The sequence below is a fragment of the Rhizobium phaseoli genome, from assembly GCF_003985125.1.
Classification (GTDB): domain Bacteria; phylum Pseudomonadota; class Alphaproteobacteria; order Rhizobiales; family Rhizobiaceae; genus Rhizobium; species Rhizobium phaseoli.
In genome coordinates this window covers 1-57,671 of the sequence record NZ_ML133570.1, presented here as the reverse complement: position 1 = coordinate 57,671, position 57,671 = coordinate 1, and the positions used below count along the sequence as shown (strand labels likewise).

At 62.2% G+C, this 57,671-nt stretch carries 47 protein-coding genes, 1 tRNA gene, 1 pseudogene and 1 riboswitch (1 of these 50 running past the window's edge); of the genes and pseudogenes, 18 read left to right on the top strand and 31 right to left on the bottom strand.

The features are described 5' to 3' along the window. The 6 genes from tilS to serA all read left to right on the top strand — a co-directional run. Positions 1-1,299, top strand: partial view of a tRNA lysidine(34) synthetase TilS gene (gene tilS, locus EFD56_RS12120; protein WP_126905363.1) — the 3' portion only. It extends 159 nt beyond the left edge of the window; 1,299 of the gene's 1,458 nt are visible here — the last part of the coding sequence; the start codon falls outside the window, past its left edge; it ends in the stop codon at positions 1,297-1,299. Positions 1,300-1,395: 96 nt separating this feature from the next. Continuing rightward, positions 1,396-3,327, top strand: coding sequence for an ATP-dependent zinc metalloprotease FtsH (gene ftsH / locus EFD56_RS12115; protein WP_126905362.1), 1,932 nt, complete (start codon positions 1,396-1,398; stop codon positions 3,325-3,327). Positions 3,328-3,567: 240 nt separating this feature from the next. Then, on the top strand, positions 3,568-4,920 hold the full coding sequence (gene glmM, locus EFD56_RS12110; RefSeq protein WP_126905361.1) for a phosphoglucosamine mutase: 1,353 nt from the start codon (positions 3,568-3,570) through the stop codon (positions 4,918-4,920). A gap of 266 nt (positions 4,921-5,186) precedes the next feature. After that, positions 5,187-6,023 (top strand): outer membrane protein, encoded by an 837-nt coding sequence (locus EFD56_RS12105; protein ID WP_126905360.1) that lies wholly within the window; start codon positions 5,187-5,189, stop codon positions 6,021-6,023. Between the two features lie 187 nt (positions 6,024-6,210). Further along, positions 6,211-7,389: a phosphoserine transaminase gene (locus tag EFD56_RS12100; protein WP_064825592.1), complete on the top strand. Its 1,179-nt coding sequence runs from the start codon at positions 6,211-6,213 to the stop codon at positions 7,387-7,389. Between the two features lie 85 nt (positions 7,390-7,474). Continuing rightward, entirely contained in the window at positions 7,475-9,070 is a 1,596-nt protein-coding gene (serA, locus tag EFD56_RS12095) for a phosphoglycerate dehydrogenase (protein WP_126905359.1), read from the top strand. 80 nt (positions 9,071-9,150) lie between these two features. On the opposite strand, the gene EFD56_RS12090 is transcribed toward serA, so the two are convergent. Then, the gene (locus tag EFD56_RS12090) at positions 9,151-9,417 is read right to left on the bottom strand and encodes a hypothetical protein (protein ID WP_126905358.1); all 267 of its coding nucleotides are present in this window, start codon (positions 9,415-9,417) and stop codon (positions 9,151-9,153) included. 496 nt (positions 9,418-9,913) lie between these two features. Here EFD56_RS12090 and mnmA point away from each other — a divergent pair, with 496 nt between their 5' ends. Together mnmA and EFD56_RS12080 are read left to right on the top strand one after the other, a co-directional pair. Continuing rightward, on the top strand, positions 9,914-11,113 hold the full coding sequence (mnmA, locus tag EFD56_RS12085; RefSeq protein ID WP_126905510.1) for a tRNA 2-thiouridine(34) synthase MnmA: 1,200 nt from the start codon (positions 9,914-9,916) through the stop codon (positions 11,111-11,113). A gap of 138 nt (positions 11,114-11,251) precedes the next feature. Then, a tRNA-Met gene (locus tag EFD56_RS12080) sits at positions 11,252-11,328 on the top strand. 648 nt (positions 11,329-11,976) lie between these two features. Here EFD56_RS12080 and EFD56_RS12075 read toward each other — a convergent pair. From EFD56_RS12075 to pobA, 7 genes are all read right to left on the bottom strand, one after another. Continuing rightward, a complete protein-coding gene (locus EFD56_RS12075; protein WP_126905357.1) occupies positions 11,977-12,804 on the bottom strand; it encodes a VCBS domain-containing protein in 828 nt (275 codons plus the stop codon). 214 nt (positions 12,805-13,018) lie between these two features. Further along, entirely contained in the window at positions 13,019-13,735 is a 717-nt protein-coding gene (locus EFD56_RS12070) for an ABC transporter ATP-binding protein (protein WP_126905356.1), read from the bottom strand. After that, on the bottom strand, positions 13,716-14,480 hold the full coding sequence (locus EFD56_RS12065; protein ID WP_037141163.1) for an ABC transporter ATP-binding protein: 765 nt from the start codon (positions 14,478-14,480) through the stop codon (positions 13,716-13,718). Before EFD56_RS12065 ends, EFD56_RS12070 begins: the two co-directional genes overlap by 20 nt. Beyond that, on the bottom strand, positions 14,480-15,481 hold the full coding sequence (locus tag EFD56_RS12060; protein WP_126905355.1) for a branched-chain amino acid ABC transporter permease: 1,002 nt from the start codon (positions 15,479-15,481) through the stop codon (positions 14,480-14,482). The genes EFD56_RS12065 and EFD56_RS12060 overlap by 1 nt, the downstream gene beginning before the upstream one ends. Before the next feature lies 1 nt (position 15,482). Next, positions 15,483-16,346 carry a branched-chain amino acid ABC transporter permease gene (locus tag EFD56_RS12055; RefSeq protein ID WP_126905354.1) on the bottom strand — a complete coding sequence of 288 codons (864 nt, stop codon included), beginning with the start codon at positions 16,344-16,346 and terminating at the stop codon, positions 15,483-15,485. 66 nt (positions 16,347-16,412) lie between these two features. Next, positions 16,413-17,585 carry an ABC transporter substrate-binding protein gene (locus EFD56_RS12050; protein WP_126905353.1) on the bottom strand — a complete coding sequence of 391 codons (1,173 nt, stop codon included), beginning with the start codon at positions 17,583-17,585 and terminating at the stop codon, positions 16,413-16,415. A gap of 175 nt (positions 17,586-17,760) precedes the next feature. After that, complete coding sequence (gene pobA, locus EFD56_RS12045; RefSeq protein WP_126905352.1) at positions 17,761-18,933, bottom strand: 4-hydroxybenzoate 3-monooxygenase; 1,173 nt, start codon at positions 18,931-18,933, stop codon at positions 17,761-17,763. Between the two features lie 120 nt (positions 18,934-19,053). Here pobA and EFD56_RS12040 point away from each other — a divergent pair, with 120 nt between their 5' ends. Continuing rightward, positions 19,054-19,944, top strand: coding sequence for a helix-turn-helix domain-containing protein (locus tag EFD56_RS12040; RefSeq protein WP_126905351.1), 891 nt, complete (start codon positions 19,054-19,056; stop codon positions 19,942-19,944). A gap of 35 nt (positions 19,945-19,979) precedes the next feature. Here the strand turns inward: EFD56_RS12040 and EFD56_RS12035 are convergent, their stop codons facing one another. The 5 genes from EFD56_RS12035 to EFD56_RS12015 all read right to left on the bottom strand — a co-directional run bounded on the left by EFD56_RS12035 (position 19,980) and on the right by EFD56_RS12015 (position 27,046). Next, positions 19,980-20,456 (bottom strand): nucleoside deaminase, encoded by a 477-nt coding sequence (locus EFD56_RS12035; protein WP_126905350.1) that lies wholly within the window; start codon positions 20,454-20,456, stop codon positions 19,980-19,982. 218 nt (positions 20,457-20,674) lie between these two features. Beyond that, a complete protein-coding gene (locus EFD56_RS12030; protein WP_126905349.1) occupies positions 20,675-23,062 on the bottom strand; it encodes a phosphoketolase family protein in 2,388 nt (795 codons plus the stop codon). A 71-nt stretch (positions 23,063-23,133) separates the two neighbouring features. Then, positions 23,134-24,312, bottom strand: a complete 1,179-nt coding sequence (locus tag EFD56_RS12025) for an acetate/propionate family kinase (protein ID WP_126905348.1) — start codon at positions 24,310-24,312, stop codon at positions 23,134-23,136. Between the two features lie 122 nt (positions 24,313-24,434). Then, positions 24,435-26,006 (bottom strand): putative bifunctional diguanylate cyclase/phosphodiesterase, encoded by a 1,572-nt coding sequence (locus tag EFD56_RS12020; RefSeq protein WP_126905347.1) that lies wholly within the window; start codon positions 26,004-26,006, stop codon positions 24,435-24,437. A 485-nt stretch (positions 26,007-26,491) separates the two neighbouring features. Then, a complete protein-coding gene (locus tag EFD56_RS12015; RefSeq protein WP_037141148.1) occupies positions 26,492-27,046 on the bottom strand; it encodes a histidine phosphatase family protein in 555 nt (184 codons plus the stop codon). Between the two features lie 76 nt (positions 27,047-27,122). Next, a riboswitch (adenosylcobalamin (AdoCbl) riboswitch) is annotated at positions 27,123-27,265 on the top strand. A gap of 12 nt (positions 27,266-27,277) precedes the next feature. Here EFD56_RS12015 and EFD56_RS12010 point away from each other — a divergent pair. The 3 genes from EFD56_RS12010 to EFD56_RS12000 are packed head-to-tail and all read left to right on the top strand — an operon-like array spanning position 27,278 to position 28,857. Beyond that, complete coding sequence (locus EFD56_RS12010; RefSeq protein WP_010060821.1) at positions 27,278-27,487, top strand: CbtB domain-containing protein; 210 nt, start codon at positions 27,278-27,280, stop codon at positions 27,485-27,487. A gap of 12 nt (positions 27,488-27,499) precedes the next feature. After that, positions 27,500-28,234, top strand: a complete 735-nt coding sequence (locus EFD56_RS12005) for a CbtA family protein (RefSeq protein ID WP_126905346.1) — start codon at positions 27,500-27,502, stop codon at positions 28,232-28,234. A gap of 32 nt (positions 28,235-28,266) precedes the next feature. Further along, positions 28,267-28,857, top strand: a complete 591-nt coding sequence (locus EFD56_RS12000; RefSeq protein WP_425376305.1) for a hypothetical protein — start codon at positions 28,267-28,269, stop codon at positions 28,855-28,857. Here EFD56_RS12000 and EFD56_RS11995 read toward each other — a convergent pair. Then, entirely contained in the window at positions 28,842-29,504 is a 663-nt protein-coding gene (locus EFD56_RS11995) for a sulfite oxidase-like oxidoreductase (protein ID WP_126905344.1), read from the bottom strand. The two genes, EFD56_RS12000 and EFD56_RS11995, sit on opposite strands and share 16 nt — an antisense overlap. A 112-nt stretch (positions 29,505-29,616) precedes the next feature. On the opposite strand from EFD56_RS11995, the gene EFD56_RS11990 reads away from it, so the two are divergent. The 6 genes from EFD56_RS11990 (at position 29,617) to EFD56_RS11965 (ending at position 37,394) form a co-directional block, all read left to right on the top strand. Continuing rightward, a complete protein-coding gene (locus tag EFD56_RS11990; protein WP_245440582.1) occupies positions 29,617-31,491 on the top strand; it encodes a sensor histidine kinase in 1,875 nt (624 codons plus the stop codon). Then, complete coding sequence (locus EFD56_RS11985) at positions 31,488-32,822, top strand: sigma-54-dependent transcriptional regulator (protein ID WP_126905343.1); 1,335 nt, start codon at positions 31,488-31,490, stop codon at positions 32,820-32,822. Before EFD56_RS11990 ends, EFD56_RS11985 begins: the two co-directional genes overlap by 4 nt. Positions 32,823-33,028: 206 nt before the next feature. Continuing rightward, positions 33,029-34,012, top strand: a complete 984-nt coding sequence (locus EFD56_RS11980) for a tripartite tricarboxylate transporter substrate-binding protein (protein WP_126905342.1) — start codon at positions 33,029-33,031, stop codon at positions 34,010-34,012. Positions 34,013-34,155: 143 nt separating this feature from the next. Continuing rightward, positions 34,156-34,617: a tripartite tricarboxylate transporter TctB family protein gene (locus EFD56_RS11975; protein WP_126905341.1), complete on the top strand. Its 462-nt coding sequence runs from the start codon at positions 34,156-34,158 to the stop codon at positions 34,615-34,617. Positions 34,618-34,626: 9 nt separating this feature from the next. Continuing rightward, positions 34,627-36,132 (top strand): tripartite tricarboxylate transporter permease, encoded by a 1,506-nt coding sequence (locus tag EFD56_RS11970; protein WP_012485063.1) that lies wholly within the window; start codon positions 34,627-34,629, stop codon positions 36,130-36,132. A gap of 92 nt (positions 36,133-36,224) precedes the next feature. Further along, a complete protein-coding gene (locus tag EFD56_RS11965) occupies positions 36,225-37,394 on the top strand; it encodes a M20 aminoacylase family protein (RefSeq protein ID WP_126905340.1) in 1,170 nt (389 codons plus the stop codon). 162 nt (positions 37,395-37,556) lie between these two features. Here the strand turns inward: EFD56_RS11965 and EFD56_RS11960 are convergent, their stop codons facing one another. The 17 genes and pseudogenes from EFD56_RS11960 to EFD56_RS11880 form a co-directional block, all read right to left on the bottom strand. Then, positions 37,557-39,344 (bottom strand): adenine deaminase, encoded by a 1,788-nt coding sequence (locus tag EFD56_RS11960; protein WP_126905339.1) that lies wholly within the window; start codon positions 39,342-39,344, stop codon positions 37,557-37,559. Then, positions 39,341-40,261: a nucleoside hydrolase gene (locus EFD56_RS11955; protein WP_085743160.1), complete on the bottom strand. Its 921-nt coding sequence runs from the start codon at positions 40,259-40,261 to the stop codon at positions 39,341-39,343. Before EFD56_RS11955 ends, EFD56_RS11960 begins: the two co-directional genes overlap by 4 nt. Before the next feature lie 4 nt (positions 40,262-40,265). Further along, positions 40,266-41,291, bottom strand: coding sequence for an ABC transporter ATP-binding protein (locus EFD56_RS11950; RefSeq protein ID WP_085743159.1), 1,026 nt, complete (start codon positions 41,289-41,291; stop codon positions 40,266-40,268). Further along, positions 41,284-42,063, bottom strand: coding sequence for an ABC transporter permease (locus EFD56_RS11945; RefSeq protein ID WP_085743158.1), 780 nt, complete (start codon positions 42,061-42,063; stop codon positions 41,284-41,286). The genes EFD56_RS11950 and EFD56_RS11945 overlap by 8 nt, the downstream gene beginning before the upstream one ends. Further along, positions 42,060-42,887 carry an ABC transporter permease gene (locus EFD56_RS11940; RefSeq protein WP_004679141.1) on the bottom strand — a complete coding sequence of 276 codons (828 nt, stop codon included), beginning with the start codon at positions 42,885-42,887 and terminating at the stop codon, positions 42,060-42,062. The genes EFD56_RS11945 and EFD56_RS11940 overlap by 4 nt, the downstream gene beginning before the upstream one ends. A 67-nt stretch (positions 42,888-42,954) precedes the next feature. Continuing rightward, positions 42,955-43,977 (bottom strand): ABC transporter substrate-binding protein, encoded by a 1,023-nt coding sequence (locus tag EFD56_RS11935; RefSeq protein WP_037141128.1) that lies wholly within the window; start codon positions 43,975-43,977, stop codon positions 42,955-42,957. A gap of 1 nt (position 43,978) precedes the next feature. Further along, on the bottom strand, positions 43,979-45,022 hold the full coding sequence (locus EFD56_RS11930) for a LacI family DNA-binding transcriptional regulator (protein WP_126905338.1): 1,044 nt from the start codon (positions 45,020-45,022) through the stop codon (positions 43,979-43,981). A gap of 176 nt (positions 45,023-45,198) precedes the next feature. After that, complete coding sequence (locus EFD56_RS11925) at positions 45,199-46,635, bottom strand: efflux transporter outer membrane subunit (RefSeq protein ID WP_064818899.1); 1,437 nt, start codon at positions 46,633-46,635, stop codon at positions 45,199-45,201. 149 nt (positions 46,636-46,784) lie between these two features. Then, positions 46,785-49,891 (bottom strand): annotated as a pseudogene (locus EFD56_RS11920) (efflux RND transporter permease subunit). 45 nt (positions 49,892-49,936) lie between these two features. Next, entirely contained in the window at positions 49,937-51,148 is a 1,212-nt protein-coding gene (locus tag EFD56_RS11915; RefSeq protein WP_004679150.1) for an efflux RND transporter periplasmic adaptor subunit, read from the bottom strand. A 158-nt stretch (positions 51,149-51,306) separates the two neighbouring features. After that, positions 51,307-51,909, bottom strand: a complete 603-nt coding sequence (locus EFD56_RS11910; protein WP_037117928.1) for a TetR family transcriptional regulator — start codon at positions 51,907-51,909, stop codon at positions 51,307-51,309. A gap of 108 nt (positions 51,910-52,017) precedes the next feature. Further along, entirely contained in the window at positions 52,018-52,962 is a 945-nt protein-coding gene (locus tag EFD56_RS11905) for a phosphoribosylaminoimidazolesuccinocarboxamide synthase (protein WP_064828339.1), read from the bottom strand. An 86-nt stretch (positions 52,963-53,048) separates the two neighbouring features. After that, positions 53,049-54,791 carry an SLC13 family permease gene (locus EFD56_RS11900; protein WP_126905337.1) on the bottom strand — a complete coding sequence of 581 codons (1,743 nt, stop codon included), beginning with the start codon at positions 54,789-54,791 and terminating at the stop codon, positions 53,049-53,051. 98 nt (positions 54,792-54,889) lie between these two features. After that, on the bottom strand, positions 54,890-55,573 hold the full coding sequence (locus EFD56_RS11895) for a phosphoribosyltransferase (protein WP_012485048.1): 684 nt from the start codon (positions 55,571-55,573) through the stop codon (positions 54,890-54,892). A 14-nt stretch (positions 55,574-55,587) separates the two neighbouring features. Continuing rightward, positions 55,588-56,391 (bottom strand): pseudouridine synthase, encoded by an 804-nt coding sequence (locus EFD56_RS11890; RefSeq protein ID WP_037141112.1) that lies wholly within the window; start codon positions 56,389-56,391, stop codon positions 55,588-55,590. Between the two features lie 152 nt (positions 56,392-56,543). Continuing rightward, positions 56,544-56,750 carry a hypothetical protein gene (locus tag EFD56_RS11885; RefSeq protein ID WP_004679163.1) on the bottom strand — a complete coding sequence of 69 codons (207 nt, stop codon included), beginning with the start codon at positions 56,748-56,750 and terminating at the stop codon, positions 56,544-56,546. 140 nt (positions 56,751-56,890) lie between these two features. Next, positions 56,891-57,229 carry a hypothetical protein gene (locus EFD56_RS11880; protein WP_004679166.1) on the bottom strand — a complete coding sequence of 113 codons (339 nt, stop codon included), beginning with the start codon at positions 57,227-57,229 and terminating at the stop codon, positions 56,891-56,893. Positions 57,230-57,671 lie beyond the last annotated feature (442 nt).

Sequence of the window (57,671 nt, the reverse complement as noted above, 5' to 3'; positions counted from 1 at the left end):
GTTTCCCTCTGCGCTGCCACCGTCGATCACGGGCTGCGCGCCGGCTCCGCGGACGAAGCGCAACAGGTTGCAGCGCTCTGCGCATCGCTCGGCATTCCCCACATCATCGCAGCCTGGCAGGGCGAAAAGCCGAAAACCGGCATCATGGCTGCGGCCCGCGAGGCGCGGTACGACCTCTTGGCGGAATCGGCGGAGAGGTTCGGCGCCAATCTCATCGTCACCGGCCATACGCTCGACGATCAGCGCGAAACATTGCAGATGCGCGGCAGGCGAACGGAGCAGGTTTCATCAGGCATCGCCGATGCGGTGCTCTTCGACCGGCGGTTCTGGATTTTGCGGCCGCTTGTTTTTTCCGCCCGGGCGGATATTCGCGCTTTTCTCAAAGATCAGGGTGTTCCGTGGATCGACGACCCCAGCAATGAGGATGTGAAATACGAGCGCGTGCGGGTGCGCCGGCAGTTATCCGCCCGTCGAGCGACCGAGACGGATATTCGCGCGGCCTGGGAGGCGCGGCTGGCGCTGTCGTCCGCAGCAGCCGAATGGCTGGATCGCCATTTCAGGCTTCACGGCGGCCTGCTTGGCCAGGTATCTGTTGATGGTTTGCGGCAGGACCGCGCAGTTCTGGACTATGCGCTCGGCCGTCTGACGGCCGTCTTCGGCGGACAGCCATTCGTGCCGGGGAGGGCGCATATGGGGCGCCTTCTCTCATTTGCCACCGGCGGGGAACCGGGGCGAATGACTGTCGGCCGAGTGGTGTTCGATCGCAGGCGTGACGGGCTTTATTTCACGCGCGAAAGCCGGGGGATATTGCCGCTGGTTCTGCGGCCGGGAGAGGCGGGGGTTTGGGATGGCAGGTTTCGGGTGTGCAATAGACTGGACGCATCAATTGAAGTCGAGGCGGCTGCCGCACACCCTACCTCATTCCTGTGCTTGTCACAGGAATCCAGCGCGCCCAAGTCCTTGGGCGCGGAAGACACTTTGCACTTTACTGAGTCATTCACCGCGCCGACGCGCGGTGGCTGGAATCCTGTGACAAGCACAGGAATGAGGGAGAATATGCGGCACCTGCCCAAGTCCGCTTCGAAGCGCGCCATCGCCTCGGCGCCCGCCTTATCCTCAGAAGGAGCCTATTTATCTCCAGAATCCATCCAGGCGATCGATCTGACGCCCTATTTCGCACCCTTCGACCGCTTTTTGACACGATTTGATTTCATCTTTGCCGATAGGCTTTCGGCGGTTTTCGCGATGGCGCCCTATGCGGGACTGCCTTTTAGAAGTATTGACGGAAAAACCATCTGACCTGGGGGATTGCCTTGGCAACAGCACGGCGCAACCCTATGTTAGAATGAATAAGACCGTCGCCATGAGGCGGCTGTTCCAGTGCTGGGGAGTTCAATGAACCCTAACTTACGTAATTTTGCCTTGTGGGCGATCATAGCACTTCTGCTGATCGCCCTGTTCAGTATGTTTCAGACGGCTCCGGCGCAGACTGGCTCCCGCGAAATCCCCTATTCGCAGTTTCTGCGTGAGGTCGATGCGGGCCGCGTGAAGGACGTCGTGGTCACGGGTAACCGTGTTTCCGGAAGCTATGTTGAAAACGGCACCACCTTTCAGACCTATTCCCCTGTAATCGACGACAGCCTGCTCGATCGCCTGCAGCAGAAGAATGTCCTGGTTTCCGCTCGTCCGGAAACGGACGGTTCTTCGGGTTTTTTGAGCTATCTCGGCACGCTGTTGCCGATGCTTCTCATTCTCGGCGTCTGGCTTTTCTTCATGCGGCAGATGCAGGGTGGCTCGCGCGGCGCGATGGGCTTCGGGAAGTCCAAAGCCAAGCTTCTGACCGAAGCGCATGGCCGCGTGACCTTCGATGACGTCGCCGGCGTCGACGAGGCAAAGCAGGATCTCGAAGAAATCGTCGAATTCCTGCGTGACCCGCAGAAATTTCAGCGTCTCGGCGGCAAGATCCCGCGCGGCGTGCTGCTCGTCGGCCCTCCGGGTACCGGCAAGACGCTGCTCGCCCGCTCGGTCGCCGGCGAAGCCAATGTGCCGTTTTTCACGATTTCCGGTTCCGACTTCGTCGAAATGTTCGTTGGCGTCGGCGCGAGCCGCGTACGCGATATGTTCGAACAGGCGAAGAAGAATGCGCCCTGCATCATCTTCATCGACGAAATCGATGCCGTCGGCCGCCATCGCGGCGCCGGTCTCGGCGGCGGCAACGACGAACGCGAGCAGACTCTGAACCAGCTGCTGGTCGAGATGGACGGCTTCGAGGCGAATGAAGGCGTGATCCTGATCGCCGCCACCAACCGTCCCGACGTCCTTGACCCGGCGCTGCTGCGCCCGGGCCGTTTCGACCGCCAGGTCGTGGTGCCGAACCCCGACATCGTCGGCCGCGAGCGCATCCTCAAGGTGCATGCGCGCAGCGTGCCGCTGGCGCCGAATGTCGATCTCAAGGTTCTCGCCCGCGGCACGCCCGGTTTCTCCGGCGCCGACCTGATGAACCTCGTCAACGAAGCCGCCCTCATGGCCGCCCGCCGCAACAAGCGCGTCGTCACCATGCAGGAATTCGAAGACGCCAAGGACAAGATCATGATGGGCGCCGAGCGCCGCTCTTCGGCGATGACCGAGGCGGAAAAGAAGCTCACCGCCTATCACGAAGCCGGCCACGCCATTACCGCGCTCAATGTCGCCGTCGCCGATCCGCTGCACAAGGCAACGATCATTCCGCGCGGCCGTGCGCTCGGCATGGTCATGCAGCTTCCCGAGGGCGACCGCTACTCGATGAGCTATAAGTGGATGGTATCGCGCCTCTGCATCATGATGGGCGGCCGTGTCGCCGAAGAACTGACGTTCGGCAAGGAGAACATCACCTCGGGCGCATCCTCGGATATCGAGCAGGCCACCAAGCTTGCCCGCGCCATGGTCACCCAGTGGGGCTTTTCCGATCAGCTCGGTCAGGTCGCTTACGGCGAGAACCAGCAGGAAGTCTTCCTCGGTCACTCGGTGTCGCAGTCGAAGAACGTTTCGGAAGCCACCGCGCAGAAGATCGACAACGAAGTGCGTCGCCTGATCGACGAAGCCTATACACAGGCCCGCACGATCCTGACCGAAAAGCACGACGAATTCGTTGCTCTCGCCGAAGGCCTGCTCGAATACGAAACGCTGACCGGCGACGAGATCAAGGCGCTGATCCGCGGCGAGAAGCCTTCGCGCGATCTCGGTGACGACTCGCCGCCGAGCCGTGGTTCGGCCGTGCCGAAGGCCGGCGCGCGGCCGGCCACCAAGGGCGACGAGCCCGAAGCCGGGCTCGAGCCGCAGCCGCATTGAGCGGCGTCACCAGGCTGAACAAGGCCGGATTTCCCTTGGGAGATCCGGCCTTTTCTATTGGTAACGGGATATATTCATTTTTCTCGGTAATTTACGTGCCGATGCCCATGTTTTGTGGCATCCCGATAAATTGAGGCAGGTCTGATTCAGGCGCTCTGGGCTTGACAACGGACCTTTGAAGCCAAATTCGCTTGGAACGATGCGCTGCCTTGAATGGCGCGCGGAAGCGCAGGAGTGCAGATGAAAAGACGCTATTTCGGTACGGATGGCATTCGCGGTCAATCCAATGTCTTCCCGATGACGCCGGATCTCGCCATGCGGGTCGGCATCGCCGCCGGCACGATCTTTCGCCGCGGCAACCATCGCCATCGCGTCGTCATCGGCAAGGACACGCGCCTTTCCGGCTATATGCTGGAGAATGCCATGGTCGCGGGTTTCACCGCCGCTGGCCTTGATGCCTTCATCCTCGGCCCGATCCCGACGCCTGCGGTTGCCATGCTGACCCGTTCGCTGCGGTGCGATATCGGCGTGATGATCTCCGCTTCGCACAATCCTTACGAGGACAACGGTATCAAGCTGTTCGGCCCCGACGGCTATAAGCTGTCCGACGACATCGAGGCCGAGATCGAGGATTTGCTCGAAAAGGATCTGAGCACGCAGCTCGCCAAGTCCGACGACATCGGCCGCGCCAAGCGCGTCGACGGCGTCCATGACCGTTATATCGAACACGCCAAGCGCACGCTGCCGCGCGACGTGACCTTGCAGGGCCTGCGGATCGCCATCGACTGCGCCAACGGCGCCGCCTATAAGGTGGCGCCTGCCGTGCTCTGGGAGCTCGGCGCCGACGTCGTCACCATCGGCAACGAGCCGAACGGCACCAATATCAATCTTAATTGCGGCTCCACCAGCCCGATCGCGCTGCAGAAGAAGGTCGACGAGGTCCGTGCCGATATCGGCATCGCGCTCGATGGCGATGCAGACCGCGTCATCATCGTCGATGAGAATGGTTCGATCGTCGACGGCGACCAGCTCATGGCCGTGATTGCCGAGAGCTGGGCCGAGAGCCAGCAGCTGCGCGGCAATGGCATCGTCGCCACGGTCATGTCCAACCTCGGCCTCGAGCGCTTTCTTGATGAGCGCGGCATGGCGCTCGCCCGCACCAAGGTCGGCGACCGTTATGTCGTCGAGCATATGCGCCAGCACAATTACAATGTCGGCGGCGAGCAGTCGGGCCATATCGTGCTGTCCGACTACGGCACGACGGGCGACGGCCTGGTCGCGGCACTGCAGATCCTTGCCGCCGTCAAACGCACCGGCAGGACCGTCAGCGAGGTCTGCCGCCGCTTCGAGCCGGTGCCGCAGCTGCTGCGCAATGTCCGCATCAGCGGCGGCAAGCCGCTGGAGGATATCCAGGTGCAGAAGGCGATCGCCGATGCCGAAGCCGAGCTTGCCAAGACCGGCCGGCTTGTCATCCGCCCCTCCGGCACCGAGCCGCTGATCCGCGTCATGGCCGAGGGCGACGACCGTGCCCAGATAGAGCGCATCGTCAATGAGCTGATCGGCACGATCTCGAACGTCCGCAGCGCGGCTTAATTCGTCGAATACAGATTACACGAAGAGCCGGCGCGCATGCGCCGGCTTTTTGGTAAATCCATACGCCAGCGAAATCGCGTCGTCGCTTCGCAGCTTCAAAGACTTTCACTGCTGCAATCAAGTTTCCTCTGTCGGAAGCTTCAAGATCCACAGTAAATAATCGTGGTTAAGCAGCTTTTAACGTTTCCGGTTCATTATCCATACGAAGCGTATCAGATTGGCAGCGACTTGAGCCTGCCGATGTAACGGATTTTGGAGTGGGATCCATGAAAAGAAGCTTGTCCGGCATCTTCGCGGCGTTGTTGATCGCGACGAATGCCTATTCCGCGGACCTGGCTCCGGCCGAGCCCATCCCGGAGCAGCCGCCCGAGGTGGCGGTCACTGAAGCGACGGGCTGGTACCTGCGCGGCGATGTCGGTTATGCCTTTACCGATCTTCGCGGCGCCCGCTATTTCCAGGGCAGCAATGCCAACGAAGTCGATTTCGACGACGCTGACCTCGACGACGCATGGACGATCGGCGGCGGTGTCGGTTACCAGATCAACAGCTACCTCCGCACCGATCTGACCTTCGACTATCTCACGCAGGCCGACTTCCGCGGCTCGACGGTCGGGCAGTGCGGCTTCCCGCTGGTGGATTGCACCTCGAGCGACCGCTCTTCGCTGACGGCCTACACGCTGCTGGCCAATGCCTATGTCGATCTCGGCACCTACGGCTACGTCACGCCTTATGTCGGCGCCGGTATCGGCGGCTCCTACGTCAAGTGGAAAAACCTGCGCAACGTCGCCTGCGCCGATGACGGCAGCTTCTGCGACGACGAAGTCACCCACGGCGGCAAGGGCAACTGGCGCTTCACCTACGCCCTCATGGCCGGCGCCTCGGTGGACGTCACCTGCAACTTCAAGGCCGATGTCGGCTACCGCTACCTGCATATCGATGGCGGCAACATGTTCGGCTATGCCGATAATGGCGGCCCGGGCCGCGACAAGGGCCTCAGCGCCCATGAAGTCCGCGTCGGTGGCCGCTATCTGTTCGGCGGCTGCGCCCAGGCGAGCTACGAACCGCCCCCGGAAATTCCACTGCAGCAGCCGGTCTACAAGTAAACTCAATGCTCTTGCATCAGAAAGCCGCCCCCGCAGGGGCGGCTTTTTTCATTTCCGCCACCCCGCCTGCGTCAAAATATCTTCCCTCTGCGACACTTCGATCTTGACTATGACGCCGCCGATCCATACACACGGCGGCGGGACACCCTTCCCCAACGAAGGGCTTTCTATCTGAGAGGATAGCATCATGGCGAAGACCGCAAAGCCGGACATCCGTCCGCACAATACTCATTTTTCTTCTGGCCCCTGCTCGAAGCGCCCTGGTTGGTCGCTCGAAGCCCTTTCCGACGCGGCCCTCGGCCGTTCGCACCGCGCGAAGGTCGGCAAGACCAAGCTCAAGCAGGCCATCGACCTTACCCGTGAAATTCTCGAAGTGCCGGCGGATTACCGCATCGGCATCGTTCCGGCCTCCGACACCGGCGCCGTCGAAATGGCGTTGTGGTCGCTGCTCGGCGAACGCGGCGTCGACATGCTCGCCTGGGAAAGCTTCGGCGCCGGCTGGGTCACCGATGTCGTCAAGCAGCTGAAGCTCAAGGATGTGCGCAGGCTCGAAGCTGGATACGGCGAGCTTCCCGATCTCTCCGCCATCGATTTCGACCGTGACGTCGTCTTCACCTGGAACGGTACGACTTCGGGTGTGCGCGTGCCGAACGGCGATTTCATCCCCGCCGACCGCAAGGGATTGACGATCTGCGACGCCACTTCGGCCGCTTTCGCCCAGGAACTCGATTTCGCCAAGCTCGATGTCGTCACCTTCTCCTGGCAGAAGGTTCTGGGCGGCGAGGGCGCACATGGCGTCATCATCCTTTCGCCGCGCGCCGTCGAGCGCCTCACCACCTATACGCCGGCCTGGCCGCTGCCGAAGATCTTCCGCATGACCTCGGGCGGCAAGCTGACGGAAGGCATCTTCCAGGGCGAGACGATCAACACGCCGTCGATGCTCTGCGTCGAGGACTATATCGATGCGCTGCTCTGGGCCAAGGATCTCGGCGGCCTCAAGGCGCTGATCGCGCGCGCCGATGCCAATGCCAAGGTCATTCACGATTTCGTCGCGGCAAACGACTGGATCGCCAATCTCGCCGTCAAGGCTGAAACGGCCTCCAACACCTCCGTCTGCCTGAAGATCGTCGACAAGGACATCGCGGCTCTCGACGACGATGGCCAGGCGAATTTCGCCAAGGGTCTGGTCGGCCTCCTGGAAAAGGAAGGTGTCGCCTATGACATCGGCCACTACCGCGACGCGCCGTCGGGTCTGCGCATCTGGGCGGGTGCCACGATCGAGGCGTCCGATATGCAGAAGCTGATGCCCTGGCTTTCCTGGGCCTTCGAAACGCAGAAGGCGCAGCTCTCTCAGGCCGCCGCCTGACGTGACCGCATCCGGCTCCGCCACGAGGCGGAGCCCAGCATCCCTGATTTCATCCATCGCTGAACATTTTTTGAAGGAGTCCCTCATGGCACCTCGCGTTCTCGTATCCGACGAATTGTCGGAAACCGCCGTCCAGATCTTCCGCGACCGCGGCGTTGAAGTCGATTTCGAACCGCAGCTCGGCAAGGACAAGGACCGTCTGCTCGAAGTCATCGGCAAATATGATGGCCTTGCCATCCGCTCCGCCACCAAGGTGACGGAAAAGATCATCGAAGGGGCGAAGAACCTCAAGGTCGTCGGCCGCGCCGGCATCGGCGTCGACAATGTCGATATTCCCGCCGCCTCGCGCCGCGGCATCATCGTCATGAACACGCCCTTCGGCAATTCGATCACCACCGCCGAACACGCGATCGCGCTGATGTTCGCCGTCGCCCGCCAGCTTCCGGCAGCCGATACCTCGACGCAGGCCGGCAAGTGGGAGAAGTCGAAATTCATGGGTGTCGAGATCACCGGCAAGACGCTCGGCGTCATCGGCGCCGGCAATATCGGCTCGATTGTCTGCGCCCGCGCCATCGGCCTCAAGATGCATGTCGTCGCCTATGACCCGTTCCTCTCCAAGGAGCGCGCCGAGGAGATGGGCGTCACCAAGGTCGAGCTGGACGAGCTCTTCGCCCGCGCCGATTTCATCACGCTGCACGTGCCGATGACCGACAAGACGCGCGGCATCCTCAACAAGGAAGCGCTGGCGAAGACCAAGCCCGGCGTGCGCATCATCAACTGCGCCCGCGGCGGCCTGGTCGATGAAGCGGCGCTTGCCGAAGCGATCAAGTCGGGCCATGTCGCCGGCGCCGCCTTCGACGTGTTCGAGGTCGAGCCCGCCAAGGAAAGCCCGCTCTTCGGCCTGCCGAACGTCGTCTGCACCCCGCATCTCGGCGCTTCGACGACCGAAGCGCAGGAAAACGTCGCTCTGCAGGTGGCCGAACAGATGTCGGACTATCTCGTCAAAGGTGCAGTCTCCAACGCCATCAACATGCCGTCGATCACCGCGGAAGAAGCGCCGATCTTGAAGCCCTTCATCCGTCTTGCCGACGTTCTCGGCGCCTTCGTCGGCCAGGTCACCGAGGAGCCGATCAAGGAAATCGAAATCCTCTATGACGGCATCACCGCCAACATGAACACCCGGGCGCTGACGAGCGCCGTGCTTGCCGGTCTCATCCGCTCGCAGGTCGCCGACGTCAACATGGTTTCGGCGCCAATCATGATCAAGGAAAAGGGCATCGTGCTCTCCGAGGTCAAGCGCGACAAGACGGGGGTCTTCGACGGCTACATCAAGCTGACGGTGACGACCGAGAGCATGACGCGTTCGATCGCCGGCACGGTGTTTTCGGATGGCAAGCCGCGCTTCATCCAGATCAAGGGCATCAACCTCGACGCCGACGTCGGCTCGCACATGATCTACATCACCAACACCGACGTCCCCGGAATGATCGGCTTCATCGGTACGACGCTCGGTGCTGCCGGCGTCAACATCGCCAACTTCCAGCTCGGCCGCGACAAGCAGGGCGGCGACGCCATCGCGCTGCTCTATGTCGATGGCGAGGTGGAGGATGGCGTGCTCGAACAGCTGACGGCCCACCAGGCAATCCGCCAGGCAAAGCTGCTGGCATTCAACATCGACTGAGTTTCTTTCCTCCCAGGGAAGCAGGGAAAACCCGGCGCCGGAAACGGCGCCGGGTTTTCTGCCTCAGCAATGGGTATATTTCAGTGAGGCAGCCGCTTGCGGCGGACGATCTTGCCGAAACGGGCTCTATCGTCCTCAGCCTTGGTGCGATGAAGGAAGGCGCGCCTGCTGCCGTCGAGACCCTGGAAGAATTCGTCCCAGGAAATCTCCTCCTGCGTTTGCGAGGAAAAATCGACGCGGACAGTTTCGCTGTCGCTCGCGTCCTTGATGCGGGCGGGATGGCCGCCTCGCTCTTCGATCCAGCGTCTGATCCTGTTGTAATCCGCCGTCGTGCCGAACCTGGCCATGAAACCCTCCGCAGCATTCGATTGCGACATTGATCCCCGAGAACGCATGATCGAGAGAATAGTTCCATAGGGCGATAATTATTCGCTCAACGATTTCCGGTTGAGCTGGTGCTCAAGCATTCGTTATTTTGAGAACGGCGCTCCGAGCGGCATAATTCGCATGGCTGGAAGGAGGATGTCTATGAAACGCTATTCATTCTCGATAATCGGACTGGCGCTTATGACCGCCATCATCGCCAATCCGGGCATCGCATCGCCTGCAACAAGCTGATCGGCACCTGAGCCGCACCCCCGCTTTCAAGGCGTGGCCTCGGCCGCGCCTGCCTTTCCCACCAGTGAAACGATCGGCCGCCCGAAAGCCGCCCCTTGCGTCCCGATACAATCCTTTCTATATCGATCGCTTATCGAAAGGCGGCCGATCCCGCCTGTGATACAGCAATCCGCCGCAATTGCAGCGCAAGGGTGGATGATGAGCGCGCAGAATTTGGCACCACCGTTGAACACACTGGATTTTGACAAGAAGCCGGAAGAGACCCGCGTCGTCGTCGCCATGTCGGGCGGCGTCGATTCCTCCGTCGTGGCCGGTCTTCTCAAGCAGCAGGGTTACGACGTGCTCGGCATCACGCTGCAGCTTTACGATCATGGCGCCGCGGTTCACCGCGCCGGGTCCTGCTGCGCCGGCCAGGATATAGACGATGCGCGCCGCGTCTGCGAAACGCTCGGCATTCCGCATTACGTGCTCGATTACGAGAAGCGCTTTCGCGAAACGGTGATCAATCCTTTCGCCGAAAGCTATGTGGCCGGCGAAACGCCGATCCCTTGCGTCTCCTGCAACCAGACCGTCAAGTTTGCCGATCTGCTGGCGACCGCCAAGGAGCTCGGCGCCGATGCGCTGGCGACCGGCCATTATATTCGTTCGCGGCCGAACCCTTCGCCCGAATATCCCGGCCGCCGCGCGCTGTTCCGTCCGGCCGACGCCGACCGCGACCAGAGCTACTTCCTGTTCGCCACGACGCAGGAGCAGATCGACTATTTGCGCTTTCCGCTTGGCGGTCTGCCGAAGGCCGAGACGCGCCGGCTGGCCGAAGAGATGGGCCTCGTCGTCGCCAAGAAGGCCGACAGCCAGGACATCTGCTTCGTGCCCCAGGGCAAATATTCCGACATCATCACCAAGCTGAAGCCGAATGCGGCGCTCGCCGGCGAGATCGTCCATCTCGACGGCCGCGTATTGGGAAGCCACGAAGGCATTCTGCACTTCACCATCGGCCAGCGCCGCGGCATCGGCATCGCCACCGGCGAACCGCTCTATGTCGTCTATCTTGATGCCCGCTCGCGCCGTGTCATCGTCGGTCCGAAGGAGGCGCTGGAGACCCACCGCGTCTATCTGCGCGACGTCAACTGGCTGGGCGATGAGACGCTTGCGGAGGCCGCTTCCGGCGACGGCTTTGCCTGCTACGCCAAGGTCCGCTCGACAAGAGCGCCGGCGCCCGCCGTTCTGCATGTCGATGCCACCGGCACCTATGTCGACCTGACGGTCGGCGAGGCCGGCATTGCTCCTGGCCAAGCCTGCGCGCTTTATTCCGCACCCGGTGACGACGCCCGCGTCTTCGGCGGCGGTTTCATCGAGCGCTCAGAGCGCGAACCCGCCGCCGAGGCCTCGCTCAAGGCGCTGCTCGCAAGCCCCGTCGCCGCCTGAAAGCGACAGGAGAGGGCGGGCGGCCCAAACCCCACCCTTTTTCTCCATCATGCGCTTGACACAAAGGCGAAGCGCACCTTATAAGCCGCTCATCCCACGAGCCCGCAGCGCTTCGCGAGCAGGTATCGTTTGACCAGTGGCGGAGTAGCTCAGTAGGTCAGAGCAGAGGAATCATAATCCTTGTGTCGGGGGTTCAAATCCCTCCTCCGCTACCATCTCAAAACCAAATGACTTCAACTGGTTGAGTGGTATTCCGTCGATGCTTCGGCGCGGCCCATGTTGCGTCATATTGCAGGTATTTCCCTCATTTCGGTTCTTCGCAACGATCGCACCGACGCCTCGAAAATAATGTCATGGGGTTGCAGCTCCTGTAACCTCGCCAACGGGCGAGATCATGTAGCAAGGGCAGGAGTTCTGCGGCGAGGAGGATCAGCCACGTCGCGCCCGAGAGAAGCTCGGTACGCGGCTTCAGCGCAGCATGCGCTTTCTGGTGGCTAAATATGGAGCGAGTCAAAACTGCGAAGCAACGCAGACGCTGCGCACATTCCCCCGATCTCGCTCACGCCGAGGCCAGCACTATCTGTAGAGCACAAAGTGCAAGATGGGCATTTTCATCGCCCAAAGGTGGGATGCCGCAGCGATAATGATGGCCCACAAGGCCAGCGAGAACATGACCGCTGCTAACCTGATTCCCATTGAATGCATCATTTCCTCCATCCCAGCATAAACGTCCCTCCTCGGACGATCTATTGCTAACAGGGCGCAGGTCGTTCAGCTATCGCAAGAAATCGCTACCAGATAACCGCTGCAGCGGCGCCCGGAAAGCTGCAAGGTTTGGCGATGCGGCGCCCTTTCCCTAGCCCTCAAACGACAAAGTGGAAATTGTCGTACTGCGCGCCATAATAGTCGGGCCCGCTGGTTTCGGTGATGACGGGCTCGGTGTCGAGCACGAGATAGTCGATCGCGCCATAGGCGCTGAGATCAATCACTTGCGGGTCATGAATGCTGTCGGCGGTCACGTTGACCGTGACCAAGAACACGGTATCGCCGTTCAGCCTCCCTTCGATCGTCAGAAGGTTGTCATAGTCGGAGGTGCCATTTGTAACGCTGAATTGCTCGATCTGGAAGGTGCCGCCATCGGCGGCCTGGATGGGTGTCCAGAATACGCCGCCTGACAGATAATGGTTGCCGTCGGCTTCCTTTTGTATCGCTGCATCGTCACCATCGTGCCATGCGCCCCAATCGAAGCCCTTGTAGCCTGTGGGGAAATCATGTTTGCCGACATCCTCGAAATTCACGAAGATGTCGCCACGCTCCGGCAGATCGACAGCGATATTCAGCAAGCCGAAGTCGGTGGCGCCTTTGCCGTCCGAGATCTTGAAATTGAACTGGTCGACGAGTTGATCTCCCGGGCCGAGCGCTGATACCACCGGATTGGAGTGGTCGAGTTCATAGGTGTAGTAGCCGTCGGAATAGATGGTCAGCGTGCCGTATTTTCCCTCGATCGCCGTCGTCGTGGCCGGTCCGTCCGGATTGGCCGGTTGCGGAATTCGCTGCCCGTTCACGAAGTTGAGGCGCAAAGGATCTCCGTCGGCATCCGTGGAACCGTCCAGGATGTTGCCGTCAACCGGCTTGTCGATGTCGAAAATGGGCTGGTATACGTCCGCTGCGATCGGCTTGTGGTTTGCCATTTCTACCTCCCGTCTGAAGTTCCGTTCGAGCATGCAACCCTATCGAGTGCTTGGCAACGAAATTTTGCCCAGCGTCTGATCAACTCAGCCTGCCAGATTCACGGGCACAATTGTCTGCAGCTTATAGATCTTGGTAGAGGGTTCGCTCGGCAATGAGAATTTATGCGTTGTCTTACGCTGATGCCGCTTCCGGAATATGCGGGCATTGGTTGCCTCAATGGAGGCCGCCCACTCCGAGCAAAGTTTCGACGGCTTCGTGGTCCTTGGACAGATCTGCCGGTGTTCCCGCCCAGGCCAACCTGCCGCGTTCGAGTATGACGACCTGATCGGCGAATTCGAGCGCGCTCTGGATGCGTTGCTCGACGAGCAGGATGGTCATGTCGCCTGACTTGGCGAGTTCGGCGAAGGCAGCCATCAGTTCTTCGCAAATAACGGGTGCGAGCCCCTCCAGCGGTTCGTCGAGCAGCAATACGGACGGGCGGCCGAGAATTGTGCGGGCGGTGGAAAGCATCTGCTGCTCGCCGCCGGAGAGTTGGTTGCCGAGATTGCGGCGGCGCTCCTTCAGCCGCGGGAACATCACATAGGCCTCTTCCACCACCGTTTTCGGCCGCGCCTTCAATCCGGCGAAGAGATTTTCTTCGACCGTCAGCGTCGGAAAGATACAGCGCGTCTGCGGCACATATCCAAGGCCCTTGTGGGCCCGTGCCGCGCTCGACGCTGCGGTGACATCCAGATCGCCGAGCCGGATGTGGCCGTCATAGCGCCTGGTTTGCCCGGCAAGCGTCGCGAGCAGCGTCGTCTTGCCCATGCCGTTGCGGCCGAGCACGGCAAGCCGTGCTCCAGCGGGCACCGAGAACGAAATGCTTTCCAGTACCCGTGTCGGGCCATAACCGGCCGAGAGATTGTCGACCTCAAGCGATATGGCTGGCATTGGCATAATTCCCGAGATAGGCCTCGCGCACGCGCGCATTCTTGGTGACATCGGCCGGTAGGCCATCGAAGATGATCGCGCCCGCCGCAAGCACGATGACGCGTTTGGCAAAACGAAAGACAAGATCCATGTCGTGTTCGATCATCAGCACGGCGAGATCGCCGGGCAGGTCGGCCAGCGCCTGCTCGATGCGGCCGGTATCGCTCTGCGGCACGCCGGCTGCCGGCTCGTCGAGCAGCAGCACCTTCGGCTTCAGCGCCAGCGCGACGGCAAGTTCCAGGAGCCGCTGTTGCCCATAGGCAATCTCGCTGACCTTGCGATGCATCAGCGGCGTCAGTCCGAGCTTTCCCAGGAGTTCGTCGATCTCGGCCATGACATCGGGCATCGAGAAGAAGTTTCCGAACATCTTCCGGGTCTTGCCATCCCGCTGCAGGATAGCGAGTCCTACATGTTCGGCGGGTGTCATGTCCTGGAAAAGCCGTGTCACCTGAAAGGAGCGCACGAGGCCGCGCTTGACCCTGCCGATCGCATTGACCGCCGTCACCGTCTCGCCGCCGAGGCGGACCTCGCCGGAATCGGGCGAGAGATTGCCGGTGACGAGGTTGACGAAAGTGGTCTTGCCGGCGCCGTTCGGGCCGATCAGCGCGACGCGGTCGCCGGGCGCCATCGCCAGCGAGACATCGTTGGTGACGGCAAGGCCACCGAAGGCTTTCCTGAGATTGGCAACTTCGAAGATCGGGCTCATCAGCGCTGCTCCCTGCGGCGCACAATCAACGCTGCGGCCGTTCCGTAAAGCCCCTTCGGCGCAAACAGCACGACGGCGATCAAGAGCGCACCGACCATGGTCAGCCAATGGAACGGATTGGCGGCCGAGACATAGTCCTCGAAGAGCATGAAGATGATCGTGCCTGACAGTGCGCCGAAGAGGGAGCCGGTGCCGCCGAGCACGAGCATGACGAGCGCTTCCGCCGATTGGGTGAAGGACAGGCTGTCCAGGCCGACGACCTGGGTCGAGATCGCATTCAGCGCGCCGCCGACACCGGCAACGGCGCCTGACATGACGTACATCCGGATGAGCGCCGCCTTCGGCGAACCACCCATGGCGCGGATGCGCAGCGGATCTTGCCGGATGCCGCGGCAGAGCATGCCGAAGGGCGAGCGCACCAGCAATCGCAGCAGCGCGAAGACAACAAGCAGCAGCGCCGTTCCGAAGAAGAAGGCGGTTTGACCGTAGAGATCGAATTCAAAAAGGCCGAAGATCGGGTCCGGCACGATGCCGGAAAGCCCGTCACTGCCTCCTGTCCACGACGAGGCCTTATTGGCGAATTCATGGAAGAGGTGGATGAGGGCAATCGACAGCACGAGCTGCGGCAGGCCATGCGCGCGCAGAATGATCGCGCCGCTGAGCAGACCCGAAGCTGCGCCACCGGCAATGCCTGCAAGCAGCATCAGCAACGGATCATTGACGCCGTAATGTGCGGACAGGATGCCGGCGGCATAGGCGCCGGACCCGAAAAGGGCGGCATGGCCGAGCGTCGCAACGCCGCAATAACCGGTCACGAGATCGAGCGACAGCACGAGCAGCGCGATGGTGATCATCCGCGTCAGCAGCGCGAGATTATCAGGGAAGGCGAAATAGCCGACGACGGCAACGGCGATGATTACCATGATGCCGGCGAAATCGCGGCTGATAAAACCGCGCCGATGCGGGAGACCTTCGTTTTCTTTGTTCATCACCAGCGCCATCTCACTTCGCCCTTCCGGCAAGGCCGCGCGGGAAGATGCAAATGATCGCGATCACGGCGAGATAGAAGAAGAATTCCCCGAATTCCGGCATCAGATAGCGGCCTGTCGTATCGATGGCGCCGAGGAGCAGGCAGGCGATCAGCGCCCCGGGTATTGAGCCGGCGCCGCCGACGGAGACGACGACCAGGAAGGTCACCATGTAGCGCAGCGCGTAATAGGGTTCGACCGGCAGGAGTTCGGCGCCGACCACGCCGCCGAAGGCGGCAAGCCCGACGGCAACGGCAAAGCTCACCGCATAGATGATCTCGGTGCGCACGCCGAGTGCCGCCGCCATCGCCGCGTCATCCACGGAGGCGCGCAGCTTGACGCCGAAGCTGGTCCGGTCGATGGCGAACCAGAGCGAGACCGCGACCATCAGACCGCAGAGGATGACGAAAAGTCGGTGCACGGGGATGGTGCGGAAGCCGAGGTCGGCCGAGCCCTGCAGGGCAGCGGCAAGCGGTATGGTCTTCAGCGTCGGTCCCATTGCATAATTCGCGATACCGATGACGCAGAAGGTGATGCCGATCGTCATCAGCACCTGGGTCAGTTCCGGTGCGCCGTAGATCCGGCGATAGAGGAAGCGCTCGAGCGGGATTGCAATGATGATCGTGGCGATCACGGCAGCGGTGATCGCCGCCGCATAGCTGAGACCGAGGTCCCGTGCGGCATAGGAGGCGATGTAACCCCCGATCATGGCGAAGGCGCCGTGCGCAAGGTTGACGACACGCATCAGCCCCATGGTGACGGAAAGGCCGATCGAGATCACGAAGAGCACCATGCCATAGGCTAGCGCGTCGACGGCTATGCTGAAGACTGTCTGCATGGACCTACCTGCTTGAGTGCGACGGGCCTGGGATTCCATGCCCGCCGCATGTTCTGACGCCCGTGGTTACTTGGCCGCCGCCAGGCCCGGATCTCCCTGCTTCTCGAAGGTCTTGACCTCCTTGTTGATGTAGGTCCCGTCGTCGGTCTTGGCGACTTCGCGCAGATAGATGTTCTGGGTGATGTGGCGGCTTTCCGGATCGATCGAAACCGGGCCGCGCGGGCTCACCCAGGCAAGGCCTTTCACCGCATCGACAGCCTTTTCGGCATCCTGCTTGCCGCCCGTCGCCTCGATCATTTTGTAGATGACATACATGCCGTCATAGGCGCTGACCGCGGGGAAAGAAAGTTCGGCCTTGTTGCCGATCGCTTTAGTGGCCGCCGCGACGAAAGCCTTGTTTTCGGGCGAGTCGTGCGAAACGGCATAATGGAAGGTCGTCTGGATGCCGAGTGCGGCATCACCGAGCGCCGGCAGATCGGATTCCTGGGTCAGGTCGCCGGGCGCGAAAAACTTGATGCCGGCAGCCTTCAGGCCGTTCTCGTTATAGGCCTTGACGAAGCCGAGTGTCGTCGGGCCCGACGGCAGGAAGGCGAAGACGCCCTCAGCGCCGGAATCCTTGATACGCTGCATGATCGGGCTGAAGTCGTTGGTCGCAAGCGGCATGCGGATCGCCTCGACCACCTGGCCGCCGGCCTTTTCGAAGCCGGTCTTGAAGGCGTTTTCGGCGTCGATGCCGGGACCATAGTCGCTGACGACCGAGATCACTTTCTTGACGCCTGCGTCCAAGGCGACCTTGGCGATCGGCGTCGAGGTCTGCCAGGTTGTAAACGAGGTGCGGACGACGAGCGGGCTCTTGGTGACGATGGCCGAGGTGGCGGCGTTCATGACGACCATCGGGACATTGCCCTGCTTGAGGATCGGCGTCACCGCCATGGCATCGGGGGTAAAATAGAAGCCGGCGAGATACTGGACCTTTTCCTTGACGATCAGTTCCTGGGCCAGCGCCTTGGATTGGGCGGGATCGGCCTGCGGCACGTCGCGATAGACGATCTCGACGGTATCGTTGCCGGCCTTGCTGCCGTTAACAGCCATATAGGCGTCAATGCCAGCCTTGAAGTTTTTGCCCTGGAGCGCGAAGGGACCGGAGAACGGGCCGATGACGCCGACCTTGATGGTGTCGGCATAGGCGCTCGTGCCGATGGCGATTGCCGCAGCGGCGGCCAGAAACAACTTCCTCATTTTCTCTCTCCCTTTTCGGCGTACTCCGGCGCCGTATTGAATTTCAGGCTAGCTTGTCATGCGAAATGGTGATGTAAAATGAAATAAATCCCCAAACACATGATCTGCTGGTTATGGTTCTGCGTCTCGAACACCCGGTTCACTGCGAGTGCGCGCAGCCTTCATTCGCAATCCTTCAGAATGGCAACCCCACGTAATTTTCGGCAAGGACCGTCGAGGCGGCGCGGGAATGCGTGAGATAGTCGAGCTCGGCCTCTTGAATCCTTTGGTCGAAATCACCGCTATCGGGAAAACGATGCATCATCGTCGTCATCCACCAGGAAAACCGCACGGACTTCCACACACGGGCAAGTGCAACCTGCGAATAGGCGTCGATGCCCCGATCCGAGCGTTGGCGGTAATGCTCGATCAGTCCTGAGAAAAGGTAGTGGACGTCGCTGGCTGCAAGGTTCAGCCCCTTGGCGCCGGTCGGCGGCACGATATGGGCGGCGTCGCCGACAAGGAAAAGCCGGCCGAAACGCATCGGCTCGGCGACGAAGGAGCGTAATGGAGCGATCGATTTCTCGAAGGACGGCGCGGTTTTCAACGCCTCGGCGTGATGCGGCGGCAGACGCCGTCTCAGCTCATCCCAGAAGCGGTCGTCGCTCCAGTCCTCGACCTTCTCGTCGAGCGGGCATTGGATATAGTAGCGGCTGCGCGTCGCCGAGCGCATCGAACAGAGCGCAAAGCCCCTCGGATGGTTGGCATAGATCAGTTCGTGGCTGACGGGCGCCACCTCGGCAAGCAGGCCCAGCCAGCCGAAGGGATAGACCTTCTCGAAATTTTTGATCGCCCGTTCGGGGACGGCCTTGCGGCTTGCGCCATGAAAGCCGTCGCAGCCGGCGATGAAATCGCAATCGATGCGCCTGGCAGCGCCGTCCTTCGTATAGGTAACGAAAGGAGAGCGGCCGTCGAAACCATGCGGCATGACATCGGCGGCATTATAGATCGACAGGGCGCCGCTCGCTTCGCGCCGCTCCATCAGGTCGCGCGTCACCTCGGTCTGCCCGTAGACGGTGACGCGCCTGCCGCCGGTGAGTTCATAGAGATCGATGCGATGGTCGCGTCCGTCGAAAGCGAGCGAGAATCCGTCATGCGGCAGGCCTTCGGCATGCAGTCTCGCTCCGGCTTTGACCTGATCCAGCAGACCGACGGTGCCTTCCTCCAAAACGCCGGCGCGCACCCGGCCGAGGATGTAATCCTTGTTGACGCGATCGAGAATGACATTGTCGATGCCGGCTTCGGTCAGAAGCTGACCGAGAAGCAAGCCGGATGGTCCCGAACCGATGATGGCGACCTGGGTTCGCAAATGCTTCCTCCCTCGCATTTCTTGCGTTTTGTCAGATTCTGCCGCGCCGACCGGATCGCCGCAATGGACATTCCAGCCTAAAAATTGCACTAATCGAACATCAGCGCGGGGAGGGAGGCGATGAGTAGGCATATACCGACCTACGAGCTCTATGGCGAAAACATCGGACGATCGCCGGAATTTTGGTTGCATTGCGAAACAATTCGCTCCCGGAGCAGCCTGCATCAATGGGAGATCCGGTTGCACCGCCACGAGAGCTTCTTTCAGATATTGTACATCGAAGCCGGATCGGGCGATGCGATCTTCGGCGAGAGGAGCCATGCCATCCGCCCGCCGGCGGTCATTACAGTTCCGCCGGCGTTCAATCACGGCTTTCGTTTTTCGCGCGATATCGACGGTCTCGTCATCACCATATTGCGATCCCATCTCAGCCATCCCCCCGGCGAGCGGAGCCATCTCGGCGAATGGCTGGCGACGCCGCATCTGACGCCGCTCGATCCTGATCATGCGGAGGCTGCCCATGTGATGCAGACGTTGCGACGGCTGGGCGACGAATTCGAAAACCGCCGCAGTGGCCGCAACGAGGTCTTGGCTGCCTACGTCGCCTTGGCGCTGCGGCTGACGGCGCGGATTTCCCATGAGGGAAATTCGCAGGAGCTTGCGTCAAACGAAAACGAGCGACGGATGGACATGTTGGGCGAGCTCATTCAGCAGCATTTTCGATCCCACAAGCCCGCATCCTTCTATGCCAGGGAGCTCGGGGTTTCGCCGACGCATCTCACCCGAATCGTCCGGTCGATGACCGGCAGCACGCCGCACGAGTTGATCGCCGCCAAACTCGTTGAGGAGGCGAAGCGTCAGCTTGTCTTTACGCTGGGCAGCGTTCAGGAAATCGGATTCCGCCTCGGCTTTGCCGACCCCGCCTATTTCTCGCGCTTCTTCCTCAAATATACGGGAGAAACACCGCGAGTCTGGCGGATAAGGGAGAAGGTCCGGCTGGAGGGTGTATAGAAAGCGGGCATCGTTCTAAGCATATCTGGTTATCTCTAAGCCTTCCCCAGATGCTTCGGCCAGAACTCCTGATGGACTTCGGCGGCTTCGTCTTCGAGGCTCGTCGGGCCGACCACGGTGACGAGGCGCGCACCGGTTTGCAATACCGCCCGACTCGGCACGTTCAACCCGATTCCAGCGATCTCGCCAAGCCGCGTTTCGGAGCACGCAAACACCATATGCCCGATGCCTGACCAGTAGATCGCCCCGGAGCACATCGCGCAAGGCTCCGTGCTGGTGTACAGCGTGCAGTCTGCGAGAAAAGCAGTGTCGTAATGCTGCGCCGCCAGTTTAACCAGATTCATCTCGGCGTGGTTCGTCATATCATGGCCGCTGAAGACGCTGTTTTGGGCGCGCAGGATTACTTCGCCGTTCTTCACCAGCACCGAGCCAAACGGTTCGCCGCCGCCCTGTTCGATCGCGGATCTCGAGAGCGCAATCGCCTCGCGTAAAAACGGCTCGTGATTTTCCATCCCGTCTCCCCCAAAAGCTAGAGCGGGACGATGTTGTCTTGAAACTGACGGATTTCCAAGGGCTGCAAATCAGATTCGAGTCGGTGATCTGAATAGCCCCAACCGTCATTTTCTGGCTCTATCGATGAGTTCTGAGCCTAGGCTTGACCGACACAGTTGAGATATTCAATCGAGCCAATGCGCGATTGGCCTTCCTGTGCATTGTGCCGGCCTTCGCCTCACGCCGTCGGCCACGTCCAGTTCCGTACCTCCGGCATGTCCTCGCCGTATTCCCTGACATAGGCGTGATGCTCGGCAAGCTTGTCGTGGAAGGCGGCAAGTGCATCCGCAGCCTTTTCCTTCAGGCCCGGTACGCGCTCAATCGCTTCGATCGCGAGATGGTAGCGGTCGAGTTCGTTGAGGACGGTCATGTCGAAGGGTGTCGTCGTCGTGCCCTCTTCGATGAAGCCGCGGACGTGGATGTTCTCGTGGTTGGTGCGCTTATAGGTCAGGCGGTGAATGAGATAGGGATAGCCGTGATAGGCGAAGATGACAGGCTTGTCTGACGTGAAGATCGCATCGAAGGCCTCGTCGGTCAGGCCGTGCGGATGCTGGTCTCTGGATTGCAGCGCCAGCAGATCGACGACGTTGACGGTGCGAATCTTCAGCGCCGGTATGGCTTTGCGCAAGAGATCGACGGCGGCAAGCGTCTCCATGGTCGGCACGTCGCCGGCGCAGGCCATGACGAGGTCGGTCGCGACGGCGTCTTCCTCGTTGCTTGCCCAGTGCCAGATGCCGATGCCGGCTTCGCAATGTTTCACCGCTTCGTCCATCGACAGCCATTGTGGCTCCGGCTGCTTGCCGGCGACGATGACATTGATGCGGTCATAGGTGCGCAGGCAATGATCGCCGACCCAGAGCAGGGTATTGGCATCCGGCGGCAGATAGATGCGGACGATATCCGCCTTCTTGTTGGCGACGAGATCGATGAAACCGGGATCCTGGTGGCTGAAGCCGTTATGGTCCTGGCGCCAAACATGCGAGGTCAGCAGGTAGTTCAGCGAGGAGATCGGCTTTCGCCACTCCAGCTCGCCCGTCACCTTCAGCCATTTGGCGTGCTGGTTGAACATGGAATCGATGATGTGGATGAAAGCCTCATAGCAGGAGAACAGGCCGTGGCGGCCGGTCAAGAGGTAGCCTTCCAGCCAACCCTGGCAGAGATGTTCGGAGAGCACCTCCACGACGCGCCCATCGCGCGAGAGATGGATATCATAGGGTTCGATATCCTCCATCCAGACACGGTCGGTGACTTCAAAAACGCTGCCGAGACGGTTCGATTCCGTCTCGTCGGGACCGAAGATCCGGAAATTCGCTGCCTCGGCGTTGAGCTTCATCGTGTCGCGCAGATAGTGGCCGAGGATTTGCGTCGACTGCGCCACAACACTGCCGCGCCTGCCGATGTCGACGGCATAGTCCCTGAGATCAGGAACAGCCAACTCCCTGCGCAGTAGGCCGCCATTGGCATGCGGATTGGCGCCCATACGGCGTTTGCCGCCAGGGGCGAGTGCCCGCAGCTCAGGCTTCAACCGGCCTCCCGTATCGAACAGGTCTTCCGGATCATAACCGCGCATCCAGTCCTCGAGGATCTTGCGGTGGCCGTCGTCCTCCCGGCAGTTGGAAACCGGCACCTGATGGGCGCGCCAGAAGCCTTCCACCTTCTTGCCGTCGACCTCTTTCGGGCCCGTCCAGCCCTTGGGGCTGCGCAGCACGATCATCGGCCAGCGCGGGCAGCCGTCTGCAGCCTTGCCGTTGCGGGCCTGGTGCTGAATGTCGCGAATGCGGTCGAAGATCCGGTCCATGGTCGCGGCCATCTGCTGATGCATATCGCGTGGCTCATGGCCGTCGACGAAGAACGGTTCATAGCCGTACCCTTCGAAAAGACGGCGGAGATCATCGTCAGCGGCACGGCCGAGAATGGTCGGGTTGGCGATCTTGTAGCCGTTCAGATGCAGGATCGGCAGCACGGCGCCGTCGCGGGCGGGATTGAGGAACTTGTTGGAGTGCCAGCTCGCCGCCAACGGCCCGGTTTCGGCCTCGCCGTCGCCGATGACGCAGGCGACGATCAGGTCGGGATTGTCGAAGGCGGCGCCATAGGCGTGGACGAGGGCGTAGCCAAGTTCGCCGCCCTCATGGATCGATCCTGGCGTTTCCGGTGCCGCGTGGCTCGGGATGCCGCCAGGGAAGGAGAATTGCCGGAAGAGCTTGCGCATGCCTTCGGCATCCTCGGAGATATCAGGATAGATCTCACTATAGCTGCCTTCGAGATAGGTGTTGGCAACCATGCCCGGCCCACCATGACCGGGGCCGCATATATAGATGACGTCGAGATCGCGGCCGCGGATCAGGCGGTTGAGATGCGCATAGATGAAGTTGAGGCCGGGCGTCGTGCCCCAGTGGCCGAGCAGGCGCGGCTTGATGTGCTCCGGTTTCAGCGGCTCGCGCAGCAGCGGATTGGCAAGCAGGTAGATCTGGCCGACCGAGAGATAGTTGGCGGCCCGCCAGTAGCGGTCGATCAGGCCGAGTTCAGCCTCGGTCAGGGCGGCGGCGGTCGAGATATGCTTTTCCATGGGCTTCTCCCGTTCGAAAACGCGTTCAACGTCATTTCTAGCCGCCGGCGCCGGCGCGCCATTGATCTGGATCAGCGTTCGCCAAGAAGCGACAGCGCCTCGTCGGCGATGACCTGTTCCTCGTCCGTGGCAATGACATGGGCGGCGATGCGGCTTTCCCCCGAGCTGATCGTAAAACCATTGGCGACATTGGCCTTTGCGTCGATCGAAAGGCCGAGCCAGGCGAGGTGTTTCGCCACGCCGGCGCGAATCTCGGGCTGGTGCTCGCCGATGCCGGCGGTGAAGACGACGGCATCGAGGCCGCCGAGGGTTACCGCCATGCGGCCGATCTCCCCGGCAATGCGCAGCGTGAAGAGGTCGATTGCCTGGCGTGCCTCCAGCCGTCCGTCCGTCAACAGGTCGCGCGTGTCGGCGCTGATGCCGGAAACGCCGAGCAGGCCCGAGCGGTGATAGAGCAGATCCTCGATTTCGCCCAGGGAGCGTTTTCTCTCTCCTGCCAGATGCAGGATGACGCCAGGATCGAGCCAGCCCGGGCGCGTCGCCATGGGGATGCCATCGAGTGTCGAAAAGCCCATGCTGCAATCGCGGCTGATGCCCCCGTCCAGCGCACAGAGGCTGGCGCCGCTGCCGAGATGTGCGACCACCGCCTTGGCGGCTTCAGGCGCTTGGCGGGCAAGTTCTCCAGCTATGAATTTATAAGAAAGCCCGTGGAAGCCGTAACGTTTGATGCCCTCGTCGTGCAGGGAGCGGGGTATGGCGAGGCGGCGTACGAGGTCGTCCTGGGTGGCGTGGAAGGCGGTGTCGAAGGAAGCCGTCTGGGCAAGATGCGGCTTCAGATGCCTGAGCGCGCGGATGAAACGCAGCGCCTGCGGCTGGTGCAAGGGGGCGAGAGGGATCAGCGATTCGACGGCATCGATAGCGGCGGTGTCGAGGGCGATCGCACCCGTGAAGCGGTCGCCGCCATGGACGACGCGGTGACCGGCGGCGCGGCTGGCGGCTATGTCGAAATGATCGGCGAGACGCGTGAAAGTCTCGTCGATGACATCGTGCAGGTCTTCCGTCACCTCCGCCTTCAACGGCATGTCGAATGTCTGCGGCCCCCGGCTCAGTCCGAGTGAAAGCGGTTCGGCGCGGAGATCGATCACGCCCTTGCCAATGGGCCGCGCCTTGGCGCCTTCCATGGCAAAGATGCCGATCTTGACCGTCGAGGAGCCGGCATTGAAGGTCAGAAGCAAGTCGTTCGAGGGCATGTCTTGGCAGACTCCATGCGGCGTGATGATGGGGCGAACTTAGCGTCGAGGCAGCCGGCGGAAAGGCATGCATTCGTCCATCGGTTATTTTGCCGCGGGGCAGCCCATCATCTGAAGCTCCGTCAGGCCGTCGACGCCAGATTGGCGTCGCGGTCGCGGATAAAGATGCCCGCCTCGGCGGCGGGCATCGCCTTGCCGAAGAGATAGCCCTGGCCGATGTCGCAGCCGAGTTGTAGCAGGAAGGCGAGCTGGCCATGCTCCTCGATACCTTCCGCAGTCGTCTTGATATTGAGGCTTCTGCCGAGGCCAAGCATGGCGCGGACGATCTTTTCCTGGCGTTCGTCGTCGCGATAGGTGGCGATGAAGCTCTTGTCGATCTTGATCTTGTCGAAGCGGTAGCGGGCGAGCTGGGCGAGGCTCGAATAGCCGGTGCCGAAATCGTCGAGGGCGATCTGGATGCCGGCCGCATGCAACTCATCGAGGATGACGGCGGCGATGGCGGGATCCTGAATCAGCGCGTTTTCCGTGATTTCCACTTCCAGGCGCTGCGGCGGCAGGCGGCTTGCCGAAAGGACTTTAAGGATGCGGGAGGTCAGCAGCTTGTCTTCCATCTGCACCGGCGAGACGTTGAAGGACAACATGACATGCGCCGGCCAGGTGAGCGCGTCGCTACAGGCCTGGGTGAGCAGATCCTCGAACAGGGCGGTGATCATGCCGGTTTCCTCGGCAATGTCGATAAAGACCGGGGGCGGAATGTGGATGCCATCCTCGCCCGTCCAGCGCGCCAGCGCTTCGAAACCGCAGAGCTGACCGGTCTTCAGGTCGATCAGCGGCTGATAGAAGGGCTTGATGTTCTTGTTGGCGATTGCGGCACGCAGCCTGGTTTCCAGCGAGGCGCGCTCCGCTACCTTGTCCTGCATCGAGGTTTCGAAGACGAGATAATGGTTGGGACCGCGTGATTTGGCCTCATACATAGCGAGATCGGCGCGGTGGGCGGCATTCTCCAGCGGTTCGGTCCCCTCAGCCCAGCGATCGTAGCCGACGCTGGCACCGACTTCGACGGCAAAGCCGTCGATATGGATCGGCCGAGTCACGGCCTGGATCAGCAGCTTGGCGAAACGCTCCTCCCGCTGCGCCGTCAGAGCGAAGGCGACAATGATGAATTCGTCGCCGCCGAAGCGGTAGACGCAATCGGCGTTGCCGAGCGCACAGATGCGCCTGGCGACTTCGATCAACAGCACGTCGCCGCCTTTGTGGCCGACGAGATCGTTGACCTTCTTGAAGCCGTCGAGATCGACGGAGAAGATGGTGACGTTGTGGTCCCATTCCTCGATTTCGGCCTCGTTGCTTTTGACCGGTCGCGCAAGGATCTTGCGCTCGAAGGCGTAACGGTTCGGCAGCTTGGTCAGATGATCGTGGGTTGCCGTCCAATCGGCCTTCGCCTGGGCGGCGACGCCCAGTTCCATTTCCTTGCGCAGGTCGGCAATCCGCAGCACCGAATAAATGAAGCTCATGGCGCCGGAGATGCCGAGCCCAAGAACGAGCTTGTCGGCGCCGTAGTCGCCGAAACCGGTCATGAAGGAAGCCAGGCTGTCGTCGAAGTGCAGCAGTGTACCGAGGAGCCAGAGGGTTATTCCAAACCCGACAACCGACATGCATTGCCTTCCGGCCCTGCTTTGGAAAAACACCGGCATTATGCCTTCTCCATCTCCACCCGCGGCGAGATATCACGAAAATCTGAAATGTTCGTTGAAACCAGAAGGCGAATTATCAGAGGGGACGGTTCGCCGCTGTGCCGTCAGGAGACTGGAAACGTTGTGATGCAACCAGGATTAGCATCGCAGCTATTGCACCGATTTCGACCATAAGGAGAATAATTACCGCAGCCAGTTGGCACTGCAAAGATCAGAAAGAAGAACAACGAAGGCGAGCGTGCTGTCGCATGCTCGCCCTTTTTCGTGCTTCAGGCGGTGACAATCAACAGCGGAACGCTGACGATGAGACCGGCCAGTACCGTGTACGTGGCGAAGCGCATCAAACGCAGGCGCCGCGTACGTTCTCCACTCCAATCATATGTCATTCTTCCATCTCCTTGGGACAAGGAAGTAGTCCCGGCAAAACCGGGTTCAACAGCAATGATGCGATTTGCTTGTGTAAGGCTGGATAAGATGAGGAATTTCTAATGCTGGAAGCGCAGAGACCAGCGGCTGCCGTTGCTGGTCATACGAAGGATGGCAAGTGGCTCGACGTCGCTCAGCCAGAAGGAAGAGGGCGGCGCTTGAAGCACATGCGCGACCGCCGCCCGGATGACGGCCGCGTGGCTGACGGCGATGACGTGACCGCCGAGGCCCGATTGGCTGTCCATCCAGCCGGCGACGCGCTTTCGCAACTCAGCAAGACTCTCGCCGCCGTGGGCTGTTGCTTCCGGCTCGGTCATCCAGACAATGAGGTTTTCCGGCTCTTCCGCCTCGATCGCCGCGATCGACTTGCCAGCCCAGCGGCCATGGTCGCAGTCGCGAAGCGACGGCTCTATCGCGGCCCGAAGCCGCAACGCCTCGGCTGTCTGGCGGGCGCGCAAGGCGGGGCTCGTGACAATACGGTCGGCGCGGGGCAGGGCGGCCATCCTGCCCGCTTCTTCTGCGGCCTTGCCTTCCAGCGGTTCGTCGAGCGGGAACAGGGCCTTGCGGCTCGCAGCCGTCGCGCCGTGGCAGATCCAGGTGAGGCGCGTGTTCACGGTCGTGCTGATCTCCGGATAGCGGTGGGGATGGCCCTTAGGCGCTCGTGAAGTTTCGTTGACAGTGTCTTCGGCGTGCAGATATAACCGTGCTGTTGCGGGTTTGGAAGCCGGTGGAAATCCGGCGCGGTCGCGCCACTGTGACCAGCGTGTCGAAAACTCTTCGCGCTGGAAGTCAGACCCTGCCGCACAAGCACTCTTTCGACTGAACGCGTCATTCCGGAGGAATACATGTCTGACACCACTTTCACGCCCGTCGCGGCACCGGCGCCGATCCCCGTCGGCGAAATCCTTCCTTGGGCGATCTTCGGCGGCCTGCTGATGCTCATCGCTATCTATTTCGTCGGCACCGAGGAAGGCGCAATGGCGCTGTTCAATGGCATGTATGTGCATGAGTTCGTGCATGACGGCCGTCATCTCCTCGGCTTTCCCTGCCACTAAGGGAATACTGACATGGTTGGAAACCTTTTGCTTCGCGGCATGTTCGCGGGCCTGATTGCTGGCATCCTCGTTTTCGCCTTCGCCCACACCTTCGGCGAGCCGCTGGTCGATGCGGCGATCGCCTTCGAGGAGGCGAGCACGCAGGCGGCTGGGCAAGCGGCCGAACCTGAAATCGTCAGCCGCGCCACGCAGGCCGGCCTTGGCCTCTTCACCGGCGTCATGGCCTACAGCGTTGCCGTCGGTGGGCTTTTTGCCCTCGCCTTTGCTTTCGTGCACGGCCGCTTCAGCGCTCTTTCGGCGCGTGGCACCTCTGCCGCCATCGCCATCGCCGCCTTCGTGGCGATCGTGCTCGTTCCCGGTATCAAATATCCGGCCAATCCGCCGGCGGTCGGCAGCCCCGACACGATCAACGTCAGGACGGAGCTGTTCTTCCTGATGATCGTCGTTTCGGTCGCGGCGCTGATTGCCGCCGTGGCGCTGGCGCGCCGCCTTTGCGAGCGCTTCGGTCTCTGGAACGGCGCGATCATCGCCGGTCTCGCCTATCTCGTCTTCATCGGCGTCGTGCTTTATCTGCTGCCGCCGATCAACGAGGTGCCGGAGAATTTTTCGGCAATGGTGCTCTGGCGATTCCGCACGACCTCGCTCGGCATGCACGCGATTCTATGGGCAACGCTCGGCCTTGCCTTCGGAGCGCTGGCGGAAAGACGGCTTGCCCTCAAGGGCGGGCTGCGGCCCGCCTTCCGGTGATCCGGCGCATCGGCAGGCTTGCGACTCTCGCGCTGACCGCAAGTCTGTTCCCATTGCTTGCGAGTAACACGTCTGCCCATGAGCGCGGTACCGGCGGCACCCATGCCGGTCTCGATGTCCCCGCTGTTTCCCACGGCGAGATGGCGGTGATTTCCGATTACCGCAGCGGGATTATCGAGCTCGCGTCGCGGGCGGTCGACACGAACGAACCGTTCCGCCGCGTCCTGAACTATGCCGAGATCCAGTATTCCTATTGTGTGTGGGGCCGGATGCCGGGCAGCGTGACGGATGAGGAAAGCCCTTTCAACGAATGCGCCCATGCCTATCTTGCGGCGACGAAAGCCGTGCTGCTGTCGATGCGGGAGATGCCGCGGGAGGCGACTGCGGCGGGTGAAATCATCTCGGCTATCGACGCAGATATGGCGCGTCGCGGGCTCGCGCTCATCACCTGCCAGTTCAGCGGCGAGGCCTTCAACACCGCCGACATCGTCAAGCCGAATTGGAGCAAAGTGCCGCTTCATCCTGCCAGCATGGCATCGTTGACAGGAGTCGCTGCCCTGTTCGGTCTTGCCGTCCTTGTGCTTAGACGCGTGCTGCGGCAGACGGCTCAGTCGTCGGAATAGCGCTGTTCGCGCCACGGATCGCCATACATGTGGTAGCCGTTCTTTTCCCAGAACCCGGCCGTGTCGGCGGGCATCAGCTCGATCTGGCGCAGCCATTTGGTGCTTTTCCAGAAATAGAGATGCGGCACGACAAGGCGCATGGGGCCGCCATGATCCGGCGTCAGCGGCAGGCCCTCCCATGAGGTCGCCAGGATCGCGTCCTCGGCGGCGAAATCGGCAAGCGGCAGGTTGGTGGTGTAGCCGTCATAACTCGTCAGCATGACGTAGGCTGCTTCCCGCTTCGGCATGGCGAGATCGAGCAGATCCCGCGTCGAAACGCCTTTCCAGTTGTTGTCGTAGCGCGACCAGGTGGTGACGCAGTGGATATCGCTGACTTTGGTGCTCTGCTCGATCGTCTGGAAGGCGGCCCAGCTGAGGGTGAGCGGTGTTTCGACCAGGCCGCGGACATCGAGCCGCCAGCTGTCGGTGGAAATGACCGGCTGCTGGCCGAGATCGAGCACCGGCCAGTTCTTGACGAGGTGCTGACCGGGCGGCAGCCGCTCGGCTTGAGGACGGCTGACGCGGCCGGTCAGGAATTTGCCTTCCGCCGCCCAGCGGCGCTTGGAATTGGTCAGCTTGCTGTCGGCGGGCGTCTGGTCATCGCTCATGAGCGGGTCTCCTTGCGTTGTCGCAATAGGACATTCGGCCCCGCCGGGTGTCAAGTTTCGGCAGACCCTTGGAAATCCCCGTTCGTATCATTAGACTTGGAGCCCGTCGGGCGTGCCTTGCTGGGGAGTGGAGGCAGAAAGGGAGGAGCCGGACCTGTCTTCGAGATATCGTGCGATAGCGGCGCTTTTGGTGGTGCCGCTCGTCATCTTCGCCTTCTTCACCTATGGAAGCGCGATTGCGACGCGCGCCTATATGGAGGAGGCCTCGGCGCAGGCGGGAACGGCATTGCGCCTTGCCGTTACGGCGCTCAGCGGCCATCTCAACCGCTATGAGGCGCTGCCGGCGCTGATTGCCGATCACGACGATATCAAGGAGCTGGTCAGCACCCCCGACGACATGGCGTTGCGCGAGACTGCCAATCTCTACCTCAAAGAGATCAACGGGCTGTTGAAGTCCTCCGACATCTATGTCGTGAAGCCGGACGGGGAGACGATCGCGGCCAGCAATTATGATGGACCGGGAAGCTTCGTCGGGCAGAATTTCAACTACAGGCCCTATTTCCAGGAGGCGATCGAAGGCCGGCAGGCGCGGTTTTATGCGCTCGGCACCACCTCGCTGAAACGCGGCTATTATTTCTCGGCGCCGATCCGGGTCGAGGCGGATATTCGAGGCGTCATCGTCTTCAAGGTCGATATCGACATGATCGAATCCTCGTGGAGCGGTGGGGAATACAAGATTTTTGTCTCCGATCCGGAGGGCATCATCTTCATGTCGGGCAGCCCGGAATGGCTCTATGGGGCGATCCTGCCGCTGACAGCCGACCGCATCGCCCGCACGGAAGCCTCGCGGCGTTATGCCAATGCCAGGCTGACGGCGCTGCCGGTGACGCGTCATCGCTTCGAACAGCACGAGTTGATGACGCTGGCGAGCGATCGGGGTGCAAGCGAATATATGGTGCTGTCGCATTACATGCCGGCCGAGGACTGGACGGTGAACGTGCTGATGGAAACGAGCTCCATCCGCGCGCAAGCACGCACCGCACTCGTAGCCGTCTTCCTCATCCTTTGCATCGCCGCGCTTGCCGTCGCTGTGCTTCGCCAGCGGCGGGCGCGGCTTGCCGAGCGCATGCAGATGCAGGCCGAGGCGCAGGGCGAGTTGGAGCGGCGGGTACAGGAGCGCACCGCCGATCTTGCCCGCGTCAACAGCCGCATCGAAGAGGAGATCTCAGAGCGGCGGTTGACCGAACAGCAGCTTCGCCAGACCCAGGCCGATCTGATCCAGGCCGGCAAGCTTGCCGGACTCGGGCAAATGTCAGCGGCTCTTTCGCATGAGTTCAACCAGCCGCTCGCCGCCGCCAAGACCTATACGGACAGTGCTGCCGTGCTGATCGACCGCGGGCGAATGGAGGAGGCCAGGGACAATATCAGGCGGATCGGCGGGCTGATCGACCGGATGGCCTCGATCAGCCGGCACCTGCGCAACTTCGCCCGCAAACCGAACGAGAAACTCGGGCCGGTTCCTCTCGACGAGGCGATGCGCGATACGCTGGAAATTGTCGCATGGCGGCTGAAGGCGGCGGACGCCGAGCTCCGGCTCGATCTCGGGACGCGGCCGCCGGTCGTGCGTGCCGGTTCGGTACGCCTGCAGCAGGTGCTGGTGAACGTCATCTCCAATGCTGCCGATGCCGTGGAAGGGCTGGACGACAGACGCATCGAGATTTCGGCCTTCGAGGAGGGCGGCAAGGTGGTGCTGACGGTGCGCGATCATGGACCGGGTGTGCCGGCGGCGATCGCCGAGCGCATCTTCGATCCGTTCTTCACAACGAAAGGCGTCGGCAAGGGGCTCGGTCTCGGGCTTTCGATCTCCTATAACATCGTCAAGGATTTCGGCGGCAGCCTTGCCGCCGCCAATCATCCGGAAGGGGGCGCAGTGTTCCGCATCGAGCTGCAATCGGCGGCAGGGCTGATGCCGGAGGCGGCGGAATGAACGAAGCGAAGATCCTGCTTGTCGACGACGAAGAAGAGTTGCGCCGGTCGACGGCGCAGGCGCTGGAGCTTTCCGGCTTCAGCGTCGAGACCTTTTCGAACGGCGATCATGTGTTGGAGCTGATCGGCTACAGCTTTCCCGGGGTCGTGGTCAGCGATATCCGCATGCCAGGTATCGATGGCATGACGCTGATGCAGAAGATCCGCGAGGTCGATCCGGAGGTGCCGGTCATTCTCGTCACCGGCCATGGCGATGTGCAACTCGCGGTGAAAGCGATGCGGGAGGGCGCCTATGATTTCATCGAGAAGCCGTTCACGGCGGAGATGCTTGCCGGAGTCATTCGCCGGGCGATGGAGCGGCGGGGCCTCGTCCTCGAAAACCGGCTGCTGAAGGCGGTCGCCGGCAAACGCGACGATATCGAGGCCCGGCTGCCGGGACGAACGCAGGTGATGGTGGATCTGCGCTATCGTATCCGCGCGATCGGGGCGAGCGATGCCGATACGCTTATTGTCGGCGAGACCGGCGCCGGCAAGGAGGTGGTGGCCCGCGCGCTTCACGACATCAGTGCCCGGGCAAGCCGGCCGTTCATTGCAATCAATTGCGCCGCGCTGCCGGCAAACCTTATCGAGAGCGAGCTCTTCGGCCATGAGCCCGGCGCCTTTCCGGGCGCGGTCAGGCCGCGTTACGGAAAGTTCGAACACGGGCGCGGCGGCACCATCCTGCTCGACGAGATCGGCTCCATGCCCTTCGACCTGCAGGCGAAATTCCTGCGGGTGCTGCAGGAGCGGGTGATCTCCAGGCTCGGATCGAACGAGATCGTGCCGCTCGACGTCCGCTTCATCGCGACGAGCAAGGTCGATCTTGAGGCGGAGGTGGCAGGCGGCCGTTTCCGCGCCGATCTGCTCTACCGGCTGAACGTCGCAACGCTGCACGTGCCGTCGCTGTCGCAACGGCGGCCGGACGTTCCGCTGCTTTTCCTGCAGCTGGTGCGGGAGGCCGCCGCCCGCTACGGCCGTGACGAGCTCACCGTGCCGCCGGAGGTGATCTCCGACATTGCCCAGCGTGACTGGCCCGGCAATGTCCGCGAATTGAGGAATGCCGCCGACCGGCTGGTCCTCGGTCTCGACAATGGCGGGCGGCAGGCCGAGGAGGCGACCGGGCTTGCGGAACGCGTCGCCGAATTCGAGCGGGGCGTCATCGCCAGCGCGCTGATCGCGCATGGCGGCAGCCTCCGGCCGGTCTATGAATCGCTCGGCATTTCCCGCAAGACCCTTTATGAAAAGATGCAGAAATACGGCCTCGACAAGCGAATGCTGATTACCGACGGTTGATCCTGGCCGCATTGGGATGGGTGGATTTCCACCCATCGCAACAGCCGTTTGTTTCCAAATCGACCCATGCTGCACCGCACCGCCGCAGAATCGGCTCGTGAAGGCGGGGGCGGTGATTGCGGCGCGTTTTTTCCGGGCGGCAAATAGGACATCCCCGGCGCGGAGGATGTGCCGGCGGCTTCGCTTGTTTCATCAGGGAGGAAACGATGAAAATCCTGAAGGCCATGCTCGGCCTGACCGCGGCTGCCGCGGTCTCTCTTCTCGCCAGCGTCGCTTCGGCGCAGACTTATCCCGAGCGCACCATCACCATGGTCGTCCCATTCGCGGCCGGTGGCCCGACCGATACCGTCGCACGCCTCGTCGCCGAATCCATGTCGAAGGATCTCGGCCACCAGATCGTCGTGGAGAACGTCGGCGGCGCCGGCGGCACGCTCGGCGCCGGCCGGGTGGCGAACGCCGATCCCGATGGATACACCATCCTTCTGCACCATATCGGCATGGCGACGAGCGCCACGCTCTACCGCAAGCTCGCCTATGACACGCTCGGCGCCTTCGACTATGTCGGCCTCGTCACCGAGGTGCCGATGACGATCGTCGCACGCAAGGACTTCGAGCCGACGGACCTCAAGGGCCTGATCGACTATGTCAAGGCCAACAAGGACAAGGTGACGGTCGCCAATGCCGGCATCGGCGCCGCTTCGCATCTCTGCGGCATGATGTTCATGAGCGCCATCCAGACCCAGCTCACGACCGTTCCCTACAAGGGCACGGGTCCTGCGATGACCGACCTTCTCGGCGGCCAGGTCGATATCATGTGCGACCAGACGACCAACACGACGAAGCAGATCCAGGGCGGCACGATCAAGGCCTATGCGGTGACCTCGCCCAAGCGCCTCGATGTGATGAAGGACATTCCGACGGCTGTCGAAGCCGGCCTGCCGGGTTTCGAAGTCGGTATCTGGCACGGCATCTATACGCCGAAGGGTACGCCCGCCGAGATCAACGAACGGCTGTCGAAATCGCTGCAGGTGGCGCTGAAAGATCCCAATGTCGGCGCCCGCTTCGCCGAACTGGGTACGGCGCCGTCTTCCGACGCCGATGCGACGCCGGCCGCGCTGAAGGCCAAGCTCGAAAGCGAGATCGCCCGCTGGAAGCCGGTGATCGAGGCTGCCGGGGAATATGCGGACTAGTGAGGGGGTACCAGGAATAGCTCCTCACCATAACCCTCTCCCCGTGTACGGGGAGAGGGGACTGCATGCTCAATGGCAGCGGCCGAGGGATGAGGGTCAATCGCTGCAGCAACGACGCTCCATCTCCAACTCCAGGAGACACCATGAAATCCATCAGTTTCGATAGCACCAATGCGATCTGCGGCGCGCTTTTCATCGCCACCGGCGCCTTCTTCGCCGTCCAGTCGCTCTCGCTCGACCTCGGCACGGCATTGCGCATGGGACCAGGGTATTTTCCGCTGGTGCTTGCCTGCGTGCTCGTGCTGCTCGGCGCGATCATCTTCATTCAGGCGCTGCGTGTCGAAGGCGAGCCGGTCGACGTCTTCGCCTGGCGCGGCATGCTCTTCATCCTGCCGGCCCCCGTCTTCTTCGGGCTGACGGTCCGGGGGCTCGGATTTGCGCCGGCGCTGTTCGTCACCGCCTTCATCGCCTGCTTCGCGTCGCGCAAGATGAACGTGGTGTTTGCCATCATCCTGTCGCTGCTGCTGACGATCTTTTCGGTGGCCGTCTTCAGCTATGGGCTCGGCTTGCCGTTCGAGCGCTTCGGCCCCTGGGTCCGGTTCTAGGAGGCGACGGTGGATCTCTTCAGCAATCTCGCACTCGGCTTTGCCACCGCGGCAACCTTCGACAATCTTCTCTTCTGCCTGATCGGCGTGCTGCTCGGCACGCTGATCGGCGTGCTTCCCGGCATCGGCGCGACGGCAACGATCGCCATGCTTCTGCCGATCACCTTCCAGCTCGAGCCGGTCTCCTCGCTCATCATGCTCGCCGGCATCTATTACGGCGCGCAATATGGCGGCTCGACGACAGCGATCCTCATCAATATGCCGGGCGAATCCTCTTCCGCCGTTACCGCAATCGACGGTTACCAGATGGCGCGCAAGGGCAGGGCGGGGGCGGCATTGGCGATCGCCGCGCTCGGCTCGTTCTTCGCCGGCACGGTCTCGACCTTCCTCGTCGCGATCTTCGCGCCGCCGCTGACCGACATTGCGCTGCAATTCGGCTCCGCCGAATATTTCTCGCTGATGATCGTCGGCCTCGTCTCCTCGATCGCGCTCGCGCACGGCTCGGTCGTCAAGGCCTTGGCGATGGTGGCGCTCGGCCTGCTGCTCGGCCTCGTCGGAACCGATATCTACACCGGCACGCCGCGCTTCACGCTCGGCATCCGCGAATATGCCGACGGGCTGAATTTCGTGGCGCTCGCCGTCGGCGTCTTCGGCGTGGCGGAAATCCTGCGCAACCTCGAAGGCGAGTCGACACGCACGGTGCTGATGGCCAAGGTTTCGGGGCTTTTGCCTTCGCGCCAGGAATTCAAGGAGATGATTGCGCCGATGGTCCGCGGCACGGCGATCGGATCGGCGCTTGGCATCCTGCCGGGCGGCGGCGCGATCCTTGCCTCCTTCGCCTCCTATACGGTGGAAAAACGCCTGTCGAAGACGCCGCAGGAATTCGGCAAGGGCGCGGTCGCCGGCGTGGCGGGTCCGGAATCGGCCAACAATGCCGGGGCGCAGACGTCGTTCATTCCGTTGCTGACGCTCGGTATTCCGGCCAATCCCGTCATGGCGCTGATGATCGGCGCGATGATCATCCAGGGCATTGTGCCGGGACCGAATGTCGCCACCGAGCAGCCGGCGCTGTTCTGGGGCATCATCGCCTCGATGTGGATCGGCAATCTGATGCTCGTGATCCTGAACCTGCCGCTGATCGGCCTCTGGGTGAAGCTTCTGACCGTGCCCTATTACGTGCTCTTCCCGATCATCATGGCCTTCTGCTCGATCGGAGTCTACAGCGTCAATGCCAACGTCTACGACCTCTATGCCGTCGCCTTCTTCGGTTTCATCGGCTACGTGCTGGCAAAGCTTCGCTGCGAGCCGGCGCCGCTTCTGCTCGGTTTCGTGCTCGGGCCGCTTCTGGAAGAGAACCTCAGGCGCGCCATGATCCTGTCGCGCGGTGATCCGACCACCTTCGTCACCCGTCCGATCAGCGCCACGCTTCTGGCGATCGCGGTTGCCGTGCTGATCGTTGTCTTCCTGCCGAGCGTCAAGCGGAAGCGCGAGGAGGTGTTCGTCGAAGAGGCGTGAGGGGTTGAACTCGCCGCTTGTTTGATGAACAAGGGATGATCTGACGCGGGCGCCGGTTGGCGCCCGTTTCGCATGAAGGAATATTCGGGCTCATGAGCATCCCCGCCGGGATCACGGACGATCTGCCGTTCCTCACCGCTTTGCGCCGTGATCTTCACGCCCATCCCGAACTCGGTTTCGAAGAGGAACGAACCGCCGGCATCGTCGCAAGGCTTCTCGAGGAGGCCGGCGTCGCGGTGCATCGTGGACTTGGCGGCACCGGCGTGGTCGGCACGCTCAAGGTCGGCGATGGCACGCGCAGGATCGGGCTGAGAGCCGATATGGATGCGCTCGCCATGCCTGAGACGGCGGAGCGGCCTTATAAATCGACCGCGCCCGGCAAGATGCATGCCTGCGGCCATGATGGCCATATGGCGATGCTGCTTGGCGCCGCACGGCACCTTGCGGCGACGCGGGGTTTTTCCGGCACGGTGCATTTCATCTTCCAGCCGGCCGAGGAGGGACGCGGCGGCGCGAAGCGCATGTTGGAGGAGGGGCTGTTTACGCTTTTCCCCTGCGACGCCGTCTATGGCCTGCACAATATGCCGGGGCTTGCGGTCGATGAGATCGCCGTGGTCGCGGGCCCGCAGCTCGCCTCTTCCGACAGCTGGCGCGTCACCTTTCGGGGGATCGGTACGCACGGCGCCAAGCCGCATCTCGGCCGCGATCCTGTCACGGCCGCCGGCACTTTCCTGTCATCGCTGCAGGCGATTGTCGGACGCGTCGTCGATCCGTTGCAGCCGGCTGTCGTCAGCGCCTGCTTCCTGCAGGCGGGGGACCCCAAGGCGCTGAATGTCATTCCCGATATCGTGGAGATCGGCGGGACAGCGCGGGCCTATTCGCCTGACGTGCGCGATCAGCTGGAGGTCGAGATTGGCCGGCTGGCGAATGGAACGGCTGCCATGTACGGCATATCAGCCGACTATCATTTCGAGCGACGCATTCCGCCCGTCGTCAATGATGGGGATGCGACTGCCCGCGCGCTTACTGCTGCCGGCACGGTCTTCGGGGAGAAGGCGCGGACGAGTTTTCCGCCATCGACGGCAGGCGACGACTTCGCCTTTTTCGCGCAGAAGGCACCGGGCTGTTATGTCTGGCTCGGCAACGGGCCTGCGGTGGACGGGGCGCTGCATCACAATACGGCTTATGATTTCAATGATGAGGCGCTTGGTTATGGGGCGGCCTATTGGGTGGCGTTGGTGGAGCGGGAGTTGAAGGGTTAGAATTGCGTTTGCAGCCCCCTCATCCGCCCTACGGGCACCTTCTCCCCGCTGGGGAGAAGGGGATTCGAGACCTCGCGGCAAGTCTCTTCTCCCCAGCGGGGAGAAGGTGGCGGCAGCCGGATGAGGGGGCCGCCCGGCACGAACCTCGCTATTTCAACAAGCTTACAAAATCTCCAGCACCGGGCTTTCCATCACTCTCCCCGTCACCACATCGGCAATCCCCCGGTCCGTCTGATGCGGGCCGGCATTGCAGGCAAGCGTTGCGCCGAAGCAGGCCTTGAACACCCGGTAGGGCGGCTTCCAGTCGACGATTTTTTCCATGGCTTTGCGGATGTCGGCGAAGGCCGAGGCAGCGTCCGTCAGCGATGCGTCGGTCACCAGGCCGGAGAGTGGCAGCGGCAGCATCGCCTCGATCTTTCCGTCCCTGGCGACCGCCATGCCGCCGCCGGCTGAGATGACGGCGTTGGCGGCGAGCGCCATGTCGCGGGCATTGCCGCCGAAGACGGTGAGGTTGTGGCTGTCATGCGAGACGGTGGTGCAGAAGGCGCCGCGCCATTCGCCCCAGCCGGTGAGAAAGCCGATGCGCGGGGCGCCCTTAGCCTTGCCGTGGCGATGGGCGACGGCGATCATGGCGCTGCCGGCCGGCGGCACTACGAAACCGTCTTTGATCTCCGTCTCCGCCTCGCCCCATTGCGTGAAGCGCGGTTGGTCGATGGTGGCGACACGAACGCGCGCGCCTTCCGATGGAATGAGGAAGTCATTTTCGCCGAGTGGCGGGAGCTTCACCGAATTTTCAAGCGGCGCCGTATCGAGCCGCTGGACGTCCACCTGCATGCTGCCATCGCGGGCGACGATGCGGCCGCCTGAAATGACCAGCCGCGCCCGGAATTCGATGAGATTCTCGAAGAATACGATATCGGCGCGGCGTCCGGCGGCGATGAGCCCGAGGTCGGAGCGCTTCAGACGCTCAGCGGCGTTGAAGGTCGCGGCCCTGACTGCCCATTCCGCTTTCAAGCCGTAACGCACCAGGCGGCGGATGACATCGTCGAGACCGCCGCCTTCGCAAAGTTCATCGGGAAAGACGTCGTCGGTGCAGAGCGTGACGGTCGGCGGCAGGTGGCCGAGACCATTCAGTACCTCGACGAATTCCTGCAGCAAATGGTCGTGCGAGCCGCGCAGTTCGATCGTCAGGCCGGCGGCAAGCTTGGCGGCGAGGTCGGCGCCGGAGGTGAGCTCATGGTCTGAGGTGACGCCCGCCGCCATGAAGGCGTTGAGATCAGGCCCTTGGAGGCTGCGGGCATGGCCGCAGACGAGTTTGCCGGAGGCAAGGCCGGCATTGACGATGGCGGTCATGCGGGGATCACCGCCGATGACGCCGCGCATGTTCATGACTTCGGCGACGCCGCCGACGGCGGAGGAGCGCAGCATCTCGGCGATGACGGCGGCATCGAAATCGGCGCCGGCAAGTTCCAGGCCCGGTGCCGATGGCACGCAGGAAGGGGCGAGCAGGATTACGCGCAGCGGCAAAGCATGAGTCGCCTCGATTGCCCAGCGCACGCCGTCGAGGCCGTGCACATTGCCGAATTCATGCGGATCCCAGACGATGGTGGTGACACCGCGCGGCAGCACGGCGCTGGCATATTCGGCGGGCGTCACCATCGAGCTTTCGATATGCATGTGCGTGTCGATCAGGCCGGGCGTCAGGATGCTCCCCGCCGCATCGATGATCGCGGCCGCATCCGTCCGGCTTGCCGGAGCATGGACGCTGGCGATCAGCGCGCCGACGAGACCGATATCGGCGTCCCGGATCAGGCCCGTCACCGCATCGAGCAGCCGGCCGCCGGTAATCAGCACGTCGAAGGGGGCATAGCCGCGCGCAGCCGCAACGGCGCGGGCGCGCAAGGCAGGATCGTTGAGATCGGCGGGTTCCTGGCGAGAGGTGACGTTCATTTGCGGGCCTCGTTGACCAGGGCGGCGAGAATGATGGCACGCGTCCTGTCGGCATCGACGTCGTCGGCGAATTGCGCATTGAAACTCGCATGGGTGGCGCGGGTCTCGACGACGGTGCGGCCACGCGTCAGGCTGCCCTGCAGCTCGACGTCGATGCGTGCCGGCCGGAAGTTGACGATATCGGGAGCGACGAAGGCGACGGCGGCGCAGGGGTCGTAGATCGCCATTGCAGGGCGGCCGCGGCTGGTGGCGATGCTGATGTAACCGGCGAACATGTCGGCGATCAGTTCGGCATTGGCGCCACCGGCATTGCGCACCGGCTCGGTATCTTCAGGCCGCGCCAGCACCTTACGGCAAAGATCGAGATCGACCATGCGCAGCGGCAGGCCATGGGCGATGACGATCGCAAGCGATTCGGGATCGGCGAGCGCGTTGAATTCGGCAGACGCCGTGTGATTGCCCGATGTGATGCCGCCTCCCATCCAGACGAGATCGTCGATGCGGGCGGCAAGATCGGGACGGGCGAGCGCCACAGCGGCGATATTGGTGAGAGGCCCGAGCGCCAGGACCCGGTGTGGCCCGTCGCGTTCGAGCCAGCGGCAGAGCGCGATGAAGGCATCGCTTTCAACAAGGGTGGCCGCCTTCGGCAGGCTCTTGCCGATGGTCGGAATGCCGGTCTCGCCGAGGATCGCCTGAGCGGTTTCGATCTTGCCGAGAACCGGCATGGCCCGGCCGGTATGGATCGGGAATGTCCAGCCGAAGGCGCTGGCGGCGCCGGCGGCATTTTTTCTCACCTGCGGCAGCGGCGCATTGCCGAAGACGAGCGAAACGCCGTCGATCTCATATTCCGACTGCGCCACCACCAGGATGGCGGCTATATCGTCGAAGCCCATGTCGGTATCGATCCACACGCCCATGATTTCACCCGAAGCGTTTGAGATTGGCGGCGCCGGCAACCGGCAGATCGAAGGTCAGCGTGCTGCCGATCCCGTATGGCGGCAGGCTTGCATCGATCTCGGCCTTGATGGCGCCAAGCGGCGTATCGAGGAGATATTCGCGACTATTGCCGGCAAAAGACGTGCCGCGCACGGTGCCCAGGAACGGACCGGAGCCGAGGGTTACGGCACGCGGGCGCCAAGCGAGGCCCGCCGCTGTTTGCGGCGGTGGAGCGGGCAGCGTGACCGGGCCATTCGGCGTCGCAAGCTTTCCCTCCTTCAGCGCAAAGACATTCTCGAAGCCGACGAAATCGGCGACGAAGGCGGAGATGGGTTTGTTGTAGATTTCTTCCGGCGTGCCGATCTGTTCGATGGCGCCGTTCAGCATGACGACGATGCGGTCGGCGAGCGCCAGCGCCTCGGTCTGGTCGTGGGTGACGAAGATCATGGTGACGCCGGTCTCCTTCTGCACGCGCTGCAATTCGGCGCGCATCTCCAGGCGAAGCCGGGCGTCGAGATTGGAGAGCGGCTCGTCGAGCAGCAGGACTTTCGGCTCCATCACCATCGAGCGGGCGAGCGCCACGCGCTGCTGCTGGCCGCCGGAGAGTTCGGCGGGTTTGCGGCTCGCGAAGGCGGCGAGGCCGACGGATTTCAGGCCGGCGCCGACGCGGGCATCGAGATCGGCGCCCGAGATACCCTTGAGCCGCAGGCCAAAGGCAACGTTCTCGTAGACCGTCAGATGCGGAAAGAGCGCGTAGGATTGGAAGACGAGGCCGACAGCGCGCTTGTTGGCGGAGACCCGGGTGATATCGGCGCCGTCGAGGCGGATGCGGCCGGAGGCTGGCGTCAGCAGACCGGCAATGGCGCGCATCGTCGTCGTCTTGCCGCAGCCCGAGGGGCCGAGAAGGGCGACGAGTTCACCTTTGCCGATCGAAAGGTCGAGTTCCTTCACCGCGACCGTATCGCCATAGGCGAGCGTCAGCTTGTCGAGTTGAAGATAGGCATCAGACATAACGCGAGAATCCCAGGAAACGCTCGGCGAGGAAGACAATGCCGATCGAGAGGAAGGCGAGAAGGGCGGAGAGCGCCGCGATCGAGGGGTCGTAGGTGGTCTCCATGTAACCCAGCATGTCGATCGGCAGCGTGCGCACACCGGGGCCGGAGAGGAAGAGCGACACAGGCACCTGATTGAAGCTGGTGACGAAGCCGAGAATGAAGGCGGCCAGGATGCCGCCACGGATATTCGGCATGACGACGCGAAAGAAAGCGCCGAGCCTGGAGGAGCCGAGCAGGACGGCGGCCTCTTCGATGTCCGACCGCAGATTGTCGAGGCTCGCCGAAACGACGCGCACCGCATAAGGCAAGATCAGGGCCGTATGGGCGAAAAACAGCGCCAGCGTGATGTCGAAGCCGAAGGGCACGACGAGATAACGCAGCAGCGCCAGGCCGACGATGATGCCGGGAACGATAATCGGCAGCGAGACGATGGTGCGAACGGTCTCGGCCGCCGGCAGCCGGTAGCGCGACAGGGCGTAGGCGGCGGGGATGCCGAGGACGAGGGCCGCCAACGTTCCGAAGACGGCGAGGAACATCGACATGGCGAAGCTGTCGCGGAAACTTTCGATGGTGAAGACTTTCGCCACCCAGCGCAGCGACAGGCCCTGCGGCGGGAAGGCCAGCGTATCGCCGGATGACAGCGAAGCGGCAATGATGATCAGGAACGGGCCGATCAGGAAGACCAGCAGAAGAAAAAGCACGATGGGCGAAAATAGCCGCAGGGTCATCGGCGGTTCCTCGCTGTCGCAAGGCGTTTCAGCAGGATGTTGGCGGCAAAGCTCATGACGATCAGGATGAAGGCGATGACGCTTGCCGAGACGAAATCATTGGCAACGGAGACCTGCTGGTACATCAGCGTTTCGAGCATCAGCACCTTGGAACCACCGAGCACGGCAGGGGTGATATAGGCGGTCAATGAGCCGGTGAAGACGAGCGTGCCGCCGATGACGAGCCCTTCACGCGTCAGCGGCAGGACGACCTTCCAAAAGACCTGGAACCAGTTGGCGCCAAGCACGCGGGCGGCGGGAATCGCATCCCTCGGCATGTTTTCAAGCGCGCTGATCAGCGACAGGATCATCAGCGGCAAGAAGAGCTGCAGGAGGCCGATGAAGACGGCGGTTTCGGTGAACAGCAGCCGCAGCGGTTCGGCGCTGAGGCCGAGGCCCGTTATCGCCTGGTTGACGATGCCGGTGCGACCGAGAATGACGATCCAGGCATAGGTGCGCGCTACCGGCGAGATCATCAGCGGCAGGGTGACGAGGCCGATCATGCGGCCCTTGCCGTTTGCCGGCAGATTGACGATGGCGAAGGCGGCTGCATAACCGATGATTGCCGAGACCGCCGTGACTTCGAGACCGAGCCGGAAGCTGCGCAGGAAAACGGTGCGGTTCAGCGTCTGCGAGAAGAAATCGGCATAGGCCGAGAGCGTCCACCCGCCACCGGCGCGGAAGCCCTCCGACAGCAGGATCGCGACGGGCAACAGAAAGACCAGGGTCGCAAACACGGCTGCCGGCAAGGCAAGCGCAAGGGCTTCTGCGCGGTTCTGGAACATGAGGCGCCTTTCGAGCGGACATAGGATGGTCCCGGCAGAGGCGCCGGGACCGGTTCTCACGCGGGGCTTATTGGCCGACCTTGTCGTTCCATGTCTTCAGCCAGCCGGCGCGGTTGTCGAGGGCGACGGCGGAGGGGATCAGTTTGAGGCTCTTGGCCGTATCTTCGCCATAGGTGAGATTGTTGGCGGCGGCTTCGGAAAGCTTGACCTCGCGGTTGGCAGGGCTGTCGATCAGTTTTTCGGCGAGCTTGGTCTGGGTCTCGGTCGAGAGCCAGAAGTCCATGAACTGCAAAGCGAGATCCTGATTCTTCGAACCCTTGGTCACCACCAGCACGTTCATGCCGCCGGTCTGGCCCTCCTTCGGTGTCGCCCAGGCGACCGGCACATCGAGCTTGGTGAAGCCCGCCCAGGAGAACCGGCCGATCGGTGCTGCCCAGATCTCCTCCTGCTGCATCAGTTGCACGAGCTGTGAGGATTTTTCGTAGAAGGTGACGATGTCGTCCTTCTTCTCGCCCAGTGCCTCGATCGGCCCCTTCAGGTCGGGCGTGTCCTTGCCGAGCGCCTGGCCCAGCATATAGAGGGCCGGCGGGCCCTGATTGGTGGTCACGTTCGGAAAGGCGACGTGGGCGACATATTCGGGCTTCAGGAGATCGGCCCAGGAATCGATCTTCATCTTGTCGGAGCGGTAGGCGATCGAGGTGGCGTAGAAGGTATAACCGACGCTCATGCCGTCGCCGTTCGGATCCTTGGCTATGTCGTAAAGCTTGGCGAAATTGGAAAGTTTTGCAGTGTCGACCTTGTCGATCAGGCCAGCGCGGGCGGCGGCCAGCGCATCGGCCATCGAAACCGCGGCGAGATCGATGACGGGACTGGCCTTGTTGGCCTCAATCTTGGCCAGGCGCTCGACGCTGTTGCCGGTCTCGACCACCAGCTTGCAGCCGCATTTGGCTTCGAACGGCTCGTAGACCAGCTGCTTGAAATCGTCCTGGGCGAACGCATACACCGAAATCGTCAGCGTCCGCTCTGCTGCGGATGCGCCAAACGGCGAGAGTGCGGAGAGCGCCACCGCGGCAATGAGAGCTTTATTCATCCTACTTGTTCTCCATCTCTGAGGTTTTTGGTGCCGGGTTCGCAGGCCCGGATGATTGACGCACGATCAGCTGCATGGCGACGCGGTTGGTCTCGGCGGTGACCAGCATGCCTTCCCGCGTGCCGTTGGTTCTTATGCTGTCCACCAGCGCGGACACGGCAATCCCGGCGATCTTGTCCATGTCCATCCGGACCGTCGTCAACGACGGCGTGACGACCGAGGACCAGATGAGGTCGTCGAAGCCGGTGACGCTGACATCGGTGGGAATGTGGATGCCTGCCTGCTGCAGCTCGGTCAGTGCGCGCAGCGCTTGCAGGTCGGAGAGCGCTGCGAAGGCGGTGAAACCCTGCCCGGCTTTTTCGGCGAGGCCGAGCGAACAGCCGCTGCCGCCGTTCAGCTCCAGCCTGTCGATCCAAAGCGTTTCTGCTTGCATTCCCGGCTTGAGAGCGGAGCGGATGCCGCCGGCGCGGTCGTTCTGGACATTGGATTCCTGGTTGTTGCCGATGATCAGAATCCTATGATGGCCGAGGTCCGCGAGATGGCCGGCGATCTCGCGGCCGCCCTGCCAATGATCGGCGGCAACGGTATTGCCGGGTGTCGAGGCCGTGTCGATGACGGCGACCGGACAGGCGGCCTCAGAAATGCGGGTGGCGCGGCGGGGGATGATGATCAGGCCTTCGACGCCGCGCTCGACGAGCCGGTTGATCGCCTCGGTCTGGGCAGCGACATCACCGCGGGAATCGGCGATCAGCACGCCGTAACCTGCGGCAGACGCGGCGAATTCGATCGCTTGCGCAATCTTCGGGAAGAGCGGATTGGCAATATCGGGCAACACCAGGCCAAGAACACCGCTGCGGCCGGTCCTGAGCGCCCGGCCGGCCTGGCTCGGGACGTAACCGAGTTCGGCCGCATGCTCGCGAATCTTTTCGATCAGTTGGCCGGAGACCCGGCCCTTGCCGGAAAGCGCATTCGAGACGGTGGCGACGGAAACGCCGAGCGAGCTCGCGATCCTGCTGAGGTTTGGTCCCGGGCGCGATGAAGCCATGACTCGACGTCGCTCTGATTAATCGTTTAACCAGGCATATATCAGCTCTTTTTGCTTGTCGAATCCAAATTCAACTTCAGGGGAATTATTCCGGGGACAAATTCGTGGCGCATGAAAAACCCCGCGAGTTCATGAGCTCGCGGGGTTTTCGCATTTCAGAAAAGGCACCGAGCCGATCAGCTCTTGGCCTTCGTCGGTTCTGGCTTCACGGGCGCGGTAGTCTTGCCACCGGGCGCGTAGCCGCCGCCGACTGCGATGTTCAACGAGACATAGTCCTTGGCCATCTGCTGGACGGACTGGGCAAGGCTTGCCTGAGCGAGCGAAACCTGGCGCTGCGCGTCGAGAACGTCGAGCAGCGAGGAGGCGCCGTCCTTATAGGATGCGGTCGAAAGTTCGAGCGTTTCCTGCGTGGTCTTTACCTGGGCCTGGAGGGCGGCGACCGTCTGGGCGTCACGCCGGACGGCGGCGAGCGCATTCTCGACCTGCTCGACGGCCGTCAGCACCGTCGATTTCCAGTTGAGGTAGGCGGTGGCGGCGTCGGACTGCGCCGACTTGACGTTGGCGCGCAGGCGGCCGCCATCGAAGATCGGCAGGTTGAGTGTCGGACCGAACGACCACGGCGTCAGGCCGCCATGAACGCCGCGCTGGTTGATGTAGGACGGCGAGATCGACCCGCTGAGCGAAATGCTCGGATAAAGCTGCGCCTCGGCGACACCGATGTTCGCCGTTGCGGCGGCGAGGTCACGCTCGGCGACACGAATGTCGGGACGGTTGCGGATCAGGTCTGCCGGAATGCCGGAGTTGATGCCGCCGTGGAATACCGGCTGACCACCGCCCCTCAGCAATTCGTTGACGAGCGCCGAGGCCGGCAGGCCGAGCAGCGTGGCGATGTGATGGGCCGATATGCGGATATTGGTTTCGAGGCCTGGAATTTCGGCGAGCGTCGACTGGACAAGACCTTCGGCCTGAACGACGTCGAGCCGCGAGGCGGCACCAGCTTCGAGCTGGAACTTGGTCAGTTCGTAGGTTTCCTGACGAGACTTCAGGTTGGCCTTCGAAAGCGCCAGGCGCTGCTGATAGAAGCGAACGTCGATGTAGCTCGAGACGAGATCCTGTACGAGGGTCAGCTTGGCGACATCGGCGGATGCGTAGGCGGAGTCGAGCGAAGCGGCCGCGCTTTCGGTGCTGCGCTTGTAGAGGCCGAAGAGATCGAGCAGCCAGCTCAGCTGGACATCGCCGGCGCTGGTATTGCGCGTGTCGAACTGCGTGCGCAGTTCGCCCTTCTGGCCGCTGACCGTGTGCGAGGCGCCGACGTTCAGGCTAGGCAGGGCGCCTGCACCAGCAATGGTAACATTTGCGGAAGCTGCGTTAATGCGCTCGATCGCCTGCTGGACGGTCAGGTTCTGCTCGAGGCCGGCCTGGACATAGCCGTTCAATCTGGGGTCCTTGAACGCGGTCCACCATGCTGCGGTGGCAACGTCGCCGACGCTCTTCGTCCCGCCTTCTCCGAATTTGGCGGGCAGCGGCATTTCAGGAGGAGCATGATCCGGGCCTACGACACAGCCCGACAATAACAACAATAATGCCGGTGTGGCAAAACGAAGAGATACCATTCAGTTCTTCCTGTACTCGAGCAAGTCAATTCTTGTCCGAAGCTTCATGCTTCACTATCGGCCGCCGCGCCTCGTTCTACCAAAAACACACACCGAAGCAGTCGGGCGCAATGTAGCAATCGGAACAGCAATATCACAGTGCATTTATATCACACCGCTGCCGCATTTTTGCCGCGTGTGGCAAAGATGCGTCGGATGACGACGAAAAAGGACGGCACGAAGAAAATTCCGAGCATCGTTGCGGCCAGCATGCCGCCGAGAACGCCGATGCCAATGGCGTTCTGCGCCGCCGAACCCGCGCCTGTCGCGATCGCCAGCGGCACGACGCCGAGGATAAAGGCAAGCGAGGTCATGATGATCGGCCGCAGCCGCAGCCTCGCCGCCTCGAGCGTCGCCTCGTAGAGTGCCATGCCGCTCTCCAGCCGATCCTTGGCGAATTCGACGATCAGGATCGCATTCTTCGCCGCAAGCCCGATCGTGGTGAGCAAGCCGACCTTGAAATAGACGTCGTTCGCCTGACCGAAGAGCGTTGCCGCCGCCAGCGCGCCGAGAATGCCGACAGGCACGGCCATGATCACCGAGAAGGGGACCAGCTTTCGTAGAGCGCTGCCAGGCAGAGGAAGACGACGAGAACGGAAATCGCGTAAAGCATCGGCGCTTGCGAGCCCGAAAGGCGCTCCTGATAGGAAATGCCCTGCCAGGCGACCGTATAGCCGCCGCCGAGCTGTTCGGTCAGCGCTTCCATTTCGTTCATCGCATCGCCGGAGGACACGCCGGGAGCGGAGGCGCCGTCGAGCGGGATGGCGCTGACGGCGTTGAAACGGGCAAGCGAGGGCGCCCCCTTCACCCATTCGGTTTTGGTAAAGGCGGAGAAGGGCACCATCTCGCCGGCACTGTTGCGGGCATACCAGTGGTTCAGATCGTCCGGCTGCATGCGGAAGGGCGCGTCGCCCTGGACATAGACCGGCTTGATCTCGCCGTTCAGCGTGAAGTCGTTGACGTCGCGGCCGGTGAAGATGATCGACAGCATCGAATTGACCGAGGCGATGTCGACGCCCATGGCGCCGATCTTCTCCTGATCGAGCACGATGCGCATCTGCGGCTCGACTTCCTTGCTGCTGCTGCGCAGCGCCACGACCTTGCCTGACGAGTTGCCCATCTGGATCAGCCGCTTGGAGGCCGCCGTCAAGGCATCGTTGCCATGGCCGCCGGTATCGACGAGATACATGGAAAAGCCGCTCGACACGCCGAGGCCCTGGATCGCCGGCGGCAGAAGCGCGAAGACTTGCGCCTCGCGCATCGCAAAGAAGCTGCGCAGGGCTCGGCTGACGACCGACTGCGCGCTGAGGTTCGGATCGGTGCGCTGCGAGAAATCCTTGAGCTTGGTGAAGACAATGGCGCTGTTCTGGCCGGAGCCGTTGAAGCCGAAACCGAGCGCGCCGAAGACCGATTCGACGGCATCCTTCTCGTTCTCGCGATAGTAGTTTTCGACCTTCTCGACGACGGCCTGGGTCTGCTGGGTGGTCGAGCCCGGCGGTGTGGTGACGATGGTCAGCAGCACGCCCTGGTCTTCCTGCGGCAGGAATGAACTCGGCAGGCGGGTGAAGAGATAGGCACAGCCGGCGCCGACGAGCAGGAAGACCAGCATGACGCGGATCGGCCGCTTCAGGAGATAGCCGATGGTCCTGACATAGCCGTTGGTCGAGCGGGTGAAATTGCGGTTGAACCAGTCGCCGACACGGTGCTTTCTGTGTTCGCTGACCGGCTTCAGCATGGTGGCACAAAGTGCCGGGGTCAGCACGATGGCGACGAGCGCCGACAGCAGCATTGCCGAGACGATGGTGATCGAAAATTGGCGATAGATGATACCGGTCGAACCGCCGAAGAAGGCCATCGGAATGAAGACTGCGGTCAGCACGAGCGCGATGCCGACGATGGCGCCGGTGATCTCGCCCATTGATTTTTCCGTCGCCTCGAGCGGTGAAAGTTTTTCTTCGGACATGATGCGCTCGACGTTTTCGACGACGACGATTGCGTCGTCGACGAGAAGGCCGATCGCCAGAACCATGGCGAACATCGTCAGCGTATTGATGGAATAACCGGTGGCGGCCAGCACCCCGAAGGTGCCGAGCAACACCACGGGTACGGCGATCGTCGGGATCAGCGTCGCCCGCAGGTTCTGCAGGAAGACGAGCAGCACCACGAAGACGAGCACGATTGCCTCGATCAGCGTATGCACGACCTTTTCGATCGACAGTTCTACGAAGGGCGTCGTGTCGTAGGGATAGGTGATCTTCACCCCTTCCGGCAGAGTGCGGCCGATGACATCGAGTGCGGAGCGCACGCGGGCGGCGGTATCGATGGCATTGGCGCCGATCGCCAGATTGACCGCGAAACCGCTCGAGGGCAGGCCGTTGTAGCGCGAACTGCCGCCGTAGCTTTCCTGACCGATCTCGATGCGCGAGACGTCGCTCAGGCGCACCGTCGCGCCGTCCTTTTCGACCTTCAGAATGATGTGTTCGAAATCGGCAACGGTGGTCAGCTGGCTTTGCGCGGTAATGGTGACGTTGAGCTGCTGGCCGGGGATCGTCGGCTGGGCGCCGAGCGAACCGACCGAGACCTGGGTGTTCTGCGCCTGGATCGCCGCTGTGACGTCGCTCGGCGTCAGCTGATATTTCAACAGCTTATAGGGGTCGAGCCAAACGCGCATTGCGTATCCCGAACCGAAGACGTTGATGCTGCCGACGCCCTCCAGACGCTGGATCTGATCTTCAATCGAGGTCGACATGAGGTTGCCGAGATCGACCGAACTGCGCTTACCGTCCGTCGAGACGAGCGAGCCGACGAGAAGGATGCTCGAGGTCGAACGCGTCACGCTGATGCCGGCGTCGATGACATCACCAGGAAGCTGCGATTGGACAAGCTGCAGCTTGTTCTGCACCTGCACCTGGGCGATATCGGGATCGATGCTGGTTCCGAAGGTGAGCTGGATGCTGGCCGATCCGGTCGACGAGGTCGAGGTCATATAGGTGAGGTCGTCGAGGCCGGTCATGCCGTCCTCGATGATCGTCGTCACCGATTTTTCAACAGTCTCGGCGCTGGCGCCCCGATAGGTAGCGTTGATGCGGACCGTCGTCGGGGCGATGTCGGGATATTGCGAAATCGACAGGGTGAAGATCGCCAGCAGACCGGCAAGCATGATGGTGATCGCAATGACCCATGCGAAAATCGGACGTCGAATGAAAAACTTGGCCATCAGTTGTTCCTGTGCTGCTGAGACGGCGACGCGGGCTCGAAGCGATTATTTCGCTGCGGGCTTTTGCGCGTCACCGGCCGCGGGCTGCTCGGCAGGCACGACAACGCCGTTGTCGCTGATCTTCATCGGCACCGGCTTCACCGGCATGCCTGACGTGATCGACTGCAGGCCACTGACGATCAGCTGATCGCCGTCCTTGATGCCTTCGGTCACCAGCCAGGAATTGTTGGAGGGCGAGCTGCTCTCGAAGGCGCGGGTTTCGACCTTGCCGTCGGCGGAAACGAATTGCGCCGTCAGCCGCCCGTTGGCGTCGCGGCTCGTCGCCAGCTGCGGCAGCGCGTAACCGGTCTCGGCGCCGAGCTCGACGGTTGCGCGGACATACATGCCGGGCAGGACGACACGATCGGGATTGGGGAAGAGCACGCGGATGATGAAGGTGCCGGTCGTCTCGCTGACAACCTGCTTCGACATGTCGAGCTTGCCCTGCTGGTTGTATTCCTTGCCGTCTTCGAGGATCAGATGGAAGGCGACGTTCTCCGCGCCCTTGATATCGCCGGCTTCCATGGCATCGCGCAGCCGCAAGAGGTTCGTGCTCGATTCCGTCAGGGAGATATAGATCGGATCGAGCTGGCGGATCGTCGTCAGCGCCGTCGATTGATTGGCCGAGACGACGTTGCCGACATTATAGGCGGTCTGGTCGATGACGCCGTCGAAGGGCGCCACGATCTTCGTATGATCAAGGTCGATCTGCGCGGCGGAAAGAGCAGCCTTTGCCGACTCGACCTCGGCCTTCGCCTGGAGAAGCGTCGTCCTGGCGGTCTCGTATTCGATCTGCGTAGCGCCGCTGCCGACAAGGCGCTGGTAGCGTTCGAGATTGCTTTCAGCGCTCGGCACGCTCGCCTCGGCCTTGGAGATTGCCGCCTTGGCCTGCTCGACGGCGGCAATATAGGGCGCATCCTCGATCTGATAGAGAAGGTCACCCTTCTTGATCTCGCCGCCTTCCCTGAAGGCGATCTCGCGGATGATGCCGCTCACCTGCGGCCGGATATCGGCCGTCTGGAAGGATTCGGCGCGGCCGGGAAGGATCGTGGTAACAGGGAAGCTAGCCTTCTTCAGCGCCACCACGCCGACCGGCGCTGCCTGCTGCGCCGCGCCTGCGCCGGCATTGCCGGCCGGTTTGCTGGCGTTGTCGCTGCAGGCGCCAAGCAAGGCGCCGGCCACCAGGGCCGAGGAAATGAGCAGGGCACGCCGTATCATTCTTGAATTCCCTCATGCGGTGGCAATCGCCGTTCGATCCACGGGCTCGGCCGGGCCGAGCACAGGCTTATATAAGCGTCAGGATTGATCTGGCTTGAAATGCCAATATCCGAGTCTAAGAAAAGCTTTACGAAGTGACGTAAGTCAGCAATCGTCACTTAGCAAGCGCTGTTTTGCAGTGCGGCATCGACGAAGCCGACGATTTCCCCGGCTCGGCGCACCAGTGTCTCCTTGTCGTCGCGGACGATAAGGATAGGATGCAGCACGCAGGCCAGCACATCGGCGACGGTATGGGCCGCACGCTCGGGATCGCGGCAGCGGTAGCGTCCTTCCGCCATGCCTTTACGGATGATCTCGCCGAGTTTTTCCTCGATGCGGGCGCGATAGCGATTGCCGGCTTCGAGTTTGGCCTCAATGGTCGAGAGCACCATTTCGAAGATGTAGGGGCTCTTCTGGATGTCCTGCAGATGGCCCTCCAGCAGCCGCAGGACGAAGCGCAGCAGCTGTTCTTTCGCGGGCATGTCCTGGTCGAGAGGGAGGAAACGCTCGGCGGCATTGTCGAGATGGCGTCCGGCGATGGCGTCGACCAGTGCGACCTTGGAACGGAAGTGCTTGAAGACATTGGCGGGCGACATGTTGAGCGCGCCGGCGATATCGGCGATCGACACGGCGACGTAGCCACGCTCGCGAAACAGCATCTCCGCCATGGACAGGATGTCCTGTCGCGTCTCTTCGGCCTTGCGTCTCGGCCTTCTCGCCATCTGTCCCCCGCCGGGTCGAGCCCGGTATCCCTTTTTGCCGATGCTAGCTTGATTGCACGAAAGCTGCCAAGCCGGTGCTCGGCCTGGCAGCTTTGTGTGTCGTCTTTTTCAAGGGAAATAGCGGGAGAGGTTGTTTCGGACGCGCGCAAGCGGCGTCTCGCCGCTGTCGTCTGGAATAAAGCGTTCGCCGGTGATCGCCTCATAAGCCCTGATGTAGACGGCCGAGGTCTGCTCGATCAGTTCGGTGGGGATTTCGGGAATCTCGTCCTTGTAGGGATCGCAACGCTCCGCCACCCAGGCGCGGACGAAATCCTTGTCGAAACTTTCCGGCCGCTTTCCGGCGGCAAAACTTGCCGGATAGCTTGCGGCAAGCCAGTAGCGGCTGCTGTCGGGTGTGTGGATCTCATCGGCGAGAATGATGTTGCCGTCGCCATCGGTGCCGAATTCATATTTGGTGTCGACGAGGATCAGGCCGCGTTCGGCGGCCATTGCCTGGCCGCGGGCAAAGAGCGCAAGCGCATATCGTGATAACGTCTCCCACTGCTCCTTGGTCAGAAGGCCGCGGCCGACGATTTCGGCAGGTGTCAGAGGCTCGTCATGACCGCCGTCGAATTCCTTGCTGGTCGGCGTGATGACGGGTTCGGGCAGGATCTGGTTGTCGCGCATGCCGTCCGGCAGGCGCATGCCGTACATCTCGCGCTCGCCCTTCTTGTAAAGCGTCAGGATCGAGGTGCCGGTGGTGCCGGCAAGATAACCGCGCACGACGATCTCGACCGGCAGGATGTCGAGCCGCTTGCCGATGACGACATTCGGATCGGGATAGTCGATGACGTGGTTCGGGCAGATGTCCTTCGTCGCCTCGAACCAATAGCGCGCCGTCTGCGTCAATACCTGGCCCTTATAGGGAATGCAGGTGAGAATGCGGTCGAAGGCACTCAGCCGGTCGGTGCTGATGATGATGCGGTGCCCGTCCGGAAGGTCGTAATTCTCGCGCACCTTGCCGCGATAATAATTCGGCAGTTCGGGGAAATGGGCTTCGGAGAGGATTCGCACGGCGCTCGACTGTCCTTGTGTTTGGGTGAAGGTTTTCTGCTCTAGTTTCATCGCGCGGGAAGTCAAGTCAGGCGCCAAGTATCGCATCACAGCCAGAACAGAGCCAGGAGAAACAGAGCCAGGCAATAACTCAAGACGGCGAGCGGCCAGCCGGCGCGCAGGAAGTCGCTGAAACGATAGCCGCCGATGCCCATCGCAAGCGTATTGTTGTGATGGCCGAAGGGCGTCAGGAAATCGAGAGAGGCGCCGACCGCGACCGCGATCAGATAGGCATCGGGCGCATGCCGGCCGGTCCTTGCGAATTCCAGTGCGATCGGCGCCAGCACGATCGCGACCGTCGCATTGTTGACGAAGGGCGTCAGCGCCATCGCGAGGAAGAGAATGACGGCGATGCCGGAAAGCGGATGGCCAATCGGCACGACGAGGCTCAGCCAGCCGGCGATCGCTTCGGCTGCGCCGGTGCCTGCCACCGCCTGGCCGATTGGAATCATCGCTGCGAGCATGATGATGATCGGCCAGTTGAGATCGCCCATCGCCTGGCGGATGTTCAGGTGATTGAGCACGGCGAGCACGAGAACGACGCCGGCAAAAGCGATGTCGGGGTGCAGGCCGGCCGCAGATGCAGCGACGCCGCAGGCAAAGAGCGCGAAGGGCCGCCACGAGAGAAGGGCGGGCTCGGCAGGGGCTGTCTGGGCGAGTGGCAGGCACTCGCTTTCCTCAAGCGCTTCGGCGATCGCGGTTCGTGGCCCCTCCAGCGTCAATATATCGCCGATCGACAGCTGCAGGTCGAGGAAACGACCTTCGATGCGCGGTGCGCGCATGGAAAGAGCGGTGATTGCGACGCTGCGGCTTTGGAACACTTCCAGCGAGCGGATACGCGAACCGACCAGCGTGCTCTCCGGCATGACGACGGCTTCAACTCGGGTAAAGTCCGGCTGCAGGCCATGCGGATGCGCATCGGCCATCAGCGCCTGCATGGCGGCAAGCCCGGCAAAGACTGCATCTGCCCCTTCGGCAAGCAGCATGTCGCCGGATGCGATTATCGACTGTTCGAGCGGACCGAAGACGAATTTGTCGCCGCGGATCAGCGCGTGCGGCTTGATGCCGAAGCGCGTCGGACAATCGGAGAGCCGGACGCCGATCAGCGGTGAAACGTCGGGGATGCGGCGCTCGACGACGATCCGGCGCGCGCCCGGAGAGATCGTTGCCGGCGCTTCATCGGATTCCGGAAACAGGCGCCGGACGCGAAAGGTGATGAGCAGAATGCCGGCGATTGCGACCGGCAGGCCGACATAGGCGAAATCGAAAAAGCGAAAACCTGCTCCGCTCGCCTTGGCAAGCGCATCGCTGACGAGGAGGTTCGCCGGCGTGCCGATCAGTGAGACAAGGCCGCCAAGCAGCGCCGCAAAAGAAAGAGGCATGACGAGTTGCCGGCGAGGGATGGTCAGCGCCGTGCCGAGCCGCAGCGCCACCGGCAGGGTGATTGCAAAGGCGCCGATATTGTTCATGAAGATGGAAATGAAGCCGGCAAGCGAAGAAGCGCCTGATATGACCGTGAAATCCGAAGGTCTTGCGGCTGCGAAACGGGCGGCAAGTCGGTCGAAGACCCTGGCGCGCGCTAGCACCTGGACGATCAGCAGAATCTCGACGACGGTAATGACGACGGGACTGGCGAAACCGGAGAAGATCTGGTCGGCGGGATAGAGGCCGAGCGCATAGCCGGCCAGGAGGCCGGCGATCGAGACCAGCTCGATGCGAATGCGATCGAACGAGAAGAGAACGAGCATCGCCAACAGAAGGATCAGCAGGGATGCTTGCTCGAACGTCATGCGTGGGTCCGTGTTTATCGATCCGGCGACTGTATTCGTTCCTTCTGCGCTGTACAGAGGTGCCGGCCGGCAAAGATGCGACGATCTCATGCATTACGTCAGGCCGGTGTCTGCCACCGGCCTGCTGCGTTTCGTTCCAGAATGGGGGTTGCAAAGACACCGACGGTGCGCGCAATCCATTGCGGGCCGGCGGCCGCAAAGCTTTCGCGCCAGCGCTCCGACTGCAGCATCGCCGCGCCGATCACCGCGGGTTCGACACCGCAGCCCGTCAACAGATCAAGAGCAGCGACGATCGAAGTGCCGCTGGAAATGACGTCGTCGATCAGCGCCACGCGCCGTCCCGCAAGCAGCGGCAGCATGCGCGGATCGATATAAAGGCGTTTCTGCTGCGTCGGTGTCGTGATCGAGGACAGGGCGACGGAGAGCTCGTCGCGATACCAGAATTTGCGTGAGGTGCCGAGCGGGACATAGCGGTCGTGGCCGAGCTTCTGGGCGACGGCGGCGGCAAGCGTCAGGCCGAGCGTCGGCAGGCCGGCGACGACATCGATGCGCATCGGCCTGATTTTTTCGGCGAGGTTCTCGGCCAGCGCATCGAGCACGGCGAAGCTTGCCTGGTTGACAATCAGTGAGGCGAGGGCGTGCTCACCATCTCCCAGCACGCGGATCGGCAGGCGAAGCTGGCGACCGTCTTCCAGCGCGGCGACATAGAAGGAGGTGAATTCGCCGTCGCCGGCAAAGGTGCCACGGGGATGGATCTCCTGCCAGAAATCGTGCGGCGCCAACTCCGTCATATCCGTCAACGTCTCGCCCGTTCCATCCCGGCGCTTCGGCGGAGCGCCTGCAATTCCGCCGCAGTCAACGCACGTGCGGCGCCTTTTGGGAGTTCGCCGAGTTCGAGCCCGCCGATCGCGACGCGCACGAGCCGCAGACATTCAGTGCCGAGCGCCTCCAGCATGCGGCGAATCTGGCGGTTGCGGCCCTCGTCGAGCTCGACCTCGATCCATGAATTCCTGTCGCCCTGGCGCAGGCGCCGCACGGCGGTTGCCGTCAGCAGCTCGCCGTCATGACGGATGCCGGATGTCATGGCGGCGATTTCCTCGTCGTCCAAGAGCCGGTCGATCTGAACATGATAGGTCTTGGTCACATGCGTGACCGGGTCGAGCAGGATCTGCGCGAATTCGGTGTCGTTGGTGAAAAGCAGCAGCCCTTCGCTGGCCTTGTCGAGCCTGCCGACCGGCGAGAGATGCGGGATGTCGAAATCCCTGAGGCAATCGTAGACGGTCGGCCTGCCTTCGGGATCGTGACGGGTGGTGACGAGCCCGCGCGGTTTGTTGAGGATCAGATAGATTTTCGCTTCGGCGGCAATCACGAGGCCGTCGACGCGGATCTTCGCCGTCACGAGGTCGACCCAGGCTGAGGGATCGTTGACCGTGCGGCCGTCGATGGAGACGCGGCTTTCGGCAATCAATCGTTCCGCCTGGGTCCGGGAGCAATAACCGAGCTTGGAAAGGGCGCGGGGAAGGGTGACCCGCTTGCCTGCAGCATCGGCCGTGAGCTTTGGCCGCTCGCGCGTCTTTTGCGGTGGGCGCCGGTCCCTCATCTGCTATCCCTGTGCTGCTTCGATGCCGTTTCTTGGCATGAACGGCACAAGGATTCCAGCTTGGCGAACAATATCGATGGAGCGATGGGGCTGCAGGTTACCCTCAGCGCTTCTGACAAAGCACTGTCAAGGCATGAAGAGGTTGCGCTGTCTCAGCGGCAGGCCATGAATCCGGCCAACTCCTTGCGGCTGACGACGATGCCGGCAGCGGCTTTCACGGGGTCGGGATGCGTATAAGATAGGCTTGGCATTTCCGGCAGCTCGAGTGCCTGACGCATATTCATGATGCCGACCGCGTAACGGCCGTTGGCGCCGTCGACGCTGACTTCAATGATGCAATTGGCCCTCTTGTTTTCCATGTTGTCCTCCCTTTCGTTTTTTATGGTCCCTTGCTTGCATTAAAAATTGGTTTTTCTAAGACGTAAGCATTTACGCACCCTGCCGAAAAACAGGTCGGCAGGGTGCGTAAAAATATGATTTTTCAGCGGATGCAGCGGAATTAGCGCCACCAATGGCGATGCTGCGGCTGCGGGCTGCCGGCAAGCAGATATCCGGCGAGAAAACCAATTGCGCCTGCAAGCGCCAGCGCCGTTGTCGTGGCGGCTGGATGCTCGCGGGCAGCACCGGCTGCCGCGGCTCCTTCGGCCCTGATCTGGGCGACGGCGTTCTTGGCGCGGGGCAGGGCCTCATCATAGACCTTGCCGGCGCGGCCGCGCACTTCGTAGTAGGCTTCGGCGCCCTGAGCGGAGATCATCTTCTGCAGGCGGGATACTTCCTGCTGGAGCGCAGCAATGTCCTTGCTGACGGATGCTCTGATATCGTCGGTGTTGGCAGGCATGTCAGTCTCCTTTCCTCTCCTCGATGGGAAAGACAACACTCCACACGGCGATAGGTTCCGAAAATGCCGGCCGTTGATTTGTGACGGTAATTTGAAGTCCGCGTCCGGAAGCGATTTAATAATTCGTTAACCATAAACTCGCTCAAGCCGCTGTTTTCCTGTCATCTTTTTGGGATTGGAAGCGGGTTTTGGACGGTTTTTTGATCGGGCGGTAAAAGAATTTCTGGATTTGGACCGCGAAAACGTCGGCTGTGGATAAGGGTTGCCGGAAAAATCCCTACCGAATCAACCTGTTACAAAAATGTCAAAAAACTTTTGGTATGGCTGTTGACTTGGAAAAGGGGTTGGTTCTATAAGCCCACTCACTGACGAGGGCGGCGGCGCTGCTGGCGACGAAGTCTCTCGTTCTAAAGAAACTCAAGCGGATTGGCGGATTGCTGGT

Excerpts from the sequence above, each read along its gene's own strand:
- EFD56_RS11935 (WP_037141128.1), bottom strand. The coding sequence starts at position 43,977 with ATGAATAAAGCTCTCATTGCCGCGGTGGCGCTCTCCGCACTCTCGCCG.
- EFD56_RS12060 (WP_126905355.1), bottom strand. The coding sequence starts at position 15,481 with ATGGCGCTGGTGATGAACAAAGAAAACGAAGGTCTCCCGCATCGGCGC.
- EFD56_RS11985 (WP_126905343.1), top strand. The coding sequence starts at position 31,488 with ATGAACGAAGCGAAGATCCTGCTTGTCGACGACGAAGAAGAGTTGCGC.
- EFD56_RS12075 (WP_126905357.1), bottom strand. The coding sequence starts at position 12,804 with ATGGCAAACCACAAGCCGATCGCAGCGGACGTATACCAGCCCATTTTC.
- EFD56_RS11910 (WP_037117928.1), bottom strand. The coding sequence starts at position 51,909 with ATGGCGAGAAGGCCGAGACGCAAGGCCGAAGAGACGCGACAGGACATC.
- EFD56_RS11890 (WP_037141112.1), bottom strand. The coding sequence starts at position 56,391 with ATGAGGGACCGGCGCCCACCGCAAAAGACGCGCGAGCGGCCAAAGCTC.
- EFD56_RS12100 (WP_064825592.1), top strand. The coding sequence starts at position 6,211 with ATGGCGAAGACCGCAAAGCCGGACATCCGTCCGCACAATACTCATTTT.
- glmM (WP_126905361.1), top strand. The coding sequence starts at position 3,568 with ATGAAAAGACGCTATTTCGGTACGGATGGCATTCGCGGTCAATCCAAT.
- EFD56_RS11900 (WP_126905337.1), bottom strand. The coding sequence starts at position 54,791 with ATGACGTTCGAGCAAGCATCCCTGCTGATCCTTCTGTTGGCGATGCTC.
- EFD56_RS12025 (WP_126905348.1), bottom strand. The coding sequence starts at position 24,312 with ATGCCCTCGAACGACTTGCTTCTGACCTTCAATGCCGGCTCCTCGACG.
- serA (WP_126905359.1), top strand. The coding sequence starts at position 7,475 with ATGGCACCTCGCGTTCTCGTATCCGACGAATTGTCGGAAACCGCCGTC.
- EFD56_RS11885 (WP_004679163.1), bottom strand. The coding sequence starts at position 56,750 with ATGGAAAACAAGAGGGCCAATTGCATCATTGAAGTCAGCGTCGACGGC.
- EFD56_RS11995 (WP_126905344.1), bottom strand. The coding sequence starts at position 29,504 with ATGAGCGATGACCAGACGCCCGCCGACAGCAAGCTGACCAATTCCAAG.
- ftsH (WP_126905362.1), top strand. The coding sequence starts at position 1,396 with ATGAACCCTAACTTACGTAATTTTGCCTTGTGGGCGATCATAGCACTT.
- EFD56_RS11980 (WP_126905342.1), top strand. The coding sequence starts at position 33,029 with ATGAAAATCCTGAAGGCCATGCTCGGCCTGACCGCGGCTGCCGCGGTC.
- EFD56_RS11960 (WP_126905339.1), bottom strand. The coding sequence starts at position 39,344 with ATGAACGTCACCTCTCGCCAGGAACCCGCCGATCTCAACGATCCTGCC.
- EFD56_RS12010 (WP_010060821.1), top strand. The coding sequence starts at position 27,278 with ATGTCTGACACCACTTTCACGCCCGTCGCGGCACCGGCGCCGATCCCC.
- EFD56_RS11975 (WP_126905341.1), top strand. The coding sequence starts at position 34,156 with ATGAAATCCATCAGTTTCGATAGCACCAATGCGATCTGCGGCGCGCTT.
- EFD56_RS12030 (WP_126905349.1), bottom strand. The coding sequence starts at position 23,062 with ATGGAAAAGCATATCTCGACCGCCGCCGCCCTGACCGAGGCTGAACTC.
- EFD56_RS11925 (WP_064818899.1), bottom strand. The coding sequence starts at position 46,635 with ATGGTATCTCTTCGTTTTGCCACACCGGCATTATTGTTGTTATTGTCG.
- EFD56_RS12020 (WP_126905347.1), bottom strand. The coding sequence starts at position 26,006 with ATGCCGGTGTTTTTCCAAAGCAGGGCCGGAAGGCAATGCATGTCGGTT.
- EFD56_RS11915 (WP_004679150.1), bottom strand. The coding sequence starts at position 51,148 with ATGATACGGCGTGCCCTGCTCATTTCCTCGGCCCTGGTGGCCGGCGCC.
- EFD56_RS11940 (WP_004679141.1), bottom strand. The coding sequence starts at position 42,887 with ATGTTCCAGAACCGCGCAGAAGCCCTTGCGCTTGCCTTGCCGGCAGCC.
- EFD56_RS11930 (WP_126905338.1), bottom strand. The coding sequence starts at position 45,022 with ATGGCTTCATCGCGCCCGGGACCAAACCTCAGCAGGATCGCGAGCTCG.
- EFD56_RS11950 (WP_085743159.1), bottom strand. The coding sequence starts at position 41,291 with ATGTCTGATGCCTATCTTCAACTCGACAAGCTGACGCTCGCCTATGGC.
- EFD56_RS12040 (WP_126905351.1), top strand. The coding sequence starts at position 19,054 with ATGAGTAGGCATATACCGACCTACGAGCTCTATGGCGAAAACATCGGA.
- EFD56_RS12035 (WP_126905350.1), bottom strand. The coding sequence starts at position 20,456 with ATGGAAAATCACGAGCCGTTTTTACGCGAGGCGATTGCGCTCTCGAGA.
- EFD56_RS12065 (WP_037141163.1), bottom strand. The coding sequence starts at position 14,480 with ATGAGCCCGATCTTCGAAGTTGCCAATCTCAGGAAAGCCTTCGGTGGC.
- EFD56_RS12050 (WP_126905353.1), bottom strand. The coding sequence starts at position 17,585 with ATGAGGAAGTTGTTTCTGGCCGCCGCTGCGGCAATCGCCATCGGCACG.
- EFD56_RS12055 (WP_126905354.1), bottom strand. The coding sequence starts at position 16,346 with ATGCAGACAGTCTTCAGCATAGCCGTCGACGCGCTAGCCTATGGCATG.
- EFD56_RS12105 (WP_126905360.1), top strand. The coding sequence starts at position 5,187 with ATGAAAAGAAGCTTGTCCGGCATCTTCGCGGCGTTGTTGATCGCGACG.
- EFD56_RS11880 (WP_004679166.1), bottom strand. The coding sequence starts at position 57,229 with ATGCCTGCCAACACCGACGATATCAGAGCATCCGTCAGCAAGGACATT.
- EFD56_RS11955 (WP_085743160.1), bottom strand. The coding sequence starts at position 40,261 with ATGGGCGTGTGGATCGATACCGACATGGGCTTCGACGATATAGCCGCC.
- EFD56_RS12070 (WP_126905356.1), bottom strand. The coding sequence starts at position 13,735 with ATGCCAGCCATATCGCTTGAGGTCGACAATCTCTCGGCCGGTTATGGC.
- EFD56_RS11965 (WP_126905340.1), top strand. The coding sequence starts at position 36,225 with ATGAGCATCCCCGCCGGGATCACGGACGATCTGCCGTTCCTCACCGCT.
- EFD56_RS11945 (WP_085743158.1), bottom strand. The coding sequence starts at position 42,063 with ATGACCCTGCGGCTATTTTCGCCCATCGTGCTTTTTCTTCTGCTGGTC.
- EFD56_RS12090 (WP_126905358.1), bottom strand. The coding sequence starts at position 9,417 with ATGGCCAGGTTCGGCACGACGGCGGATTACAACAGGATCAGACGCTGG.
- EFD56_RS12005 (WP_126905346.1), top strand. The coding sequence starts at position 27,500 with ATGGTTGGAAACCTTTTGCTTCGCGGCATGTTCGCGGGCCTGATTGCT.